Annotated in this window: 58 protein-coding genes; 48 read left to right on the top strand and 10 right to left on the bottom strand. The window is 38.5% G+C overall.

Going from position 1 to position 50939, the window contains the following annotated elements; translation table 11 throughout:
• Positions 1–229 precede the first annotated feature (229 nt).
• From rplS to ciss_RS09530, 18 genes are all read left to right on the top strand, one after another.
• Positions 230–571 (top strand): 50S ribosomal protein L19, encoded by a 342-nt coding sequence (gene rplS, locus ciss_RS09620; protein WP_011344335.1) that lies wholly within the window; start codon positions 230–232, stop codon positions 569–571.
• A gap of 73 nt (positions 572–644) precedes the next feature.
• The gene (gene ylqF / locus ciss_RS09615) at positions 645–1475 is read left to right on the top strand and encodes a ribosome biogenesis GTPase YlqF (RefSeq protein ID WP_075866113.1); all 831 of its coding nucleotides are present in this window, start codon (positions 645–647) and stop codon (positions 1473–1475) included.
• A gap of 76 nt (positions 1476–1551) precedes the next feature.
• Positions 1552–2205 carry a ribonuclease HII gene (rnhB, locus tag ciss_RS09610; protein WP_075866112.1) on the top strand — a complete coding sequence of 218 codons (654 nt, stop codon included), beginning with the start codon at positions 1552–1554 and terminating at the stop codon, positions 2203–2205.
• A gap of 80 nt (positions 2206–2285) precedes the next feature.
• Positions 2286–2642, top strand: a complete 357-nt coding sequence (locus tag ciss_RS09605; RefSeq protein ID WP_075866111.1) for an NADH-quinone oxidoreductase subunit A — start codon at positions 2286–2288, stop codon at positions 2640–2642.
• Positions 2633–3133, top strand: coding sequence for an NADH-quinone oxidoreductase subunit B (locus ciss_RS09600; RefSeq protein ID WP_075866110.1), 501 nt, complete (start codon positions 2633–2635; stop codon positions 3131–3133). The genes ciss_RS09605 and ciss_RS09600 overlap by 10 nt, the downstream gene beginning before the upstream one ends.
• Complete coding sequence (locus tag ciss_RS09595) at positions 3133–3564, top strand: NADH-quinone oxidoreductase subunit C (protein ID WP_075866109.1); 432 nt, start codon at positions 3133–3135, stop codon at positions 3562–3564. Before ciss_RS09600 ends, ciss_RS09595 begins: the two co-directional genes overlap by 1 nt.
• A gap of 12 nt (positions 3565–3576) precedes the next feature.
• Positions 3577–4674: an NADH-quinone oxidoreductase subunit D gene (locus ciss_RS09590; RefSeq protein WP_075866108.1), complete on the top strand. Its 1098-nt coding sequence runs from the start codon at positions 3577–3579 to the stop codon at positions 4672–4674.
• Positions 4675–4697: 23 nt separating this feature from the next.
• A complete protein-coding gene (gene nuoH, locus ciss_RS09585) occupies positions 4698–5750 on the top strand; it encodes an NADH-quinone oxidoreductase subunit NuoH (protein ID WP_075866107.1) in 1053 nt (350 codons plus the stop codon).
• Positions 5751–5755: 5 nt separating this feature from the next.
• Positions 5756–6169: a NuoI/complex I 23 kDa subunit family protein gene (locus tag ciss_RS09580; protein ID WP_075866106.1), complete on the top strand. Its 414-nt coding sequence runs from the start codon at positions 5756–5758 to the stop codon at positions 6167–6169.
• Entirely contained in the window at positions 6162–6671 is a 510-nt protein-coding gene (locus ciss_RS09575) for an NADH-quinone oxidoreductase subunit J family protein (protein WP_075866105.1), read from the top strand. The genes ciss_RS09580 and ciss_RS09575 overlap by 8 nt, the downstream gene beginning before the upstream one ends.
• The gene (gene nuoK, locus ciss_RS09570) at positions 6668–6976 is read left to right on the top strand and encodes an NADH-quinone oxidoreductase subunit NuoK (protein WP_075866104.1); all 309 of its coding nucleotides are present in this window, start codon (positions 6668–6670) and stop codon (positions 6974–6976) included. The genes ciss_RS09575 and nuoK overlap by 4 nt, the downstream gene beginning before the upstream one ends.
• A 22-nt stretch (positions 6977–6998) precedes the next feature.
• Positions 6999–8930 (top strand): NADH-quinone oxidoreductase subunit L, encoded by a 1932-nt coding sequence (gene nuoL / locus ciss_RS09565; protein WP_075866103.1) that lies wholly within the window; start codon positions 6999–7001, stop codon positions 8928–8930.
• Positions 8930–10450 carry a complex I subunit 4 family protein gene (locus ciss_RS09560; RefSeq protein ID WP_075866102.1) on the top strand — a complete coding sequence of 507 codons (1521 nt, stop codon included), beginning with the start codon at positions 8930–8932 and terminating at the stop codon, positions 10448–10450. The genes nuoL and ciss_RS09560 overlap by 1 nt, the downstream gene beginning before the upstream one ends.
• Positions 10451–11881 (top strand): NADH-quinone oxidoreductase subunit N, encoded by a 1431-nt coding sequence (locus ciss_RS09555; RefSeq protein WP_075866101.1) that lies wholly within the window; start codon positions 10451–10453, stop codon positions 11879–11881. It begins immediately after the preceding gene.
• Between the two features lie 44 nt (positions 11882–11925).
• Positions 11926–12282: a YraN family protein gene (locus ciss_RS09550; protein WP_075866100.1), complete on the top strand. Its 357-nt coding sequence runs from the start codon at positions 11926–11928 to the stop codon at positions 12280–12282.
• Positions 12283–12483: 201 nt separating this feature from the next.
• On the top strand, positions 12484–13815 hold the full coding sequence (locus ciss_RS09545; protein WP_501161890.1) for an SSO2105 N-terminal domain-containing protein: 1332 nt from the start codon (positions 12484–12486) through the stop codon (positions 13813–13815).
• Between the two features lie 158 nt (positions 13816–13973).
• Entirely contained in the window at positions 13974–14660 is a 687-nt protein-coding gene (locus ciss_RS09535; protein WP_075866097.1) for a response regulator transcription factor, read from the top strand.
• Complete coding sequence (locus ciss_RS09530; protein ID WP_075866096.1) at positions 14653–16119, top strand: sensor histidine kinase; 1467 nt, start codon at positions 14653–14655, stop codon at positions 16117–16119. Before ciss_RS09535 ends, ciss_RS09530 begins: the two co-directional genes overlap by 8 nt.
• Here ciss_RS09530 and ciss_RS09525 read toward each other — a convergent pair.
• The 3 genes from ciss_RS09525 to ciss_RS09515 are packed head-to-tail and all read right to left on the bottom strand — an operon-like array spanning position 16073 to position 19117.
• The gene (locus ciss_RS09525; RefSeq protein WP_075866095.1) at positions 16073–17023 is read right to left on the bottom strand and encodes an acyl-CoA dehydratase activase; all 951 of its coding nucleotides are present in this window, start codon (positions 17021–17023) and stop codon (positions 16073–16075) included. The genes ciss_RS09530 and ciss_RS09525 overlap by 47 nt on opposite strands.
• Positions 17001–18137, bottom strand: a complete 1137-nt coding sequence (locus ciss_RS09520; protein WP_075866094.1) for an acyl-CoA dehydratase activase-related protein — start codon at positions 18135–18137, stop codon at positions 17001–17003. Before ciss_RS09520 ends, ciss_RS09525 begins: the two co-directional genes overlap by 23 nt.
• An 11-nt stretch (positions 18138–18148) precedes the next feature.
• Positions 18149–19117 carry an acyl-CoA dehydratase activase-related protein gene (locus tag ciss_RS09515; protein ID WP_075866093.1) on the bottom strand — a complete coding sequence of 323 codons (969 nt, stop codon included), beginning with the start codon at positions 19115–19117 and terminating at the stop codon, positions 18149–18151.
• Between the two features lie 214 nt (positions 19118–19331).
• On the opposite strand from ciss_RS09515, the gene ciss_RS09510 reads away from it, so the two are divergent.
• The 3 genes from ciss_RS09510 to ciss_RS09500 all read left to right on the top strand — a co-directional run bounded on the left by ciss_RS09510 (position 19332) and on the right by ciss_RS09500 (position 20699).
• Positions 19332–19517 (top strand): hypothetical protein, encoded by a 186-nt coding sequence (locus ciss_RS09510; protein WP_075866092.1) that lies wholly within the window; start codon positions 19332–19334, stop codon positions 19515–19517.
• Positions 19518–19578: 61 nt separating this feature from the next.
• On the top strand, positions 19579–20163 hold the full coding sequence (locus ciss_RS09505; protein ID WP_075866091.1) for a DUF3786 domain-containing protein: 585 nt from the start codon (positions 19579–19581) through the stop codon (positions 20161–20163).
• An 11-nt stretch (positions 20164–20174) separates the two neighbouring features.
• Positions 20175–20699, top strand: a complete 525-nt coding sequence (locus ciss_RS09500; protein ID WP_075866090.1) for an NUDIX domain-containing protein — start codon at positions 20175–20177, stop codon at positions 20697–20699.
• Here the strand turns inward: ciss_RS09500 and minC are convergent.
• A complete protein-coding gene (gene minC, locus ciss_RS09495; protein WP_075866089.1) occupies positions 20696–21319 on the bottom strand; it encodes a septum site-determining protein MinC in 624 nt (207 codons plus the stop codon). The two genes, ciss_RS09500 and minC, sit on opposite strands and share 4 nt — an antisense overlap.
• An 86-nt stretch (positions 21320–21405) precedes the next feature.
• Between minC and ciss_RS09490 the strand changes: the two genes are divergently transcribed.
• A complete protein-coding gene (locus ciss_RS09490; RefSeq protein ID WP_075866088.1) occupies positions 21406–22485 on the top strand; it encodes a GerAB/ArcD/ProY family transporter in 1080 nt (359 codons plus the stop codon).
• On the opposite strand, the gene ciss_RS09485 is transcribed toward ciss_RS09490, so the two are convergent.
• Complete coding sequence (locus ciss_RS09485) at positions 22468–23247, bottom strand: NAD(P)-binding protein (protein ID WP_075866087.1); 780 nt, start codon at positions 23245–23247, stop codon at positions 22468–22470. The two genes, ciss_RS09490 and ciss_RS09485, sit on opposite strands and share 18 nt — an antisense overlap.
• Complete coding sequence (locus tag ciss_RS09480; protein WP_075866086.1) at positions 23244–24311, bottom strand: NAD(P)/FAD-dependent oxidoreductase; 1068 nt, start codon at positions 24309–24311, stop codon at positions 23244–23246. The genes ciss_RS09485 and ciss_RS09480 overlap by 4 nt, the downstream gene beginning before the upstream one ends.
• 30 nt (positions 24312–24341) lie before the next feature.
• Between ciss_RS09480 and ciss_RS09475 the strand changes: the two genes are divergently transcribed.
• On the top strand, positions 24342–24776 hold the full coding sequence (locus ciss_RS09475) for a hypothetical protein (RefSeq protein ID WP_075866085.1): 435 nt from the start codon (positions 24342–24344) through the stop codon (positions 24774–24776).
• Here the strand turns inward: ciss_RS09475 and ciss_RS09470 are convergent.
• Together ciss_RS09470 and ciss_RS09465 are read right to left on the bottom strand one after the other, a co-directional pair.
• Complete coding sequence (locus ciss_RS09470; RefSeq protein ID WP_075866084.1) at positions 24762–24986, bottom strand: ferritin family protein; 225 nt, start codon at positions 24984–24986, stop codon at positions 24762–24764. The genes ciss_RS09475 and ciss_RS09470 overlap by 15 nt on opposite strands.
• Entirely contained in the window at positions 24977–25204 is a 228-nt protein-coding gene (locus ciss_RS09465) for a hypothetical protein (protein WP_075866083.1), read from the bottom strand. Before ciss_RS09465 ends, ciss_RS09470 begins: the two co-directional genes overlap by 10 nt.
• A gap of 90 nt (positions 25205–25294) precedes the next feature.
• Here ciss_RS09465 and miaB point away from each other — a divergent pair, with 90 nt between their 5' ends.
• From miaB to hfq, 6 genes are read left to right on the top strand one after another with little or no spacing between them, the layout of a single operon-like run.
• A complete protein-coding gene (gene miaB / locus ciss_RS09460; protein ID WP_077177543.1) occupies positions 25295–26617 on the top strand; it encodes a tRNA (N6-isopentenyl adenosine(37)-C2)-methylthiotransferase MiaB in 1323 nt (440 codons plus the stop codon).
• Between the two features lies 1 nt (position 26618).
• A complete protein-coding gene (gene mutS / locus ciss_RS09455) occupies positions 26619–29144 on the top strand; it encodes a DNA mismatch repair protein MutS (protein ID WP_075866081.1) in 2526 nt (841 codons plus the stop codon).
• Between the two features lies 1 nt (position 29145).
• A complete protein-coding gene (gene mutL / locus ciss_RS09450) occupies positions 29146–30867 on the top strand; it encodes a DNA mismatch repair endonuclease MutL (RefSeq protein WP_075866080.1) in 1722 nt (573 codons plus the stop codon).
• Positions 30868–30886: 19 nt separating this feature from the next.
• The gene (locus ciss_RS09445; protein WP_075866079.1) at positions 30887–31660 is read left to right on the top strand and encodes a class I SAM-dependent methyltransferase; all 774 of its coding nucleotides are present in this window, start codon (positions 30887–30889) and stop codon (positions 31658–31660) included.
• On the top strand, positions 31657–32592 hold the full coding sequence (miaA, locus tag ciss_RS09440) for a tRNA (adenosine(37)-N6)-dimethylallyltransferase MiaA (protein WP_075866078.1): 936 nt from the start codon (positions 31657–31659) through the stop codon (positions 32590–32592). The genes ciss_RS09445 and miaA overlap by 4 nt, the downstream gene beginning before the upstream one ends.
• A gap of 38 nt (positions 32593–32630) precedes the next feature.
• Complete coding sequence (gene hfq / locus ciss_RS09435) at positions 32631–32888, top strand: RNA chaperone Hfq (RefSeq protein WP_075866077.1); 258 nt, start codon at positions 32631–32633, stop codon at positions 32886–32888.
• On the opposite strand, the gene ciss_RS09430 is transcribed toward hfq, so the two are convergent.
• Positions 32885–34159 (bottom strand): divergent polysaccharide deacetylase family protein, encoded by a 1275-nt coding sequence (locus tag ciss_RS09430; RefSeq protein ID WP_077177541.1) that lies wholly within the window; start codon positions 34157–34159, stop codon positions 32885–32887. The genes hfq and ciss_RS09430 overlap by 4 nt on opposite strands.
• A gap of 144 nt (positions 34160–34303) precedes the next feature.
• Between ciss_RS09430 and spoVK the strand changes: the two genes are divergently transcribed.
• The 12 genes from spoVK (at position 34304) to ciss_RS09370 (ending at position 43983) form a co-directional block, all read left to right on the top strand.
• A complete protein-coding gene (spoVK, locus tag ciss_RS09425) occupies positions 34304–35194 on the top strand; it encodes a stage V sporulation protein K (RefSeq protein WP_075866076.1) in 891 nt (296 codons plus the stop codon).
• A 19-nt stretch (positions 35195–35213) separates the two neighbouring features.
• Entirely contained in the window at positions 35214–36428 is a 1215-nt protein-coding gene (locus ciss_RS09420) for a methionine gamma-lyase family protein (RefSeq protein WP_075866075.1), read from the top strand.
• A gap of 98 nt (positions 36429–36526) precedes the next feature.
• The gene (locus ciss_RS09415; RefSeq protein ID WP_075866074.1) at positions 36527–37453 is read left to right on the top strand and encodes a hypothetical protein; all 927 of its coding nucleotides are present in this window, start codon (positions 36527–36529) and stop codon (positions 37451–37453) included.
• A 4-nt stretch (positions 37454–37457) separates the two neighbouring features.
• Complete coding sequence (locus ciss_RS09410) at positions 37458–37871, top strand: cytochrome c maturation protein CcmE (RefSeq protein WP_075866073.1); 414 nt, start codon at positions 37458–37460, stop codon at positions 37869–37871.
• 18 nt (positions 37872–37889) lie between these two features.
• A complete protein-coding gene (locus ciss_RS09405) occupies positions 37890–39887 on the top strand; it encodes a heme lyase CcmF/NrfE family subunit (RefSeq protein ID WP_075866072.1) in 1998 nt (665 codons plus the stop codon).
• Positions 39887–40264 (top strand): hypothetical protein, encoded by a 378-nt coding sequence (locus ciss_RS09400; RefSeq protein WP_075866071.1) that lies wholly within the window; start codon positions 39887–39889, stop codon positions 40262–40264. The genes ciss_RS09405 and ciss_RS09400 overlap by 1 nt, the downstream gene beginning before the upstream one ends.
• A complete protein-coding gene (locus ciss_RS09395) occupies positions 40265–41224 on the top strand; it encodes a hypothetical protein (RefSeq protein WP_075866070.1) in 960 nt (319 codons plus the stop codon).
• A 9-nt stretch (positions 41225–41233) separates the two neighbouring features.
• Positions 41234–41935: an ABC transporter ATP-binding protein gene (locus tag ciss_RS09390; RefSeq protein ID WP_075866069.1), complete on the top strand. Its 702-nt coding sequence runs from the start codon at positions 41234–41236 to the stop codon at positions 41933–41935.
• Entirely contained in the window at positions 41932–42609 is a 678-nt protein-coding gene (locus tag ciss_RS09385) for a heme exporter protein CcmB (protein ID WP_075866068.1), read from the top strand. The genes ciss_RS09390 and ciss_RS09385 overlap by 4 nt, the downstream gene beginning before the upstream one ends.
• A 9-nt stretch (positions 42610–42618) precedes the next feature.
• Complete coding sequence (locus tag ciss_RS09380; protein WP_075866116.1) at positions 42619–43314, top strand: cytochrome c biogenesis protein; 696 nt, start codon at positions 42619–42621, stop codon at positions 43312–43314.
• 12 nt (positions 43315–43326) lie between these two features.
• A complete protein-coding gene (locus tag ciss_RS13040) occupies positions 43327–43470 on the top strand; it encodes a CcmD family protein (RefSeq protein WP_077177540.1) in 144 nt (47 codons plus the stop codon).
• A 3-nt stretch (positions 43471–43473) separates the two neighbouring features.
• On the top strand, positions 43474–43983 hold the full coding sequence (locus ciss_RS09370) for a hypothetical protein (RefSeq protein ID WP_075866067.1): 510 nt from the start codon (positions 43474–43476) through the stop codon (positions 43981–43983).
• Between the two features lie 23 nt (positions 43984–44006).
• Here ciss_RS09370 and lexA read toward each other — a convergent pair whose 3' ends face one another.
• Complete coding sequence (lexA, locus tag ciss_RS09365; RefSeq protein WP_075866066.1) at positions 44007–44621, bottom strand: transcriptional repressor LexA; 615 nt, start codon at positions 44619–44621, stop codon at positions 44007–44009.
• 146 nt (positions 44622–44767) lie between these two features.
• Here lexA and ciss_RS09360 point away from each other — a divergent pair, with 146 nt between their 5' ends.
• The 7 genes from ciss_RS09360 to ciss_RS09330 all read left to right on the top strand — a co-directional run.
• The gene (locus ciss_RS09360; RefSeq protein WP_235837285.1) at positions 44768–46282 is read left to right on the top strand and encodes a sigma-54 interaction domain-containing protein; all 1515 of its coding nucleotides are present in this window, start codon (positions 44768–44770) and stop codon (positions 46280–46282) included.
• A 120-nt stretch (positions 46283–46402) separates the two neighbouring features.
• The gene (locus ciss_RS09355) at positions 46403–47245 is read left to right on the top strand and encodes a fumarate hydratase (RefSeq protein ID WP_075866065.1); all 843 of its coding nucleotides are present in this window, start codon (positions 46403–46405) and stop codon (positions 47243–47245) included.
• A gap of 12 nt (positions 47246–47257) precedes the next feature.
• Positions 47258–47806: a Fe-S-containing hydro-lyase gene (locus tag ciss_RS09350; RefSeq protein ID WP_075866064.1), complete on the top strand. Its 549-nt coding sequence runs from the start codon at positions 47258–47260 to the stop codon at positions 47804–47806.
• A 26-nt stretch (positions 47807–47832) separates the two neighbouring features.
• A complete protein-coding gene (locus ciss_RS09345) occupies positions 47833–49551 on the top strand; it encodes a succinate dehydrogenase/fumarate reductase flavoprotein subunit (protein WP_075866063.1) in 1719 nt (572 codons plus the stop codon).
• Between the two features lie 15 nt (positions 49552–49566).
• Entirely contained in the window at positions 49567–49986 is a 420-nt protein-coding gene (gene sdhC, locus ciss_RS09340) for a succinate dehydrogenase, cytochrome b556 subunit (RefSeq protein WP_075866062.1), read from the top strand.
• Positions 49987–50002: 16 nt separating this feature from the next.
• Entirely contained in the window at positions 50003–50347 is a 345-nt protein-coding gene (locus ciss_RS09335; RefSeq protein WP_075866061.1) for a succinate dehydrogenase/fumarate reductase transmembrane subunit, read from the top strand.
• Positions 50348–50353: 6 nt separating this feature from the next.
• The coding region (locus ciss_RS09330; protein WP_235837284.1) for a succinate dehydrogenase iron-sulfur subunit at positions 50354–50939 on the top strand (586 nt) is incomplete at its 3' end.

Below are 50939 nucleotides of genomic sequence, written 5' to 3'. Positions count from 1 at the left end.
TTTAGGGAGAAAATTATACTCATTAAAAGATTATTCAATATAAAACGGTAAAATTACTCTATTGAGAGTGCCTGGTTAATGACTTAAAAGCAAAAAAAGCTTACAAAGCAAAAAGCATTTGTAAATAAGGCTATTGCATGGCCAAGAAATAAATGTTATAATTTTTACGCTTACCAAACGTTCCGCTGGACAGGGGCTCCATGAACGTGCCGGAAGGAGGGAAAGAGTAATGGATTTACTAAAATCTTTGGAAGAAGAACAGTTACGAAAAGACCTTCCCGAGTTTCGTCCCGGTGATACCGTGAAAGTTTACTTTAAAGTTATTGAGGGTAACCGGGAAAGAATTCAGCCCTATGAGGGAGTTGTTATAAGGAAAAGAGGCTCTGGTTTAAGTGCCACTTTCACCGTTCGCCGGGTTTCTTACGGTATTGGCGTAGAGCGGACTTTTCCCTTACACTCCCCGCGAATTGAGAAAATTGAAGTTATCCGTCGTGGTAAGGTAAGAAGAGCAAGACTTTACTACTTAAGAAAACTCACAGGTAAAGCTGCCAGAATTGCTGAGCGGCGATAAAAAGGGACGAGGATTCGTCCCTTTTTTTCATTGTAGGTAAATTTGTAATTTTAAGAAGGGAGAAGCGTTTTAGATGATAAACTGGTATCCTGGTCACATGTTCAAAACCAAAAAAGCCCTGACAGACCAGATAAAACTTGTGGATGTAGTTTTGGAGATTAGAGATGCTCGTATTCCTTTGTCCAGTAAAAATCCCGATATTGAAGAAATCTGCAAAAATAAGCCAAGAATTGTTTTGTTCAATAAAAAAGATTTAGCAGATGTCGAAAAAACCGAAGAAATTTTAAAAAAACTTCCTTGGCCTGAAGGAGTTTATTACTGTTTGGTTGAATCTAAGGCAACAGGTGGTATAAAAGAGGTCTGGAACATTATTGAAAAAGTTTACGGCTATTATAAAGAAAAGTGGTCCGGAAAGGGGCTTCGTCCCAGGCCTTTGAGGGGAATGGTGGTTGGGATTCCCAATGTAGGTAAATCAACCGTTATCAATCGGTTGTTAAAGCGTTCGGTAAAAACCGGTGCCAGGCCTGGAGTGACAAGGGGTGTTCAATGGATAAAACTTTCCGATAAATTGGAATTAATGGATACTCCAGGAGTTTTATGGCCGAAATTGGGGGATATGGAAGTTGGCTTAAAGTTAGGCGCCACTGGTTCCATAAGTGATGAAGTATTACCGGTTATAGAAGTAGCAAATTGGCTTTTAAAAATACTGTACCCTTATCGTAAACCTGAGTTTTTTAATAGATTTAACTTAAACGGTTCGGAAAATCTCAATGAAATTTATGAAAAAATTGGGCGTAGAAGAGGCTTGTTTTTACGGGGAGAGGAAATTGATTACCAGAAAGTAGCCTTGGTAATTTTAAAAGAATTTCGTCAGGGCCTCTTAGGCAGATATACACTGGATTAAATGTGAAAAATATAACTTTAAAATTAATTTAATTTTGCAGGGAAAATTAGATAAAATAGCGAATATTACTTTGGTTATGAAAACATTAGACAATAATTTACCTTTCAATCTGCAAATTGAAAATCAGCTATTTTCATCCGGTTATGAACTGGTAGCCGGGGGCGATGAAGCTGGTCGCGGCCCGATAGCAGGGCCCGTTGTTGCTGCTATTGTGGTAATTAAACCGGGGATATATATCCCTGAAGTTGACGATTCCAAAAAACTTTCGTCGAAAAAACGGGAAAAACTTTTTGAGGAAATCATCACCATGGTAACCGATTGGTCGGTGGCGGTGGTAGGGCCGGACTTAATTGACCGGTTGAATATCTACCGAGCGACAAAATTTGCTTTAAAAGTTGCCCTTAATAGTTTAAGTATCAAACCTGAAGCGCTAATTTTGGATGCCTTGGAGCTCAAGGGATTTTCGGGGAAACAGATATCCCTGGTTAAGGCCGATGAGATTTCCTTTGCCGTTGCCTGTGCGTCGATTTTGGCAAAAGTTATCAGGGATAAAATTATGGAACAGTACGATAAAGATTTTCCCGGTTACGGATTTAAAAAAAATAAAGGGTACTTAACAAGAGAACACCGGGAAGCTTTAGAGCTTTTAGGCCCTTCACCGATTCATCGTAAAAGTTTTGAACCTATAAAAAGTTTTTATGGACAATTAAAGCTTTTTGAAAAGGTATAAGCGATGTTTATGTTGAATATATTTAAATGGGTGTATTATGTATTTTTTATATAAACAATAAAAGGGAAGGAGGGAAAGGGGTGCTAAGCCCAAAAGGTGCTATTTTAATCTTTTTTCTCACGGGTTTTTTGCTATCCATAATTATTTTAGTTTTAAATTACTTACTGTCACCCAAAAGTAAGTCTCTCATAAAGCGGGAGACTTATGAATGCGGGCTGGAAACTATTGGACCGACCTGGGTGCAGTTTAAAGGGAATTATTTTATGTATGCTTTGGTATTCGTTTTGTTTGATGTGGAGACAATATTTCTTTACCCGTGGGCTGTCCGTTTTAATGTTTTAGGCTTGTTTGCCTTTGTTGAAATGGTAATATTTATTGGAATCTTAGTTTTAGGCTTGTGGTATGCCTGGAAGGAAGGGGCGTTAGAATGGAAATAAAAACTATTCAAAGCGAAGAAGAAAAATTAATCGGGAAGAACGTCTTTCTTACTACTTTGGATGCAGTATTTAACTGGGCTCGGGGTAATTCCCTCTGGCCGTTAACCTTTGGTCTTGCCTGCTGTGCTATTGAAGTTATGGCAGCTGGGGGACCAAAGTATGACTTTTCGCGTTTTGGATATGAAGTTTGGCGGCCATCGCCGCGGCATGCGGACTTGATGATTGTTGCAGGTACAATCACCAAAAAGATGCAGCCTCTGGTATTACGGCTGTACGAGCAGATGGCGGAGCCGAAATATGTCATTGCGATGGGAAGCTGTGCCATATCCGGCGGACCGTTTGTTGATTCTTATCATGTTGTCCCCGGGGCAAATACCTTTTTACCGGTGGATGTTTATATACCTGGTTGTCCTCCACGGCCTGAAGCCCTTCTTTATGGCTGGTTAGAACTTAAAAGAAAGATTCAAAATCCCCGGGTGGTGAAAAAATAATGAATATTAATGAGGTTTTTGAACGTTTAGAGGGAAAGTACGATGTGGAATTAAGTAACAATGCTATTATTGTGAAAAACAAGGATGAAATATTAAACGTTTTGCGGGAAATTAAAGATTTAGGTTTTGAACTTTTAACTAATTTAACGGCTGTTGATTATCCGCCGGAAAGATTTGAAATCGTATACCATGTGGAATCTTATTTAAACAACTACGACATTATTACCGTAAAAACAAGCGTTTCCAGAGAAAATCCCCGGATACCTTCTGCTTTTTCCATCTGGCCAGCTGCCGACTGGCAGGAGCGGGAGGTTTATGATTTAATGGGGATTGTCTTTGAAAATCATCCCCATTTAACCCGGGTGTTTTTAGGTGAGGATTTTGAAGGTTTTCCCTTAAGAAAGGATTATAAGGTTCAATCCAACAGGTAGAGGTGGATTTAAATGTTAAAAACCCAGGAAATATCGATAAACGTTGGTCCACAGCACCCAAGTACCCACGGGGTGTTTCGGATTGTCTTAAAGTTAGATGGCGAAACCATAGTTGATGCCGAACCAGTGGTGGGATACTTGCATCGTGGAATTGAAAAATTAGCGGAAGATCGTACTTACACCCAGGTAATTCCTTATACCGATCGTATGGATTACCTTGGAGCGATGTCCTATAATTTAGGGTATGTGCAGGCTATAGAAAAACTTATGGGAATTGAAGTTCCAGAACGAGCTGAATTTATCCGGGTTATTGCTACAGAGCTATCTCGGATTGCCAGCCACCACGTATTTTTAGCCAGTATGTGTCTGGATATGGGGAGTTATACCGGCTGGATGTATCCCTTCAGGGATCGGGAGTTAGTATTAGAACTTTTGGAAATGTTAACTGGCTCCCGTATGACCTTTAGCTTTATGCGGATAGGTGGGGTAGCGGACGATCTTCCCGAAGGTTTTATCGAAAAAACAAAACAATACCTCCCGAAAATTCTGGAAGGAGTTGACGAGGAGGAGGGGCTGATCGCAGGAAACGAAATATTTATAGCCAGAACAAAAGGGCTTGCAACGGTTTCCGTGGAAAAAGCGTTAGCCTGGGGATGGGGTGGTGCAAACTTAAGAGCTTCTGGCTATAAGTTTGATTTAAGAAAAAATCGGCCCTACAGCGTATATGACCGCTTTGAATTTGATATACCTACTGGAGCTAACGGCGACTGCTGGGACCGTTTTTATTTGAGACTGGCGGAAATCAGGCAATCGGTAAAAATAATTGAACAAGCCCTGGAAATGATTCCCGAAGGACCGATTATGGCCAAGGTACCAAAGGTTATAAAACCTCCGGTAGGTGAGGTTTACCACGAAGTAGAAGCCCCCAAAGGGATTCTTGGTTACTATGTGGTGAGTGACGGTTCAACCAAGCCTTACCGGATGCATGTAAGAAGACCTTCATTCATCAATATTGGGATGTTAAAGGAATTATTGATCGGAACTAAATTGGCGGACTTTATCACCATTTTTGCCAGCATTGATGTGGTTTTGGGTGATGTGGACTGTTAATTTAACAGTAGGGGAGAGAGTCTATGGGCGAAAATTTATTTGTAGGAATGGCTAAAGGTTTACGAACTTGGTTGGAAAGTAATCATTTTCTACCGATAGTAACCGATGTTTTTTTAATGTTACTGGCTGTAGTAGGTGTTTTAGGGTTTTTATTTCTAAACGCCTTATTTTTAATTTACTACGACCGAAAGTTTGGTGCCTGGGTACAGGCTCGCCTGGGTCCTAACCGGGTTGGACCCCGGGGTATTTTCCAGACGGTTGCCGATACCTTGAAGTTATTTGCGAAAGAAATCTTTATTCCAAATAATGTTGACCGCTGGCCTTACCTCTTGGCTCCGGTTTTAATATTTACCATTCCCGTTATGCTTTTTTTAGTAATTCCTTTTGGTAAGGGAATGGTACCTTACGACTTAAATCTCGGGGTTTTATATCTTGTGGCGGTTACGTCGGTTGAAACTATTGTTTTGTGGATGGCAGGTTGGTCGTCTAATAATAAGTATTCACTTTTGGGAGCAATGCGTTCGGTTGCCCAGATGTTGAGCTATGAAATGCCCGTAATTTTTGCAATGTTAAGCGTAGTGATGATGGCGGGATCGATGAAGCTTTCCGATATCGTTGCAGCCCAGCAAAAGGTTTGGTTTATCTTTTTGCAACCGGTTGGTTTCTTAATATATTTCATTGCCGTAAATGCGGAATTTAAAAGAACACCCTTTGATTTAGTTGAAGGGGAATCGGAAATTATTTCCGGACCTTATACCGAATACAGCGGTATGAACTTTGCACTTTTCTTCTTAGCTGAGTATACCAATTTCATGATTGGGGCAATAATGGTTACAACCCTGTTCTTAGGCGGCTGGAATGCTCCTTTTGGTTGGACTTTTATACCTTCCTGGCTCTGGTTCATCATCAAAATGTACTTTGTGATTACCCTCTATATGTGGACCCGCTGGACCTTCTTGCGGATCCGGATAGACCAGATGTTAAATTTTGCCTGGAAATTCCTTTTACCGGTCTCGTTAGTCAACATTTTTGTCACGGGCGTTGGATTGTATCTTTACCGGATGATTAGGTGGTGATAAATATGAATGGAATGGGTTTATTAAAAGGTCTGGCAATAACATTTAAAGAGTTATGGAAGAAACCGGTAACTTTAGAGTATCCAGAAAAAAAGGAAAAGTTGCCTCCACGGTTTCATGGCTCCTTTACCCTCTACAGTGAAAAATGTATTGCTTGCGGGTTATGCCAGCAGGCTTGCCCCAATAAAGTAATCAAAGTGGGTAGCATTAAAGATGAAAACAACAAAAGAAAACTTGCTTCCTACGAAATGGAGATGAAGTACTGTCTCTTCTGTGGTCTATGTGTTGAAGCCTGTCCCACTAATGCCCTTGTTTTTAATCAAGAATACGAATTAGCAAAGTACAATGTAGAAGACATAAAGTTAACTCTTTTTAAAAAAGAACAGATAACAACCGGGGAGGGGAGCGAAAATGTTTAATGGAGAGGTTATAGCCTTTGCCATTGTCGCTTTCTTACTTATTTTCTCGGCTTTAGGAGTCGTTTTTATGCGTAACATTGTTCACAGCGTGCTTTTTTTAGCGGCAACCTTTGTCTTGATGGCAGTAACGTACCTGATGTTAGATGCTGGTTTTCTTGCTGGAATACAGTTAGTGGTTTATGCGGGTGCAGTCTCAATAATGGTCGTTTTTGCGGTGATGTTAACCAAAAGAAGCGATTTACATGAAACCAACCTTTTTAACAGCTTAACCATCCCCGGCGCAATTATCAGCTTATTGGTATTTTTAGGGTTATCCTGGGTTGTGGTTAAAACCCCCTGGAACATAGCCGAACGTCCTTTAGTTGATCCGATGGCCATTAATAAAATAGCGGATTTGATGTTTGGAAAGTTTGTAATTCCCTTTGAAGTTGTGGCAGTCTTGCTTTTAGTGGCTCTTATTGGTGCCATTATCCTGGCTCTGGAGGTGAAGCCGCAGAAATGATTACCTTGGCCCATTACATGCTTTTAAGTGCGGTTTTGTTTGCAATAGGCTTATTCGGCGTTCTTTCCAAGAAAAATGCCATTACCGTACTGGTATCAACGGAGATAATGTTAAATGCCGTAAATTTAAATTTAATTGCCATAAACAAATATATTGGAGTTGATGGTTTTTATGGACAACTAATGGCCATTTTTGTAATTGCGGTTGCTGCTGCTGAAGTTGGGGTAGGTCTTGGTATAATAATATCCATGTACAGAAATAAAGAAACGATTTCCCTGGATGAATTTAATTTCTTAAAATGGTAGCAATTGAAGGGTAGGTGAAAAAATGGTAGAGTTTGCAATGCACAATGCGTGGTTGATTCCGCTTCTCCCGGCAATAGCGTTTGCGGCTATAGCACTTTTGCTGTGGCCGTGGCCCAAAGCTAGTTCAACCTTTTCCATTTTAATGATTCTTACCTCCTTTGTTTTAGCTTTAGCGGTAGTATATGGAGTTTATACTCAGCCCGAATTAATCGAGAAATCTATGGTCTATACAACCCGTTGGTTTTCCATGCCGGGGCTGAGGATTGATGTGGGGATTATGCTCGATCCTACCTCGGCTATGATGCTGTGGGTAGTTACCTTAGTTGCATTACTGGTGCAAATTTATTCATTGGGATACATGGAAGGAGATCCGGGATTTTCGAGCTTTTATGCTTATCTTTCGTTGTTTGCGGCATCAATGTTGGGGCTTGTTTTATCAAGTAACTTGCTGCAGATGTTTGTTTTCTGGGAATTGGTAGGTCTTTGTTCCTATCTGCTCATCGGGTTCTGGTTTTACAAAGATTCCGCCCGGGAAGCTGCTAAAAAGGCTTTTATAACCACCCGGGTAGGGGATTTTGGTCTATTGATCGGGTTGTTGTCTCTGCAACTGATTTTTGGAACTTTAAACATTCCTGAACTTGCGGAAAAAGCTGTTAATTTCCAGAATTATGTTTCAGCTGAAACCTTAACCTTAGTATTGGTTGTCTTATTCCTGGGTCCCATTGGTAAATCCGGCCAGTTTCCGCTTCACGTCTGGCTTCCTGATGCTATGGAAGGTCCAACGCCTGTAAGTGCGTTAATTCACGCTGCCACCATGGTGGTGGCTGGTGTTTATCTGGTGGGAAGAATTCTTTTCCTCTTTAAAGAAGTACCAGCCGCTATGCATGTTGTAGCTATAATTGGGGGTTTCACCGCTTTTTTTGCCGCAACCATTGCTTTAACCCAAACGGAAATGAAACGGATTCTTGCTTATTCTACCGTAAGCCAGCTTGGTTACATGATGTTAGCTTTAGGGGCAGCAAGCTTAACCGCTTCCATGTTTCATTTAATGACCCATGCTTACTTTAAAGCCTTAATGTTCCTTGGGGCCGGTTCAGTCCTTCATGCCCTGCACGGAAAGGCCCATATTCACGAAATGGGTGGTTTGTATAAAAAGATGCCCTGGACTACCTGGACCTTTGTCATAGGGGCTTTAGCCATTGCCGGAATACCCCCTCTTGCCGGATTCTGGAGTAAGGATGAAATTTTACTGGTAGTTAAAGAAGCAGCCCATGAAGCTCCGGGAATTTACACACCTTTATTCTGGTTAGCACTAATAACTGCCTTCTTAACGGCCTTTTACATGTTTAGGCAAGTTTTCACTGCCTTTTTTGGACCGGAAAAACCCGAAAATCATCCGCATGAAGCCCCCTGGAATATGCGTTTACCCCTAATAATTTTAGCGTTCTTCTCCATCGTAGGGGGTTGGGTGGGGCTTCCCTGGTTAGAAAAAGGATTTGGCTACTGGGTAAGAATGGGTGAGTTTCACCATGCTGAGCCCGATTATGTTTTAATGGGAGTTTCGGTCTTGTTAGCCTTGGCCGGTATCTACCTTGCCTATTTAATGTATCTGAAAAAAGCTATTGACCCCGATAAAGTTGCTGAAAAATTTGGGGTTCTTTATAAGCTTTCCTACCATAAATATTACATTGATGAAATATACCTCTGGTTTAATCAAATGGTTGTGGACGGGATGGGGAAAATTTTATACTGGGTTGACCTCTATATCGTTGATGGAATTGTTAACGGTATTGGAGCAATTACCCGAGGTTCCGGAGCGGTACTGCGTTATACAACCACCGGTAATCTCCAAACTTATGCTTTAGTAATATTTATGGTAATTGTTATCATCACTTTATACTTTGCTTTCGGTGATGCCTCCTTTGCATCGCTATTCTTAGGAGGTGGGAAATAATGCATTTTCCATTACTGACTGCAACCCTTTTAGCTCCGGTTATTGGTGCATTAGTTATTGCCTTTATTCCCAAAGAAGAACACAAGGCGATTAAATCAGTGGCAGCGTTTGCCATGTTTGTAGCATTGTTTTTATCAGTGTTTGCCTTTTTTAGCTATGATTTAGCCAAGGGAGGCTTTCAGTTTGTCGAAAAGTATAATTGGGTTCCGGATTTAGGGGTTCAATTTTACCTTGGGGTAGATGGCTTGAGTTTACCGATGTTACTGTTAACCAATCTTCTTGGATTTGCAGCTATCTTTGCCTCCTGGAATGTTAATAACCGGCCCAAAGAATTTTTCGTACTATTTTTACTGTTAATTGCCGGGGTTATGGGTACCTTTATAGCTCAGGATTTGTTTATCTTCCTGCTGTTCTACGAAGTTGTAGTTATACCAATTTATATCATGGTAGTGATTTGGGGAAGTTCCAAGCGCGTTACAAAAGAATATGCTGGGATGAAACTTACCATTTATCTTTTAATAGGTAGTGCTTTTCTCCTTTTTGGTTTAATCTCAATTTTTGTAAAGAGCAGTGATTTGCTGGGACATCCAACAATGAACATTGAAGCATTAGGAAAAGTTGCATTTCCCAAAGATTTTCAAATTACAATTTTCCCCTTTTTACTCTTTGGCTTTGGTTCTCTTTTATCTATGTGGCCATTTCACTCCTGGTCGCCCGATGGTTATGCCGGTGCACCAACGGCAGTATCGATGATTCACGCTGGAGTTTTGAAAAAGATAGGTGGGTACGGTTTAATCAGAATTGCTCTTTATTTGCTTCCGGAAGGTGCAAAATACTGGGCGCCGGTTATTGCCATTTTGGCGACGGTTAACGTTGCTTATGCGGCTTTTATTGCCTTAGCTCAAAAGGATTTAAAATACGTTGTCGGTTACTCTTCGGTAAGCCACATGGGATACGTACTTTTGGGAATTGCCTCCTTAAACATCATTGGTATAAACGGGGCGGTTGCCAATATGTTTGCCCATGGTGTGATGGCCGCGCTCTTCTTCTCGATGATCGGTTTTGTTTACGAAAAGACTCATACCCGCTATATACCTGACTTAGGAGGCCTTGCTCATCAAACGCCTAAATTAGCTATAGGTTTAGTTATGGCCGGTATGGCTTCCCTCGGACTTCCGGGCTTAATTAGCTTTGTGCCGGAATTTACGGTGTTTGTAGGAATATGGAAAAACGAAGCGATGATTCCTAAGTTCCTGGCGGTAATTGCAATTGCCGGGGTTATCATAACTGCTCTTTATGTCTTGCGGGCCTTGGCTTATTCCCTCTTTGGTCCTCGTCGGGAAGAGTATGACCACTTAAAAGATATTAAAGGTGCTGAACTTGTCCCTTTGGTGGTTTTGGGTTTTGTCTTAATTGCTGGTGGCGTACTACCGTTTTTAATCATGGATATGGTTAATAGCGGTGTCGCTCCTATCCTGGCCAAGCTTGGTGCAACTACGGCGATAGGGGGGAAGTTTTAGATGAGTGTTAATATCAATTATCTTTTGCTGATTCCGGAGATTTTAGTTTTGTCCCTGGGGATATTACTCTTTGTGTTAGCTTTAATTACCCCCCGTAATCTGCAAAAAGGCATTGGCTATCTTGCTACCCTTGGTTTACTGGGAATCTTTCTTTACATGCCCATTGCCTGGAAGTATACCGGAATGGCTATTGAAGGAATGTATCAGGTTGATAAAGTTGCTATCTTCTTTAAGGCTTTGTCTTTGTTAGCTGGAATTTTTGTTACAGCCATTGCTCCAAAATATATGGAAAAGATCGGTTATTACAGTGAGTTTTTCGTCTTTGCCGTTTTTACTGTCCTGGGGATGATGGTTTTAGTTTCCGCCACGGACTTTCTCACCCTTTACCTGGGTCTGGAGTTAATGACAATTACCTTTATTATTCTTACCGCTTACAAGCGGGAATCGGCAATTGGAGCCGAAGCCGGAATAAAGTATTTAATTTTGGCTGGTGTTTCTTCGGCGATCCTACTGTACGGTTTATCGTTGTTTTACGGACTTACCAGAACGTTAAATATTGTTGATATTGCTGCAGTTGTAAAAAATAATGGAATAACTCCGGCCTTTGTTTTAGCAATGGTTTTTGTTCTTGCAGGTTTTGCCTTTAAAATATCGGCTGTACCCTTTCACATGTGGGCTCCTGATGTCTATCAAGGTGCTCCTACACCGGTTACAGCATTTCTGGCTACCGGTTCCAAAGCTGCATCTTTTGCAATCTTCTTTAGGTTTTTCTACTTGGCATTTCCTGGAATTAAAGAACACTGGGTAGGTTTACTGGCAACGTTGGCAGCGTTAACAATGGTTGTAGGTAACCTGGTAGCTATTCCCCAAACCAATTTAAAGAGAATGTTGGCCTACTCCAGTATTGCTCAGGCAGGGTATATTTTAGTTGGATTTTTGGCAACGGATTTTGCTGGCTTTAAGGCGATTATGTTTTACTTGAGCGTATACCTTATGGCTACCATTGGAGCGTTTGCCGTTGCTACGGTATATGAAAATGTAACCGGCAAAGAAGAGATTCGCGATTTTGCCGGCCTTTCCCAGCGTTCACCGATAATGGCGGCGGTTTTGGTAGTTTCCCTTTTATCTATGGCGGGAATACCTCCACTGGCAGGATTTGCCGGTAAGTTTTACCTGTTCTATCCCATAATTAAAAACTGGGGTTGGCTTGCCTTGTTGGCCTTAATTATGAGCATGGTTTCCGTCTATTATTACTTAAGGGTGGTTTTAGTGGTATACCGGGATGAACCAGAGGACAAGACTCCAATAACTCTTCCCAATTCTATTTACTTTACTCTATTAATAACTATGGCGGTAACAATTGTTTTAGGGGTTTACCCAACTCCGCTGGCTAAAATTGCTCAACAAGCTGCTATGATTTTCATGAAATAACGGAAAGCCTTTTGGCTTTCCGTTTTTTACTGCTGGAGGGGAAAATGAATCGAAGAGAGTTAGGGAAAAAATGGGAAGAGTTGACGGAACAGTATTTAAGAAAAAAGGGATATAAAATTCTTACGCGAAATTATCAAATTCGCGGTGGGGAAATAGATATTGTTGCCCAGGATGGTGAATTTCTGGTTTTTATTGAGGTAAGATTTCGTTCGGATATTTCTTTTGGTACTCCCTCGGAAACGGTAAATAAGAAAAAGAAAGCGGCCTTAAAAAAAGCAATAAAGGTATATATTCATGAAAATTTTCTGTATCATCTGCAACCGCGGGTTGATTTTATTGGTATCGAACAAAAAGACAATCAATTTTTCGTAAACCATTACCAAAATGTCCTGGATTTTTAGGTAAAAGGAAAGTCCCCGCAATTCTGTGAAAGAGGGGACTTGGGTAAAGGACTTCTGGATATGTTATAATGAACGTAAAGGATGCTTACGGGAGGTAGCAATAGTTAAGCCAAACAATGCAGAATAGTGCAATAGTACTTACTCAGCAACAGATGAGGTTAATTTTACAAAATCGTAGGTGTGGTGAAAGACGTGAAGCAAATCATAACAATCCAGGCAAGGTTATACCCAAAGGCGGAGGAAAAAGAGATAGTAGATAACTTAATGCGAAAGTGGAACTCCTGTAAGAGATATGCTTATAACCGCCTACTTGAAGGGAAAACCCGAAAAGAGCTCAAGAAAGAACTGCAAAGCCTATTTGGATTGAATTCCAGATATGCAGACGATGCTATTCTTGAAGCTAAAGAAGTTTTGCAAAGTATCAGAGAACTTGGAGAAAACCCTCGTAAAGTTATCTTTGGCGGGAAAGTATTGTTTTATAGACTAAAAAGCAAACATTTAAGCAGTGAGCAAAGGCAAAAGTACAAAAAAGAGTGGGAAGATAAACGCAAAGGAACTCTTTTCTCCAGAGGGGATAAAACCAAGCAGGGAAACTTAAATTTAAGAGTTATTGAAGAAAATGGCCAATTCTTTTTAAGAGTAAATGCAGGTAATAGAAAATGGCTGTTTATAGAACTTAAAAGTTCTCATAAGAAATGGAGAAAGTTTGCAGAAGCAATGCTAAATTCCTGTCCTTACAGCGTTCGTCTGCAGAGGAAAAACAATAAATACTATGCTTACATTTCTTTTGAAGAAGACCTACCTGGTGCATCGATAGATTTCAGCAATGGAGCTATCGGGATAGACTTAAATGCTTTTCCATCACACATAGCCTGGACTGAAATAAAAAAAGACGGCAATTTAGAAAGCTTTGGAGAAATCCCCACACCACATCTCTGGGACGGGAGAAAAGAAAAAAGAGATTACTTTGCATGGGTATATGCCAACGAAATTGTAAAATTAGCCCTTGAGAAAAACAAAGGCATCGTAATAGAAAAGTTAGCGATAAAAGACAAAGGCTACCGGGGAGACTACAAGGGAAGAAAATCCAGAAGGATAAAGCACGGTTTTAGCTATAGAAAGCTTATTGCCAGAATAAAGACCCTTGCCCAGAGGTACGGCGTAGCTATAAGAGAAGTAAGTCCAGCTTATACAAGCGTGATAGGAATGCTAAAGTACGCACCGCAGTTTAATTTAACTAAAGATACAGCAGCAGCTTATGTGATAGCACGAAAAGGATTGGCTTTAAGGGAGAAAATTCCCTTGAAGTATAGAGAGCTTTTGGAAAGCCTGCAAAGCAAGTCACGGTCGGTATCTTCATTAACCGACGGAAGGAATGAAGGTACTGCGGTAAAGGGGAAAACCTTACCGTACAAACCGTGGCGAGTTTTGCGGGTAGCCCTCCTGACAGGAGTTCTCCTGGACAGGCCATTATATCGTGACCTGTCACCGCTGAAGAGAATGCTCATAAGCGGTATGGGAGATGGTGGCTGAAGGCCACGGTGAGTTCCTGCTTCTTGGGGCAGGGACTATGGCTGTCCCAAATACCGCCAGTTGGGGCTGGGGCAGCTTGAGGGGCGGACAACAAATACCCCAACCTTCTAAACTGATGCAGTTTTGCACAGTTTGGATGACCAGGTTTAGGATGAAAAATGAAAACCATACTTTTAGTAGATGACGAAGAAAAGATCCGGGAAGTATTGCGTCTCTATCTTGAAAAGGAAGGTTTTCAGATTATAGAAGCCCGGGATGGAAAAGAGGCGTTAAAGCGTTTTTCCGAACATAAAATAGATTTAATTATTCTTGATTTGATGCTTCCGGAAATTGATGGGATGGAGATTGCCAAAGAAATCCGTAAAACTTCATTGGTTCCTATAATCATGCTGACCGCGCGGGGAGAAGAGATTGACAAAATTTTAGGGTTAGAAATTGGAGCTGACGATTATGTGGTCAAACCTTTTAGTCCCAGGGAAGTGGTTGCCCGGGTAAAAGCGGTTTTACGGAGGAGTTCTGGTACCCCAGAAAAAGAGACGGGTTCAATTATCAAGCATGGTATTTTAGAAATTCATCCTGAGGCCAGAGAAGTCAAGGTTAATGGAGAAGAAGTACTTTTAACACCTTTAGAGTTTGACCTTCTTTTATATTTGGTAAATAATAGAGGAAAAGCTCTTTCGCGGGAACAGTTGCTTGCCAATGTTTGGGGATATGATTATTTTGGGGAAGCCCGAACGGTTGATACACACGTCACCCGTTTGCGGGAAAAGTTGCAAGAGGCAGCTTCCTATATCAAAACTGTCTGGGGTGTAGGTTACAAGTTTGAGGTGAAAAACGGTGATTAATTCCCTTAAGTTAAAATTTTGGCTTGCTTTGGTATTGCTGGTGGTTGCCGCCACCAGTTCTATTTTATGGACTACTACTATTTATATGGGACAAAAATATTTTTCGCAGCAGCAGGAAAACTTATTTCGGGCGGGGGATAAACTTGCCGAATATGTTCTGGCCGAAAGGGATATAGAAAAAATATTTCACCAAATGGAGATTATGGGAAGTTATTTAAATGCTAATATAACATTGACCGATGCTGCAGGCAGAGTCCTAATTTGTACCGGCCGCGCCGGCTTTCCGCGAAATAGCTGTCAAATGTGGGCTGGCGATATTATACCGCAGGAACTGGTAAAAAATTTACTATCCGGAAAAAAAGTTGCAGTAAGGGTAGAGAGTAAGCTATTAAAACAGGATGTTTTATTTACTGGAGTTCCGGTGGTTTTCCAAAATCAGGTTTTGTTTGCCATTTTACTTCAAGCACCGGTGAAAGAAATTAGCGGTAATTTTTTTGAGTTAATAAAAATCAATATTTTTTCCACAATTGTTGGAATAATTTTTGCAACAATTTTGGCCTTTTGGTTATCGACGTCCATTACAAAGCCGCTGGTGCAAATCAAAACTGCAGCCCAAAAAATTGCCAATAAAGATTTTAGTCACCGGATTTCCTATCAAGGTAAGGATGAGTTGGGGGACATAGTTCAAACGATAAACCAAATGGCTGCTCAGTTAGAAAAATATATAAATGCTTATAATAAGAGAGAACAAAATCGCCGTGAGTTTTTGGCAAATGTTTCCCACGAGTTACGAACTCCTTTAACTATTATTCAGGGCTATACCGAGGCACTTTTAGATGGTATAGTAACCGATGCCAAAATACGTGAAGAGCACTTAAGAAATATTTTAAGGGAAGCAGAAAGACTAAAAGCTATGGCAAATGAGCTTTTGGATTTAGCCAGTATAGAAGAGGGGAGAGAAAAACTAAAATTTGAAAAAATTGATTTAGCTAATTTTGCCCAGGATTGTTTTAATGCATTTAGAACTCAATTTTTCGAAAAAGGAATCGAATTTGAGCTGGATGTAAAAGTTCAAGAGGGAAAGGTTGTGGGCGATAGAAGTAAGCTCGTACGAGTGGTAGAAAATCTCTTGAGTAATGCCTTGAAATTCACTCCTTCAGGAGGTAAGGTGAAGCTTGGAGTTATTGAAAGGGAAAAAGACTACCAAATAATTGTCATGGATTCCGGTTCCGGGATTCCGGAGGAGGATTTGGATAAAATATTCGAAAGGTTTTATAAAGTAGATAAAGCCCGAAGCAGTAAAGGCTTCGGGCTTGGATTGGCCATAACGAAATCAATTGTGGAAGCTCATGGGGGGCAAATCTTTGCCCGGAACAATCCCGAAGGGGGAGCAAAATTTACCGTGGTTTTACCTAAATTACCTCCCAGCGCGGACAGCGTCCTCCCCAACGACCAATAACTTTTCCTTCCTCGGAAATTTCGGCAATTTCGCAATGGTTGGGGCAGTAAGTGCATTCAAAGCTTCGAGTTTCGTAATTATAATCGGCAATAGCAAAACCTTTAAAGTTGGTTTTTTGACCGTTGGTTGCTTCCCGGGCTAAAATGGCAGCTCCTATTGCTCCCATAACATTGTAATATTTTGGTACGATAATGTCCTGTCCTAAAGCCCGGGCAAATGCCTCTCGAATGCCACGGTTGGCGGCAACGCCGCCCTGGAAAACTATAGGAGGCAGGATTTCTTTATTTTTACCCACATTGTTTAAATAGTTTCTTACTAAAGCTTCACATAATCCATTGATGATATCTTCGACTTTATATCCTAACTGCTGTTTATGGATCATATCCGATTCGGCAAATACCGTACAGCGACCGGCGATGCGCACCGGAACGGTAGATTTCAGGGCTAATTCGCCAAACTTTTCAATAGGGATATTTAAACGGGATGCCTGCTGATCTAAGAAAGAACCGGTACCAGCCGCGCAAACGGTATTCATAGCAAAATCAGTTACTACCCCATCCCGGATGATGATAATTTTTGAGTCCTGTCCGCCTATTTCAATAATTGTCTGGACCTCAGGAACAAAAGTAGTGGTAGCTATGGCATGAGCCGTAATTTCATTTTTAACAATATCGGCGCCAACGATAACGCCGGCTAAATAGCGCCCGCTGCCTGTAGTACCAACTCCTTTAATTGAAACTTTATTTTCGTATTTTTCTTTAAGGATTTGCATTCCTTCCTTGATTACGCGGATTGGTTGTCCTCTGGTCCTTAAATATAAGCTTTCATGAACATTATTATCTTCATCAATTAAAACAAGATTTGTACTTACCGAGCCCACATCAATTCCAAGATAAAGCTCCATCTATATTGCCTCCTTTAGCTCTTTCTAGCTTTTGTAGTTTTTTTCGTTTTAAAAGGTCAATAAATGCTTCTAAACGAGTTTCCATGCCGGCTTTGCCCGTTTGCTCGTCCAGGAAAAAGGTTAAAATCGGGAAATTATGTTCTTGACTGATTTTGGTTAAGATAGTTCGGGCCACGATTTCAGGAATGCAGGTGAAAGGAGCAAGTTGAATTAAGCCATCAAAGCCTTGTTTTATATAAAGAATGGCGTTTCCAATCGAATCCTGACCGTGGCCACCGATTAATTCGGGAAGATAAGGTTGTGCAGCGGCTTTAACACTGACTAATTCTTCACTTTTTCCGGGTAAGGTATTATCCCGGGTCCACCCGGTTAAGAACATAGAACGTTTAACTTCCGCCCCTAAGTGGCCGATGGTTTCTTCAATTTCAAAGTTACTGCTTGGCTCAAGCAAAACGTAAATTTCGCCAACCATTCCAACTTTAACCACTAATTTTTCCAGATTCACCGGAATTTTGTCCAACTGTTTTAAAGCTTCTTGTTCCGCTTCAGCTATTTCCTTTTCGGAAAAGGCATTTATGACATACTGCAGGACTTCTTTGTATTTTGCTGAAACACTGCCTTTTGTAAGTTCCCGGGGTCTTAAAAATAAAGCTTTTTGTTCAATGGTATCCAGTGCCTTAATTTTACGCCAATTTCGTTTAATTGCTTTATATATGTACCATAAAGAGTAGTTCTTGTAATTTAACTCCTGAACCGTCTTGTAAAAACCTTTTAAATCTACAAGTGGTGGCTCAAGGACAATAAATTCAACGTTGTAACCCATTTTTTTTAAAATCTTTTCGTGGAGGCTGGCATACAAACCGGCTCGACAGGGCCCAACACCACCGCTGGTAACAATGCGGTCAACGCCTTTTGGTAGTGTTTCCAAGTAAGTGCCAAGGACAATTTTGTAAGGTAGGCAGGAAAATTCCGGTGCGTATTTAACTCCTAAATCCAAGGTTCGCTTGGATGGTTTTACTGGCATCACTACTTCATAACCCAAATCTTCTAACAACCCGCGAAAAGCGTGGACGTAGTTTCCCATGTAAGGAAAAGTAATTCTTAGAGTTTTCATTCCATCACCTCTTACCGGGATTTACGCTTTATCATGTCCAAGAAAGCTTCCACTCGGGTTACGAGTCCTGCTTCTCCAGTATGCTCATCTATGGTTAAAGTTAAATAGGGAATTTGCTGCTCTCCAGCGTCTATTTCCATAATACGGTCGACGATAAAATCGGGACCGCAACCGAAGGCTGTTAAATGAATAATTCCTTTTAAATCGGGAACGTTTTTTAAAAAATACTGGAAGCTACTTAATACTCTATCGCTAAAAGTCCAGAAAAGGCGCTTTTTATTGGTAAAAGGAGCATATTTATTTCTAATCGGCCAGGGTACCTGTTCGGCAGTCAAAACCTGAACGTTGTTTTTGTTTAGAAACTCTAAAATTTTAAGATTTACATAATTGTCGTAGACGAGATAGGGGTATCCCAGTAAAGCGATTTTAAACGATGATTTTACCGAAAATAATTTTGGTGAATTAACATTAACTTCATTTACTGGAAGATAGCCTTTTTGCAGTAAATTTTCGTAAAAATTTTGCTGTCTGATTCCTTCCCGATACGCTTTAAAACCCCGTAACTTTGAAAATCCAAAAAATGAAGCCAATTTTAAGGATGCGATTAGTAAACTATCTTTTAAACTACGGTTATCCACCCGGAGATCAATAACTGGAGGAAGATTCTCATAAGAATATTTAATCATATCCGGAAGTCCAAGAAATTTTGGACAGTAAACAGTTTTCCTGTTTAAATTAACTATTCTCGGAATAAAGAGATAATCCACTTTTGATTTTAAAGTTGCTATATGTCCAAAAAAAAGCTTAATTGGCAGGCAAGCCTCGGCCAGGGCGTCTTTAACTCCTTGGTCTAAAATTTCTTTTGTAGTCGGTGAGGAAACAATGGTTTTTAAATTTAAGCTATCAAAAAAACCCTGCCAAAAAGGATAGTAAGCATAATAGTTTAAGGTTCGCGCAATTCCAATAACTGGTACAGTCATAAAACCATTCCTTCCTGCAGTTGTATTTTAGAGAATACCCCATAAATTACATATATACGGCGTATTAAGACAAAATCCTTCTTAAAAAATTTTAATATAAAATAATAAAATTTTTAAAAAAATTTAACCATTCCGGCAGGAATTTTAACTAAAATGTTTAATATAGAAAAGTAAATGTGAGAACTTTCACACTTTCATAGGAGGGAAGAAAAATATGCGCAAAATCGATAAATTGAGAAGTTTAAGAACTCGTCTTTTGGATCGGTGGGCTGTTGCTGAAAAGGAAGAAAGATTAAATTTACTTGTGAGAATAATGGATATTGAAGAAGAAATGGGATTGAGTTATATTTCACAAAAACGAAAAAAACCAGGAATGCCCAAAAAAGCAAAAGCTATTTAACCACCAAAAGGTGGTTATTTTTTTTATGTTATAATATAAGAAAAAACGGGAGTGGGTAAAAATGGGAGTACCTTATCGCCTGGATCTTACTTTTGAAATTGCAAGGGAAAAATTTGCTGCAAGCAATCCGGAACTTCTTGTGAAAAATGCCGGAGCTGAATTACAAGATAAAAAAATTTTTTTGCCGTATTTTAATGAAAAGGTTACTATTACTTGGCCTGAAGCTGAATTTATTCCGGAAATTTCAATTCAAGAAAAAATTTTAGTGCTCCATTATTTAACCAAATCCATAGACCTACCACCTTTAGGTACCTGGGTTGGATTTGCAGAATTAAAAGATGGTTTATTGTATTTAGAGCCCTTTCGGAAAAGGACTGTAAATTTGCTTGTAAGGACCTTTGGCAGAGCGCCAAATCTATTAGCGGAAAAGGCTAAAAAGCTTGGGGCAAAGTTTTATCACAAAGGGGATATTTCCTTTCAATTAAAAATCTTTCCCAAGATTGATTTATTTTTTGTTTTTTGGTCGGAAGATGAAGAATTTCCGGCCAATGCTAACATTTTATTTGACGCTCGGGCTCGTCTTTACCTGGAAATAGAGGATTTAGTGCAGTTAGCTTCCCTTGCGGTTCTTAAATTAATAAAATGAGGTGGTAAATTATGGAAAAAACTTTAAAATCCGACTGTCTTTTTCAAGGTAACATTTTAACCTTGGTTAAAGATGAAGTTCTTTTGGAAAATGGAAAAATATCAACCCGGGAAGTTGTATTGCATCCGGGTGCTGTAACAATTATACCTATTTTTGAAAACAAAATAGTTTTTGTGGAACAGTATCGCTATCCGGTTAAAGAACGGCTTTTAGAACTTCCGGCCGGAAAATTAAATAAAAATGAAGCTCCAGAAGTAACGGCCTATCGAGAATTAATTGAGGAAACGGGATTTATAGCAAAAAAACTGCAGCACTTAACCACCTTTTATACTACACCGGGATTTTCTAACGAGGTAATGTATCTTTATTTGGCTGAAGAATTACAAAAAACAAATCCTCGTCCGGACGAGGATGAAATAGTTAAAACTATTTTTATAGAAGTTGATAAAATAAAGGAGCTTTTATACAGTAACCAAATAAAAGATGCTAAAACCTTAATTGGGCTTTTTTGGTTTTTAAATTTCCATGATTCTTAGTATTTTTCAATAATTACCTGGCCATCCTCAACTTTGGCTTTTTCGGGATAGGGCCGATTACCGGGCTTTTCTTGAGCTCGGGTAACAAATTTTCCTATGCGGATTTGTGCTGGTACCAGGTTTATTGCGATAACCTGGGCTTTTTCATTATTGGGATAACCGGCATGGGCAATTCCCCGAAGGCTTCCCCAGACAATGATATTGCCTTGCGAAATAATCTCGGCACCTGGATTAACGTCGCCAAAAATTAGAAGAGACTTATTACTAAAATAAGTTTGGCCGCTACGAAAATTTTTAAGTACGATTTCACATTCTTCTCCTTCTACTGTTTCTAAAGTAGCTGCGATATTTTTTAGAAGTTCACCGGTTTTAGACATAGGTAGGGAAAAAGATTCGGCGATTAAACCATAACGGCTGCAGATGGCTTCTAATTCTTCTTTTTCGGCATTGGTTAAACTAATATCGTCACTGTACATAATTGTATATTTTGCACCTTTAAAAAAACCTTTGGCTTTTTCCATTTTTTCTATTAATGATGCCTTTAGAAGAGCAAAATCCTGGCTGTTTAACATTACTAATAAACCTTTGGGAGTTCCTTTAATTTGGACCGGTTCGGGCATTTAAATCACCTCGAATTCCAAATTTCGACACCTGTATGCAAAAATCCTCCTGGATTTGGTTAAAATATGCCAGGAGGGAAGAGAAAATGAAAATTACCGGAATCCAGTTACTTTTTATCCAGTTTATCTTGATATTATCAGCAATTGATATTTTTCTTCCAAGCGTAATTGCCAAAGAAGTTGGTCACGATGCTTGGCTATCTATAATTTTAGCTTTTATTTTTAGTGTTTTGATGGCATGGATTTATGCTTATATCGGATGTAAAATTTACCCTGATAATTTAACAAGTTACTTAAAAAAAAGAGGAACTCCTGGTAAAGCAATCCTTTTTGCTTATTTTTATCTTTATTTTATTTTAATTATTACCGTTTATAGAGAATTTTTGGAATTAGTTAAGGTATTTTTACCCGAGACCCCACTTATAGTAACTGGAATTTTAATGCAACTGGTTGTTTTCTACGGCGTCGTATCTGGTACCGAAACAATGGCCAGGACCACTGAAATTTTAACCCCTGTTGGGATATTTGCCCTAATTCTTGTTGCGGGTTATGCTTTAACAAAAGCGGATTTTGGAAATTTTAAACCGCTTTTACATAAGGGAATATTTCCCGTTATTAAAGGTAGTATTGAAATAATTAATTTTTTTGGTGATACGCTATTATTGTGGTTTTTTGCAATAAATTTTTATAATAAGCCGGAAAAATTGTTTCGTTTGCTGGTGTTGGGTTATTTTTTAATTTGTATTGCCCTTTTTGGAGGAGTATTGGGGATAGCGGTGTTTGGAGCTAAAAGTGCGGCTAAAATGGAACTGGTAGCTTTAGAAATGGTTAGGATAGTCAATATAGCTGATTTTTTGAAGCATTTGGATAGCGTCATGTTAGGGGTGTGGTCAATTGGTGGGGTTTTAAAGCTAACCTTTTTATATCTGGGATTAACCGAACTGTTTAAAGCCGTAATTAATGTTAAAAAAGTAAAACTTCATATTATTCCTTTAAGCGCTTTGTCCTTAATTTCTGCGATTTACGGTTTTGAGAATATGGGACAATATTTTAGCTACTTGGGAGAATTAACGTATTTTACTTTAATTTTTTCTGTAATAATTCCGCTTCTTTTTGTTTTCTATTTGTTTCTAACAAAAAGTAAAAAACTACAACAAAAAATCTAATGCTTTTAAAACCGATAGTATTGCCAAATAATCGTTACGATACCACTGAGAGGATGATATTCCCGATAAGCCTACAAAAAAAATATTTTGGAAGTTAAAAGGCTTTGCCAAGCCAAAATTCTGCATCCAATCATTAATTTCCACAAAGTGTACGTTAAAACTATCTTTGACAAGTACAAAATCCCAGTAAAAAGGCAGGGTGCGGAATGTTATACCTTGAATTCCCATCATTAAAACGCCACTTTGCCGATCTATCGGCATATTTAAGACAAATCCTGGATGGTTTCCGGGAATTTTTTTAAAGAATTTTTCTGGGGGATTCATTAATGTGGTGTAATAACCGGCTCGAAAATGCATAGTTCCCCAATCCTGCCAAAGACCTACTTTGCGGGTGTTTAACGGATTTCCGGTGGCGTTAATTATAAAATCAAATTTATTTTTTAAAGAATAAATATCGACGGAAGAAAAAAGCTTTACTTTTTTCCCGGGAAGATAAGAAATAAGCTTATTTTCAAGCCCTTGTCCGATATTTCCGTGCCAGAAGACCTGGGCGTTAGAAGCAAAACTACTTGGTTTTGGTAAAAGTTTTTTTATGTGTTTGGGTAATTTTTGATAATCCCTTTTTAAAATAAGGGCGGGATAGGAAAAGCTTTTTCCCCAAATGCGCTTTTCTTCAAAAAGAAGATAATCTATTTTCTTTTTTTCCAATAGGCAGGCTGTTAAAAGTCCCGCAAATCCTCCACCAACGATAGCTACCTTCAACGTTTTAAACCTCCTTTAGCTAAAAGATAACTTAGCAATTTTACGGAATCAAAGGGCAGGTGATAAAGAAAAAAATTTAAAGGTCCAAAAGAAAGTAATCCTGTTAAAAAGTCAAAGGAATTGTTGTTTAATTTATTTAGACCAATGCGAAGAATATCGAACTGCCGAACCGCTTGCTTTATGGGATTTAATAATGTATCATAGGATAAATTTTCTTTGATGGCTTTTGCAGCTAAAATACCCGAAATAATTGAATAAAAGATACCAAAACCCAAGAAAGGTTCGATTAGTCCTCCAGCCCCTCCGGTAAAATAAATATTATTAAGCTGATTTGTCGTAAGATAACCCACGATGTGGTTTACCGTAAAAGTTTCGAGAATTTTATATGGTAAATTTTCTTTTTGCCAAAAAACCTGCCAGTAATGGCTGAGCTGATTTTCCGTTATGTCGTTTATGGCGAGGCATAAAGAAGCATTTTTTGTATCAAAGGGGGTCAAATAAGCATAGCCGTTTTTGGCGTAGTCGGTATCAAGCCACATTACCAATTCTTCGGGATCAAAATTTCCGGAAATATTCGAGCCTATGACCCATCCGTCAAACAATTTATGAAATATACCATAGGAATTAGCAATAATCGGAGTACCGGTAGCAACGATTACGTGAGAAAAAACATGTTTTAAGTCTTCGGGATTTTGTGGTGATTTAAATTTTACTTCTCCCTTAATTAAACTCAATAACTGGTTTTCTAAAGAGTTATGTAAATGGCCTCTCAGCCAAAAATAACCAAGATTACTGCCGCGAACCGTTGCAAAGTTTCCTGGAGAATTCATCAATATTTTTGTAATTTTTCGATGAGGAACAAGGGGTAAATCATATTTTTTGAAAAAATAGCTTACAATATCTTTAACAGGGCGGTTTATAACTTTTAAGCTAACCGCAACGTGGGGGGTAGGATCCCCCGGCTGATAGCGACGGTCAAAAACTGTGTAGGGTATTTTATACTTGTCTAATTGAAAAGCCGTTGCAAGTCCGGCTAAACCGGCACCAATTATCGCAACTTTCATAAATAATCCCTCGCTTACCGGGAGGTAAGGATGTTCTGGTACTGGTACTTTTTATTTAATTTATTGATTATTGTCGTATTTTTAAGGCCAAGGAAAAAAATTTCTTATTTAACGGGGCTTATTGCCCTTTTGCTGATGTTTATTGTGGACTACGCAGCGGTTAAGTTAAAATTGTATGTTTTTTACGGTAGGCCCAGTTTTTATAATTTACCTTTATTTTATTTACTTAACGGTTTTTTACTTGGCATTATCTTTTGGGGTTTTAAACCAAGGGAACGTTGGCTTTGGCTATATATTCCGTTAATTTCCCTGCTTTTTACCGGAGTGGAATGGTTAGCAGAAATGTTTGGTGCTTACCGACATTTAAGATGGAGCTACGGGTATAGTTTTGTTTTAAATAATTTTGCTTTAATTGTCGTAACTGCCATAAAGCATTATTTTGACGATATATTATTTTCTAAATAAAGAAATTAGTTTTTTAACTACCGGGGGTGAACTTAGTTTTTCTTCGACCAGTATTTCTAAAAGAAATATCTGCCTTAAAGTTTCCGCTTGAAGTTCGGAAAATAAACTTCTTAATTCTGGGTGTTTAACTTTAACGGTCATTTCGGCCAGGAAAAGATAATTTTGCCTTTCAGCATTTAAAGCCATAAGCAAAAGATCTTTTAGTTCCATTCAATCCCCCGCTTTACTTTAAAGTTATAGGCATTGGCAATTTCTAAAAGATTTTTTATTTGTTTTTGTTTTCCTTCTAAACCTTTAAGAGCGGCATCCCGAATTACTTTATCGGAATGCTTTGCAATTATGGTTTGATAAATTCGACAGGTTTGTTCTAAATTTTGAATCCCTTCGCTCAAGGCTAAGGTGATATATTCTTCCTGCAGGTCGCCCACCTTCATCCTCCTTTCTGTTAGATTACCTTTATTTTAGGATTTTCCTTTGCTATACTTTTTATGAGAAAAAGAAGATTGGAGGCAATAAAAATGGCAGAGAAAAGCTACTATATTATAACCCATGGTTGCCAGATGAATGTTCATGATTCGGAAACAATTGCCGGGATTTTGGAAAGTATGGGATTTGTGCCGAGTCCTGAGGAAAGAACTGCCGATTTAATAATCATAAATACCTGCAGTGTTCGGGAAACTGCGGAAAATAAAGTTTTTACTAAAATCGGAGAACTGAAAAAATTAAAAAGGGAAAATCCTGATTTGATTATCGGGGTTGGAGGGTGTATTCCTCAGCAGGAAAAAGTTGCCAAACGTTTATTAGAAAGATTTCCCCACTTAGATTTTATCTTTGGAACCCATAATCTTCCGGAACTACCAAAAATTTTGGAAAGGGTTTTTGAAAAGCACGAGCGGGTTTTAGAGGTGTGGCAGTCGGAAGGGCAAATTGTAGAAGGTATTCCGGTAAAAAGAGAGCCGGGCGTGCGGGCCTGGGTAACGATTATGTATGGCTGTAACAATTTTTGTACCTACTGTATTGTTCCCTACGTGCGCGGTCGGGAAAGAAGCCGTAAAAAGGAAGATATATTACAGGAAATACGGCAATTAGTGGCGGAAGGCTACAGGGAGGTGACGCTCCTTGGCCAGAACGTTAACTCTTACGGGAAAGATTTAAAGGGGAAGCCTATGTTTGCCGAACTATTAGCGGATATTGATAAGATAGATGGACTTTGGCGGGTGCGGTTTACCACTTCCCATCCTCGCGACTTAACTGACGATGTTATTGAGGTAATGGCCTCTTCCCGGAAGATTTGTGAACACCTTCATCTTCCGGTACAGGCCGGTTCCAATAAAATTTTAAAAGCAATGCATCGCGGTTATACGCGGGAATATTATTTAAACTTAGTGGAAAAGATCCGGGCCAAGATTCCCGGGGTGAGTTTTACTACTGATATAATTGTGGGCTTTCCTGGAGAAACTGAAGAAGATTTTGAACAAACTTTAGATTTAGTGAGAAAGGTCAGGTATGATAGTGCTTTTACCTTTGTGTATAATAAGCGGACGGGAACACCTGCTGCGGAAATGATAGACCAGGTGCCCGAGGAGGTAAAAAGTAGAAGGATTCAAGAGCTAATTGAATTACAAAATGGGATTAGTTTAGAATTAAACAAAAATGAGGAAGGTAACATTCACGAAATATTAGTGGAAGGAAAAAGCAAGACCGATGAAACAAAATTAGCTGGCCGTACCAGAACCAATAAGCTGGTAGTATTTAAGGGAAGTGAAGATTTAGCTGGAAAGTTAGTAAAGGTAAAAATTACCGAAGGTAAATTATTCCACCTGGAAGGGGTTTTAGTTTAACATGAGCTTTACACCAATGATGAAGCAATATCTTGATATTAAAAAGCAATACAGCGACTGTCTTTTATTTTTTCGTTTGGGCGACTTCTACGAACTTTTTTTTGAAGATGCGGTAATTGCTTCCCGGGAACTTGAAATTGTTTTAACCGGCCGGGATGCTGGACAGGAAGAAAGGGTACCCATGTGTGGGGTTCCCTATCATTCGGCTCAGGGCTATATTGCCAAACTTTTATCCCGGGGATATAAAGTAGCAATTTGTGAACAGGTGGAAGATCCGAAAAAGGCCAAGGGACTGGTGAAGCGGGAAGTTACCAAAATATATACTCCCGGAACGGTTACCGAAGAGTTTTTTTTGCAAGAGAAGACAAATAATTATATCATTGCCCTGGCCGAAAAAGATGGGTTAATTGCCCTGGCGGTTGCGGAAGTTTCTACAGGATATTTGGGAATAACGTCTGTTGAGGAAAGTAAAACAGAAGTCTTGGCAAGCGAAATTCGCCGGTTGGCTCCCACTGAAGCGGTGGTATTAAAAAATTTTAAAAATAATTTTCTGTTAAAAGATATTACCGGTATTGTTAACTACTTAGAAACATTGCCGGCGGAAGAAATTGAAATTGCGTTTAAAGGTCCTGAAGCGTCAAAAGAAGCTTATAAAATTTTAATTAGTTATTTAAAAAGAATTGAACCGGCGGTTTTAAGTATCTTTGGGCAACCGGAGTTTTATCAAATTGATAGTTATTTATATTTTGATGAAAGTACTCGCAAAAATTTAGAAATTTTACGAAACCGTGAAGACAATTCTTCTTCTTTATTAGGAATTATTGATTTTACCCAGACCGCTATGGGCGCTCGAAAATTAAAGGAAGAGCTCACAAAACCGTTGTTAAACTTAAAAGCAATTACTGACCGCCTGGATGCTGTAGAAATTTTAGTAAAGGATTATGAATTGAGAGAAAAATTACGGGAAAACCTGAAGAATTTATATGACCTGGAAAGACTTTCCATTAAGTTAGTTTGCGGAACGATAAATCCTAAAGATTTAATTAAAATCAAACAATCTCTCCCCCAAATATGGCATATTAAAAACAGCATTAATCATATAAAAAATAAATCAGTTTTATTTGCTGAAATTTATGATAATCTTCCGGAAATGCTTGAAGTTTATAATTTAATTGAAAAAAGTATAGTCGATGACCCTCCAGTATCACCTAAAGATGGCGGTATTATAAAAAACGGATATAATTCCACCGTTGACGAGTACCGGAAAGCCCGGGAGGAAGGGCAGGATTGGATAATTAATTACGAAAAGAAAGAAAGGGAAAGAACGGGAATAAAATCATTGAAAGTTAATTACAATAAAGTTTTTGGCTATTTTATTGAAGTAACGAAAGCTAATTTGCACTTAGTACCAGCTGATTATCAAAGAAAGCAAACGATGGTTAATGCTGAAAGGTTTATTACTGAAGAATTGAAACATTATGAAAACCTTATTTTAGGTGCAAGTGAAAAGCTTGCTAATTTGGAATATGAACTTTTTTGTGAAATCCGCTCGGAAATTTTAAAATATCAGGAGGATTTAAAAAGAGCTGCAAGTGCTGTTGCGCTTTTGGATTTTTTAATTTCCCTGGCGGTGGCTGCAATTGAGTATGACTTTACGCGACCGGTCATTGCCGCTGAACCGGTTTTGGAAATAAAAAATGGCCGACATCCGGTGGTGGAAAAGAGTGTTGGCCGGGCCAATTTTGTTCCCAATGATTTATACCTTGACACCAAGGAAAATTCGCTTCTTTTAATTACGGGCCCCAATATGGCCGGTAAAAGTACTTACATGCGTCAGGCTGCTTTAATTGTAATTTTAGCACAGATTGGTAGCTTCGTTCCTGCGGAATATGCCAGGGTTGGATTGGTGGATAAAATCCTAACCCGTATTGGTGCCACCGATGATCTGGCCAGAGGACAAAGTACGTTTATGGTAGAAATGATTGAATGTAATAATATTTTAAGAAATGCAACATCCCGGAGTTTAATTTTGTTAGATGAAGTGGGTAGAGGAACATCAACCTATGACGGTATAAGTATTGCGGAAGCAATTATTGAATATATTCAAAAAAAAATCAAGGCAAGGACGCTTTTTTCAACCCATTACCACGAATTAACGGGCTTAGAAGGGGAAATTCCTGGGGTCAAAAATTTTACGGTCTTAGTTCAGGAAAAAGGAGAAGAAGTTAAGTTTCTCCATAAAGTTGTGCCCGGCAAAACCGATAAAAGTTACGGGATTTATGTAGCAAAGCTTGCTGGCTTACCGCGAGAAGTAGTGGAAAGGGCTTATGAAATATTAGCAAGGTTCGAAGATAAAGGGCTAAAAGTTAAAGATACAGTCCCGGTACAGTTAGCGCTTTTTGAAGAAAAGCCGGAGCCTTCTGATATAATAAAAGAATTAATTGAAATAGACCTGATTCGTATGACACCGTTAGATGCTTTAAATAAATTATATGAATTACGGCAAAAAGCTTTGGGGGAAAAATAAAATGCCAAAGATTAAGCGTTTACCTGATGAAGTAATAAAAAAAATTGCCGCAGGCGAAGTAGTTGAACGCCCTTATTCGGTGGTAAAAGAGCTGGTAGAAAATAGTCTTGATGCCAAAGCCCAAAATATAAATGTTTATATTGAAGAAGGTGGATTAGGGAAAATTGTAGTGGAAGATGATGGGATTGGGATTTCGCATGAGGAATTACCAGATGCTCTTTTACGTCATACTACCAGTAAAATTGCAAGTTTTGATGATCTTTATTATTTAGAGAGCTTTGGTTTTCGGGGAGAGGCTTTATACAGTATTGCGGCGGTAAGTAAAATATCAATCAAAAGTAGAGTTCGAGGAGAAAATAATGGCTATGAATTAATTGCCCATGCCGGGGAAGTAATAAATTTAACCGAAGTCGGTATGGCTTACGGTACCGTTGTTACTGTTTCCGACCTTTTTTTTAATACTCCTGCCCGCAAAAAATTTTTAAAGTCCGGACAAACGGAAGCGGGACTTATTAGGCAATTTATAGAAAAAATAGCAATTCTGTATCCCGGGGTTAAATTTACCCTTTTTATTGATGGAAAAAAGATTTACAGTTCGGCGGGAATTCAGGAGCAATTGGGGTTGCTGACCCGATTTTGGGGCTTAGAAAAGGGGAATTTGCTTACGTTAGAGGAAAAACTGGGTGAAGGTTTTTTTATAAAAGGTGGAATTGCCTTGCCACCTGCAGGGAAACCCCACCGTAAATTACAGGTGTTTGCTGTAAACAAACGTTTAGTGAGAAGCGGAATCCTAACTAAAGCTATCGACGATGCTTATGAAAGTTTACTTCCCAATGGTTTAAAGCCTCTTGTTTTTTTAGAAGTGGTTGTTCCTGGTACCTGGGTGGATGTAAATGTACATCCCCAGAAGTTGGAAGTTAAGTTTATGGATGAACAAAAAATCTATTTGGATGTTCGGACGATAATCAGAAATAAGTTGGTAAATGCTAAAAATTCTTCCCTGAAATCTTTTTCTCCTGCAAGAGAAACAAATACCAAAAGTGAAGAAAATGATTATTGGCAGGTTACTTATTTTGCTGAAGATGACAAATTATTGGAAAAAGAAGATATTTTTTCCCCGAATGACAATCTGTCTTTTTCACTAAATAAAGACTTTGCGAATGAATTAAACTTTCAGGTTATAGGACAGTTTTCTTTAAAGTATATTATTGTGGAAAAAAATGATACACTGCTTATAATTGATCAACATGCAGCTCACGAGCGAATTTTATACGAAAAATACCAAACTAAATTAAATCCCTTTTACAGTCAGGTGCTTACTTTTCCCGTCAGGATAAAAGCTTCTCCCGAATTGGAAGCTTTTCTTCAGGAAAATTACCAAAACTTCCTGGAAATTGGCTTACATATTGAACCTTTTGGTCCGGGCGAATATCTTGTTCGGGAAATTCCGGAGGATTTACCTCAAAATAATATCGCCAATGTTTTGGAAGAATATTTACACGAAATGATGGAGCAAAAAGAGCAGGTTAGTTTTCGGGAAAAAGCCCTAAAAATTTTTGCCTGCAAAAATGCTGTTAAATTTGGTGAAAAATTAACGTACAGCGAAATGACTAATCTGGTAAAGGAACTCTTTAAAACCAATTATCCTTTGAGCTGTCCTCACGGGAGACCAACAATTTATGAATTATCTTTAACTGAAATAAATAAAAAGTTTTTTAGGTAAAGAGGAGATAATTTAATTTATGGAGAGGGCAATAATTACCACAAGTCTAAATCCGACTGAGGAACAAATAAAAAAAGCGCTAAATTTGGCAGTCGATGCTGGTTTTCCCTATATTGACAGAAATAATAAGAGTCTTACAGAAATTGCCCGAGAAATGCCGGTTTTAGTGGTAACTAAAAAAAACTTAGAAATAGTTTTTCCGGATATGACAAAGTTATATTTTCATCCCGGAATGGCAAAAATTAGAATTAAGGGGATGAAAAAAGGGCAAGAAGATGTTATGATAAAAGCAATGGGATTAATGCCTGGAATGTCGGTTTTGGATTGTACCTTGGGACTTGCTCAGGATAGCATAGTTGCTCAATATGCAGTAAAAGATGGGTTAGTGGTAGGTATAGAAAAAAGTAAAATAATTTACCTGTTAACCTCTAATGGGCTCAAAACCTATGATGAAGACCCTGATTTAATAAATCCAATGCGAAAAATTAAAGTAAAATATGGTGATTTCACCGATTTTTTAGTAAAACTACCGTCGAAAAGTTTTGATGTTGTTTATTTTGATCCAATGTTTAAAAAAACAACCGGGAAATCTGCCCATATTTTAAGGTTAAGAAATGTTGCTGCTAAAGACTATATAAATGAAGAAGTGTTAAGTAATGCTTGCAGTGTTGCCCGAAAGCGGGTTGTGGTTAAAGGAAGAAAGGCGGAAATAAAGTTATTGCCGTTTTTTGATAAGATAATTGCGGGAAAAGACAGTGAAATTGCTTTTGGGGTAATTGAGGTACAGGTATGAGCGAAAAACTAATTATAATTGTTGGGCCTACTGCCGTAGGGAAATCAGCTTTAGGGATAAAAGTTGCTAAAAAAATTAACGGTGAAATTATTTCTGGAGATTCAATGCAGGTATACAAATACATGGACATCGGAACGGCAAAAGTTTTGCCGGAAGAAAGGGAGGGGGTACCCCATCACTTAATTGATATTTTAGAACCTTTTCAAAAATACAGTGTGGCTTTGTTTCAAAAAGAGGCCAGGAGATTAATTAAAGAAATAAATGAACGGGGAAAGATTCCAATTATTGTGGGTGGTACGGGATTATACATTCGCTCGGTTATTGATCCCTATGACTTCGCCGACTTTTCCTTTGATCCTGTTTTCAGGGAAAAACTGGAACAGGCAGCAAAAGAAAAAGGAAGTTCATACCTTCACCAGATGTTGGAAAAAATTGATCCGGTAGCCGCACAAAAAATTCATTCCAACGATTTAAGGCGAATTATTAGGGCATTAGAAGTGTATGAACATACTGGTAAACCGATAAGTTACTATTGGGAGAGAGGAAAACAATCCAAACCGCAGTACCGCTTGCTTTACTACGGTTTGACAATGGATAGAGCCCTTCTGTACCAGCGAATAAATGAACGCGTGGATAAAATGATTGAAAAAGGGCTGATTGCTGAAGTAGAGAGACTTTTGCAAATGGGATTTAAAGATAGTACTGCGATGCAAGCTCTTGGCTATAAAGAAATTGTTCAGTACTTGGAAGGAAAAATAACCCTGGATGAAGCAATTTACCTCATTAAGAGGGATACCCGCAGATTTGCCAAAAGGCAGCTTACCTGGTTTCGGCGGGATCCCCGGATAAAATGGTTTGATTCGGGTAAAGAAAGCTTAGAAAAAATTACTGAAAAAATAATTACCGAGGCAGGAGTAAACAATTTTTTGTAGAATCTTTAATTTAAATAAAGAGAGATGGAGGGAAACCAATGTCCAAAAATCAATTAAATCTGCAGGATGCTTTTTTAAATCAGGTGCGTAAGGAAAATGTGGGGGTTACAATCTTTTTAATTAACGGTTTTCAGCTTAAAGGTTTTGTAAAAGGGTTTGACAATTTTACTGTAATTTTGGAAAGTGAAGGAAAGCAGCATATGATTTATAAGCATGCAATTTCTACCATAATTCCCCAAAGGCCCGTAAGTACTTACATGGCAAAAGGTGGTAATGAGGAAAACACCCCTTCTTAGGGGTGTTTTTTAATGAGGTCGCTTAAGGTACATATTTTAAACCCTTGTCCTGGTAGTTTCGGCAGTACTTTTTTAAGGGCGGTGGCGGTTGGTTTTCCACCTTCATAACCAACGTGACCAATGGCGATACCCAGGTTCTTTTTTTGCGCGATGCTTTGTAGTTTTTGAAGTTGTTCAATGATGTTTTTTTCCTTTCTACCGTTAACTTCCAAGAAAATATCTCGCTTTAACACCACAACCCCAAATTCACTTCCCAAGAGGGGAAAAAGAGAATTGGGGGTTGTTTGACTGTCAATAAAAACTAAATTGTTTTTTTGACAAAAACTAAGGACAGTTTTTACTATTTTTTCATCTTCGCAGGCTTTGGAACCGGTATGATTGTTTATTCCAATTGCCCAAGGATTTTCTTTTAATGCTGCAGCCAATAGCGATGTTATTTCTTCTGGGGTTAGATTAACCCTAATTGGTTTTGGTCCAAGCCAGGAACGCTTATAGCTTTTGGGTTCCATCGGCATGTGGATAATAATATCGTTTCCACTCTGGTAAAGGGCTTTGGCTTCTTGGTGTGTATTGTTTAAAAAGGGCATTACCGCAGCAGTAAAGGGCTGTTTAAGTTTTAAAAAATCTACCAGACTATCGCTGTTATTTCCAAAGTCATCAATAACAATTAACAATCTGGATTCGCCTTTTATTTGAGAGATTTGCTTTTTTTTGTTTAAGCATTTTATAATTGAACTGGCAATTTCTTGACAAAGCTTTTTTAAAAAATCGCTATTTTGTAATCGTTTATCATCAATAAAACCTATTTCAATTAGTACTCCGGGGGTACCGGTAGAGAGAATTAAGAAATCGGCGATTTGGGGTGATTTTGCAACATTGTAAATTTTATTAAGAGAAGCCTGGATAATATTGGCAGCTTCGGCGTTTATGAGGTTTCTTCCGTAAAAAACTTGACCAAAATAATTTTTAAGAAAGTTCCCGGAATTAACGTGAATTGAGATAAAAAAGTCTGGGTTTAGGTTTTCGATGTATTTTTTCCGGTTTTCAATGTCCTTAAATTGGCGGGAACCAGGTCCCGGGTAGAGGTCTTTTAAATCGTAGTCACCGTTTCGAGTTAAGGTTACAATAGTGCCGGCTTTTTCTAAAGATTGTTTTAAATATAAAGAGGCAGTTAAGTTAAGATCTTTTTCTTTAACCCAGCTGTTAACTGCTCCCGGATCAATTCCACCGTGTCCGGGATCGATAACAATTAATTGAGGTTTAGAGTTCAAATTAGCATAAACGGGAAAATTTACACTCCAAAAAACGAGGAAAAAAAAAGGGAAAAGAAAAGTTTTTTCATATTAATAACCTCCTCTTTAATAATTTTTTAGCAAAAAGGGAGTTTTATTCCCTATTAAAGAGGAGGGGCGGTTATGAAAGTAACATTAATAAATTCTGTCAATACTGTTACTCCTTCAAAGGCCGAAATTGAAAAATTTGACCAGGCGTCTTCTTTGCTAAAAGAGCTTAATCGGATGGTTGGTTTGATTGAAGTTAAAGAGATGGTTTTTGAAATATATGCGTTAGCTCAGATTCACAAAAGAAGAGTTCAGGAAAAGCTTAAAACAAATAACTTTAGCTGGCATATGGTGTTTAAAGGAAATCCTGGTACTGGAAAAACAACGGTGGCCAGGATTATAGGTAAGCTTTTTAAAGAAATTGGTATTCTAACAAAAGGGCATTTAATAGAAGTTGAAAGGGCTGATTTAGTCGGGGAGTATATTGGCCATACTGCTTTAAAAACCCGGGAACAGTTAAAAAAAGCACTGGGAGGGGTCTTATTTATTGATGAAGCCTATTCATTAGCTCGGGGCGGCGACAAAGATTTTGGCCGGGAGGCAATAGATGTTGTGGTTAAGGGGGCAGAGGATTATCGGGACAATCTCGTTATTATTTTAGCCGGGTATTATGATGAGATGAATTATCTTTTGGAGCAAAATCCGGGGCTTAAATCCCGCTTTCCCATTGAGATAACCTTTCCCGACTATACCGATGAGGAGCTTTTTTTTATTGCTGAAAAGTTCTTGGAAGATTGGGAATACCGTTTTTCTTCCGAGGCCGCTTTTTATTTAAAATATAAATTAAAGCACCTTGACCAAAGTAAAAAAAGTAGTGGAAATGCTCGTTTAATTAGAAATATTATTGAAAAGGCAATAAGGCGACAGGCCGTAAGGCTTTTAGGTAAAAGTAAGGTAACTAAAGAAGATCTTTTAGTTTTGGAAAAAGAAGATTTGGAAAAAGCAATTTTGGCCCTTAATCTTTAGCAAAGGAGTAGAAAAGGCGATGCTGAAAATTCCTCAGGACGTTAAAACGCAGTTTGAATTTATAGATACGGTAGTTTACCAAAATGCTCATAAGGTGCAAAAAGCTTTTAGGGAGGCGCAAATTAGCTATTCCGATTTTGTATTCACTACCGGATACGGTTACGGCGATACGGCACGGGATAAGATGGAAACGGTTTTTGCCTCCTATTTTGGAGCCGAAGATGCCTTGGTAAGACCTCAGATTGTTTCAGGTACCCATGCGATTACCCTGGGGCTTTTTGCCGTCTTAAGACCCGGGGATGAGCTTTTAGTCTTTGGCAATCCTTATAAAACCTTTGAAGAAGTTATAGGTAAACGGGGTAAAAATCAAGGCTCATTACAGGAATGGGGTATAAACTATAAAATTTTACCTTTTACTACGAATCCCGAGGAATTAGAAGTAATTTTTCAAAACAACATTCAGGAAAATACTAAAATGCTTTTCATCCAGAAATCCCGAGGCTATGATCTTAGGCCAACTCTTTTAAATGAGGAAATAAAATTGATAATTCAAATTGCCAAAAAGTATAGTTCTAAACTTGTGGTTTTTGTTGATAATTGCTATGGCGAGATGGTAGAACCAAGTGAGCCCATTGAAATGGGGGCAGATTTAATAGCTGGTTCACTAATAAAAAATCTTGGGGCCGGCATTGCTCCAACCGGGGGTTATTTGGTTGGAAAAAAAGAGCTTATTGAACAGGCGGCATATCGATTGACGGCACCAGGTTTGGGTAAAGAAGTTGGACCTTCCTTGGGATTTGCCCGGGATATTTTACAGGGGGTTTATTTTGCGCCCAAAGTAGTTGGGGAAGCTCTTAAAATTGCCGTACTTTTGGCGTATTTTTTGGAGAAAACCGGAGTTGAGGTTTTGCCGGATGCTTATTCCAAAAGAGGCGATATTGTCCAAACTTTAATTTTCAGGGATAGGGAAAAAATGCTGAAATTTGTCCAAACGGTTCAAGAGTATTCTCCGATTGATAATTTTGTAACGATTGAGCCGGCATTGTTACCGGGTTATGATTCTCCGGTGGTTATGGCTTCGGGAAGCTTTGTTGCCGGATCATCAATTGACTTGTCAGCGGATGGGCCTTTTGTTCCTCCCTATGTTGTTTATTTTCAGGGGGGTATAGCTTTAGAGTATGGGATGCTCTTAATCGAGAGCTTTTACAGGAAATTTTCTTCAAATTATTTTTAAAAGTAAAAAAGGGATTTCCGGTTCATTGTCGAAATTATCATATCATAAAGAAATTCTATAATGCTTAAAATCATGAATATCGTTTGGGGAGTGGTTAAATGTCAAAGCTACGTTTTTGGTTAGCTATTTTTCTTGTAGTTGGGTTTGTGATTTTTTTTATAAGCCCGGTTTACTCGCAGGAAACGGTTATCTCGAAGCGTTTTGAGGTGAACCTTTTTCCTGAATACGATGAAACGGGTAATATTTTAGCTACCTTTTCCGGTATTATTTTTAATGAAGGTAATACAGAAATTAAAGAATTAAGTTTTCTTCTTCCGGCGGACACCAGCGTTGACAAAGTTGCTTTTGTCAGGGAAACCGGTGAACTTACTTATTTACCTTTTAATTTAGAAAATAAAGATAAAAAACAGCTGTCTTTAAAAATAATGTTAAATCCTGCTTTAAAGCCACAGGAAAAAATGAATCTTTTTATCCAGTTTCATTTTGGGAAACTTTCAGCGGCGGAAAAGAAAGTCGAAACAAATATTAAATTTCCGTTTTCCGTTAATGAGTTAAACGTAAAGATTTTAGAACCTCCCGGAGCTGTGTTTTTTAAAACGTCTCTTAAAAATGATCTGATCACCCAAACCCACGAGGGCTTAAAGCTTCATAATTTTACTTTAAACAATCAAAATGGTCTATCTTTCACTTTTTCTTACGTACGCAATGATACCACTCCGGTAGTGCCCAAGGAAGATTATCAGACTGCCTTAAACCGTTTACAGGAACAGGCAAAAGCTCAGCAAAATTCGAATCAAAAAAACAGTAATTCTTCAACTAATTCCAGCCTTATTGTGGGGACTATAATTATTTTAATGATCTTAATAATTGGTGCAGTTATCGCTTTTTACCTTGTAAATTCCAAAACTAAAAATAGCAGTGAAGTTATGAATAAAAAAGTATTAAAAAAGATGTTTATTGAAGGGAAAATAACTGAAGAAGAGTACCGAAAGCTTTTAAAAAAGGCGTTAGAACAGGAGGGTTAACATAATGAATCAAAGGACCAAAATTTTGATGGGAAGCGGTATCATTGTTTTTGCCATAGCGTTTCTTTTTATTTCGGCTTTCACTTCGTCCGGTACCAGCTATTCTCTGCAAGTTGATGAAGCGGTTTACAAGATTGTTTATGAAAACGCTGTTGACAAAAAAATGCGGATTGAAGGGCGGGTGTTGCCCGGATCTATATCCTGGAATGCGAAAGCTTTAGAATTAAAATTTATTATGATACCAATTAAAGGTTCGGAACAAACACAGTTACCGGTTGTATATAATGAAGTTAAACCTGATAATTTTGAACATCCGGAAGCGCAAATTGTGGTGGAAGGAAAATTTGATGGAAAGGTATTTAAAGCAGATACTCTTTTAGTTAAATGCCCATCAAAATACGAAAAAAAACAACAATAAATGCAGGAGGCAGGCGAGATGGATAACTTATTTTTGGCAAATGTTGGAAGCTTTGCTCTGGTTTTAGGATTTTTAATCAGTGCTTATGCAGTGGTAGCGGGGATAATTGCTATCCGCTCCAATAATCCTGCTTTGTCGGAGAGCGTAAAAGGTGCTTCAATTGCGATTGCCCTTACCACGACGATTGCTATTGTTATCATGGAAGTGTTTCTTTTAAGCGGTCAATTTGCCATTCAATATGTTGCTCATTATACCAGTTCGGACTTGCCCCTATTCTATCGTTTTTCCGCATTATGGGCGGGAAATGAAGGTTCCCTTTTATTATGGGCTTGGATATTGAGTATCTACAGTTTGGCCATTTCTTTAAATAATATAGTACCACGAATAAAACCAATTGCCTTGACAATTCTTAATATTAATAACTTATTTTTCTTATTTTTGTTATCTTTTATTTCCAAACCTTTTGTAATTTTGAATCCTCCTCCGGTGGAGGGAAACGGCCTTAATCCCTTGTTGCAAAATCCGGGTATGGTAATTCACCCCATAACGGTTTATTTGGGCTATGTGGGGTTTGCTGTGCCGTTCGCCTTTGCCATGGCGGCGGTAATCGCCAAGTACCCCGGGGATGAATGGATTAAAGTTACCCGGCGCTGGACGGTTTTGGCCTGGTTATTTTTAAGTTTGGGCAATTTGACCGGTATGGAATGGGCTTATGTGGAACTTGGCTGGGGAGGATACTGGGCCTGGGACCCTGTAGAAAACGCTTCTTTTATGCCATGGCTTACGGGAAGCGCTTTTCTTCATTCAGTAATGGTCCAAGAACGAAAAGATATGCTAAAAGTTTGGAATATTTTTCTTATCAGCATAACTTATGTTTTGACTCTATTCGGTACGTTCTTAACCAGAAGTGGAATATTATCTTCCGTTCATGCCTTTGCCGACCAGAGTTTGGGCCGTTATTTTTTGGTATTTACGGTGCTGGCTTTATTTGGCTCTTTATACCTTTTAATTGATCGTCTTAATTTTTTGCGGGAAGGAAAAGAATTTGAATCGGTTTTTTCCAAAGAAAGTAGCTTTTTATTAAATAATTTACTATTAGTAGGAGCAGCTTTTGCTACTTTTTGGGGGACAACCTTTCCGCTTTTTTCTGAACTGGTAACGGGAGAAAAGGTTACAGTAGGTGCTCCTTTTTTCAACACAGTGAATGTTCCGATATTCCTGGCTTTTATCTTGCTAATGGGAATTTGTCCGTTAATTGCCTGGCGGAAAGCTTCAGTTTCGCATATCCTTCGTAATTTTACCGTTCCCTTGTTTTTAGCATTGGCGGTTATCATTTACTTACTTGTCATAGGAATTAGAAAACCATGGGCGGTTGCATCCTATTTTATTAATTTCTTTGTACTTTTTGCTACATTATATGAGATTTTTAAAGGGGTTAAGACAAGGGTTAAACTTACCGGTGAAAATTTTGTAAAGGCTTTAATAAACCTTTTTGTAAAGAACCGGAGAAGATACGGCGGTTACATCATTCATATTGGTTTAGTCTTGATTGCCATTGGTATTACCGGCTCATCCCTGTATGATATTGAAAAAAATGTAACTTTAACTACCAATGAAAAAATTACAATTAAAAATTACACTATTGAATTTAAAGGGTTAAGAGAGGTTCGAATGAACAATGTTGATGCGGTAGTTGCCGATATTGATGTCTATCAGGATGGGAAGTACCTTACCCGTCTAAATCCTTCCAAAAACTTTTATCCTAATGAACCAAACCCCACCAGTGAGGTAGCAATAAAAGGTTCGTTAAAGGAAGACCTGTATGTGGTTTTAGCTGGCTGGGAAAACCAGGATACGGCAATTTTTAAAATTAAGGTCAATCCATTAATTGCCTGGATTTGGATTGGCGGTTATTTCCTCATTTTTGGTACTGTTTTTGCCCTCTGGCCGGGTAAAGGGGCGGAGATGGGGCCCAGAGTTATAAGTGGACTAAGTTTAGCTAAGGAGGCAGAATAATGGCCATTGTAATTGATATTTTACTCTTGGCATTATGTGGCTTTTTGGTAATTTATCCCTTTTTTATAAAATCCACCGATGAAACAAAGAGAACCGCATCTTTAAAAGAAAAGCTCCTAAGGGATAAAGAAGCGATTTTTAAAACTCTAAGCGAGATCGAGTTTGACTATCACATGGGGAAAATTGCCAGAGAAGATTATGAAGAGTTAAAAAGCCGTTATGTAAAAGAAGCAAGTTTGGTTATAAAAGCATACAATGAGCTTTTAAAAGATAAAAAACAGTCCAATTTGGAAGATAAAACACAGGTGGAGCGGGATATTGAAAAAGAGATCGAAGAAGAACTAAAAAGACTTCGCAACAAAAAACGGAGGGGTTAGATGAAATATAAAGGAGTTGTCACTCTTAAAATTTTTCTAATTTTAGCCCTTTTATTAAATGTTTTTGCCCCATCGGCTTTGGCCGAGGAAAAACCTGTAATTAAGTTAAATCACCTGTTTATTAACAAAAACGGTGGAAAGCTTAATATTCAGCAAATTATGCAGATAGATATCCCCAAAGGTTATCAGGAAGAGCATAACGGAAAAATTGTTCGGGTTTTTATACCCTTGCCCGATGGTTTTGGTGATTTACAGGTTAGCGGTTTCAACAACGAGCAATATTTAAAGTTTGATAATGGTTTGGGAATAGTTTCTGTTGGCGAAGAATCAGTAAAACTTAGTTTAAACTACTCGTTGCCCTTTACCGATAAACAGAATATAGTTCTAATTTTTCCCTACACCTGTGATATATTTGCGGTTTTAACAACTCCCGGGGAACTGGTGGTAAACAGTGGGGATTTAACCCCACAGGGGGTTCTGGAGATTAATGGTAAGTCGTTTGATGTTTACGCAACGGGAAATTTAAAAGAAGATGCCAGGATTAGCTTAAGCCTTACGGCGGGTCAGGGCAATTTGCAAAAAGCACCGCCGGTGTACAATGAAGGAACTACCAATTTGAAGTTTCACAGTCCGGAGCACATTCAGCGCTGGAAAAGCTCCCCCCTGGGCAATACGGACCCCCATCTCTGGTTGGTTTTCTTGCTTTTTGTGGTCGGAGGTATAGTGGTAGCTTTAGTAATGCTTTACCGAAGTAAACACGATTCTGTAGATGATGAGGAATTTTTGAAAAAAGTAAAACAATTAAAAGCCAAGGAACAGGAAATTCTGGCTAAAGTAGAGCTTTTGGAAGAAAAGTATGGTAAGGATGAGGTGACTGAAGAGGAATATCAGGAACTTTTAAGTAATTATAAAGAACAGTTAAAAAAGATTAAAATAGAGCTTAAAAAACTTTCCGAATAGGTGTAGGCCATGATTGAAGTACAAAATGTAACGAAAAAGATAGGGGATAAGGTAATTTTAAAAAATATAAGCTTTAACGTTGAAGAGGGCCAGTTTATAACGGTTCTTGGACCCAATGGTGCGGGCAAAAGTACGTTATTTAAAATTCTTTCGCTTTTAATGAAGCCAACTTCTGGTGTAATAAAAATTAATGGCATTGCCGTAAATGAGGGTGGTATTGCATTAAGGCAAAAGCTTGGAGTAATTTCCCATAATTCCTTTCTGTACGATTCTCTGACGGCCCGGGATAATTTGCTCTTTTACGGAAAAATGTACGGGGTAAAAAAACTTGAAGAGAGGGTAAGGGAAGTTATTCAACAGGTAGGATTGGAACTTAGCTTTTACCAGCAGGTAAAAACTTTTTCCCGGGGTATGCTCCAGCGCTTAGCTATTGCCCGCTGTTTGCTAAACGATCCGGAAATAGTCCTTTTTGATGAGCCTTATACCGGGTTAGACCAGCAAGCTATTGATATTTTAAACAATGTTTTAAAAACATTAAAACAAAGAAAACGAACCATTTTAATGATTACCCACAACTTCGAAGAAGGGGTCGAACTTAGCGATCGGATTTTAATTTTAAATCGCGGAGAACTGGTTTTCGATGAAGCTAATCTATATGATTTAAAGAGCTTAAAAGAAATATACCGAAAAAAGGTTGGGATTTCTGCATGACCTTTTTTAGAAAAGCATTAGCTATTGTGGAAAAAGACATAAAAGCTGAATTTCATTCCAAAGAGATGTTAAGTGTTATGTTAGTTTTTGCCTTAATAATGCTGGTAATTTTTAACTTTGCCTTTGATGTCAAAAAGCAGATTGTAAACGATATTTTTCCCGGAATAATTTGGATAACCTTTTTCTTTTCGGGTCTTTTAGGTTTAAACCGTTCCTTTTTTATAGAAAAAAATCAGGATTGTTTATTAGGATTAATGTTAGCTCCGGTGGATCGCAGTGTCATTTTTTTGGGGAAAATGTTAAGTAATTTTGTTTTTTTGCTGATTATTGAAATTTTAACTTTACCCTTATTTTTTATCTTTTTAAACATTCCTGTTCCCCAAAAATTTGGCTTTTTTTTGATTATCTTATTTTTTGGAAGTTTGGGATTTGTAGCCATAGGAACTTTTTTGGCTGCTTTGGCTGCCAACACCCGGGCAAGCGATATACTGCTACCTGTACTACTCTTTCCGGTGTTAATTCCGGTTATTTTAGGAAGTGTGGCGGCGACTAAAGGTGTTTTTTTCAATCTTCCCTTTAGCGAATGGAGTATTTGGCTTAAAATTTTAGGGGTTTACGACTTACTGTTTATTGTGGTACCTTTAATGCTTTTTGAAATCTTACTGGAGGTGTAATTGGTTAAGATGGAGAGGGGTAGAGTTTGGGATTATTTTTTGGGACCATTAGCCTACGTGGTTCTTTCGGTTGCTATTTACATGGTTTTTGTGGTTGCCCCCGAGGAGAAAATGATGGGGGTCGTGCAAAAAATTTTTTATTTTCATGTCTCGGCTGCCTGGGTTGCGTTTTTAGCCTTTTTTGTGGTCTTTGTCGGGAGTATTATGTTTTTAATTAAGAGGGATTATTTCTGGGATGGAATAAGCTTGGCTTCGGCAGAGATAGGAGTTGTGTTTACTACCATTGTTATTACCACCGGACCTATTTGGGCGAAAACGGTATGGAATGCCTGGTGGACCTGGGATCCTAAATTAACTACCGCAATTATTATGTGGTTTATCTATTTAGCCTACGTAGTATTAAGGCTTGCAGCGGGGGAGGAAGAAAAAACGGCTCGGTTTGCTGCGATTTTTGGCATAATTGGCTTCTTAGATGTTCCCCTGGTTTTTGCTGCCGGTCGCTGGTGGCAAAAGACTTTTCATCCCATTGTTTTTAATAACCCTTCGGGCGGATTGGACCCTGCAATGAAACCAGCTTTTTTTATAAGCCTGTTTGCCTTTACAATTTTATATATTTATTTGTTAGTAAAAAGCACAAGAATTAATTTAATGCAGCGGGAATTAAATCGTTTAAAGGATATGGTTAAGGAAAAAATTTACGGTTAGGGGGGCAAGAAGATGAGTAAATTAACTGCTTTAGCCTTAGCGTATTTTATTATTTGGACGTTAATATTTCTCTATACTGTGGTCTTGGGACAAAGGCAAAAGCAAATTAAACGGGAATTGGAGTTAATAAAAGAGGCTTTAAATAAAAGGAGTTAAGCCATGAAAAGGGCAATACTGGTGTTGGGAATTTTCTGGGGGATAATTCTGGGTGCCTTTTTTGGGGTTAATTATTTTGAAAAAAAAGAGGTGGAGCTTAATTTAGCACCGGAAACTTTTGCCGAAATGTATCGGGTAGAAGATATCAAGGGAAATGCAGCAATTGCCGCTGTTAATGATTTACATGGAAAGCTGATTGATATCAAAGCAGCTGAAGTTATTACCTATAAAAACTATCAACAGGAAGCCAGAATATGGATTTCAGAGGCCAATTCCGTGCAGGAGGCAGCTTACTTGTGTGAGCTTATGGACCGGAAAATAAAAGCGGCCATAGGTAAAAGTCCTTTTAGTTATCCAGAAACATTGGAAATTGGAGGATTAACAATTTATAAAACTTATGGCATGGGTAGAGTGCATTACTACTACCAAAGTAAGGATAAAGTATTTTGGCTGGAACTACCTGCAGAATTGCACCAGGATCTGTTAAAGGAAGCTTTAAAAATATGGAAATAAGCCAGCATAAAATGCTGGCTTATTTAATATCGTCTTAAAAGGCCTATAACTTTACCCAAAATTTTCGTTTCCCGGTTTATGATAATCGGTTCGTATTTTGAATTTGCAGGGATTAATTTAATTACTCCGTACACACTATCTTTCCAGAATTTCTTTACCGTAACTTCTCCTTCCAGGTAGGCGACAACGATGTCACCGTTTTCGGCTACTTCTTGCTTTTTTACAATTATCACATCGCCTGGCAGTATTCCTTCCTCAATCATACTGTCTCCCTTAATGCGCAAAGCAAATAACTCTTTTTCCGGAAATAGGGACTTGGGTATTTGCATTTCTTCTTCGGCATTTTCGATGGCTAAAGTTGGATAGCCGGCAGCAACATTACCCAATAAGGGAATGGATAAAAGCTCATCCGGTGTTTTTTCGGCCACAAGTTCTAAGGCTCGTGGTTTGGTTGGATTTCGTTGCAAATAGCCTTTGCTTTCCAAGTTTTTTAGGTGATGATGTACAGTGGAGGGAGAGCTTAATCCAACTCCCTGACAAATCTCCCGAATAGTGGGGGGATATCCATTATCATTTAGGTATTGCTTTATAAATGTGATTATTTTTTTTTCCTGGTGTGAAAGAACGGAGTTTTTCACGCAAAAATCACCTCATTTTTGTAGCTTTTAAGTTTATTATAATAATGTTTTGGGTTTTTGAAAACATAAGTTCGAAATTATTTTGCAGGAAAAGTTTATAATTTATAGAATAAAAATTTATAAAAATTAAAATGGAGGAATTAACAATGACGATTTATTATTTAGGAGAATTAGAGCCCGAGTTTTTAAAGGGTAAGGAAATAGTCAAAATTCAGGATGTGGAACAAGCGGTAATGGCGAATCCTGACTTTTTTATTGCCGATAATAAAGGGTTCAGTCAGATTACCCATTTAGTGCTTGCCAAGAAAATGCGGGAAGAACTTCTGAAAATTTTAGATTCTCTCCAGGAGGGTATTGAAATTGCCGACGAAAAAGGCGAAATTAAATACATTAATCAAGCGTTTACGCGCATAACTGGTATCGAAAAGGATGAAAGAATTGGCAAAAATATTTTTGAAGTTTCCCCCAATGGTGCCTTAGCTCAGGCTATTAAGTTAAAGAAGCCAGTAATTGGGCACCGAACTTTAGTGGGGGGAAGTAAAGCAGAAGTGGTATCAAATGCTGTGCCGATATTTATCGATGGAAAATTAAGCGGTGGAGCTGTAGTATTTCAAACGGTTACCGATATTTTAAAAATAAGCGAACAACTCAGTAAAACTCAGGAAATGCTTGAAAACTTTAGTCAAAAGCTTTCGGAGATTTCCGGTTGTCGTTACACTTTTAACGATATTATTGGAAGGGATGAAAAACTTTTAGAGGCCAAAAAAATAGCGAAAAAGGCAGCAAAAAGTGATGCCACGGTTCTTCTGTTAGGTGAAAGTGGAACCGGTAAGGAAATGTTTGCCCAGGCAATCCATATGGAAAGTAGTCGTTCTTCAAAACCTTTTGTTAAAATTAACTGTGCTGCTATACCTGAAAATTTATTGGAAAGCGAACTGTTTGGTTATGAAAAAGGGGCTTTTACTGGAGCAACCAAAACCAAGATGGGAAAGTTTGAATTAGCTCATCTGGGAACGATTTTTTTAGATGAAATTGGCGATTTAAATTTATTTTTACAGGCCAAGCTTTTGCGAGTTTTAGAAGATAAGCAATTTGAAAGGGTTGGAGGTATTGAAACTATTACTACCGATGTACGGGTAATTGCTGCTACCAATCGTGATTTGAAAAAGATGGTAGAGGAAGGAAAGTTTAGGGAAGATTTATATTTTCGTTTAAAAGTTATTGATATAGAACTACCACCGTTAAGAAAGAGAAATAAAGAAGATATTTTGCTGATAACAGAAAATATTATCGGTAAATTAAATCGGCGCTTTGGCAAAAAGGTAAAAGGATTAACGCCAAAGGCACAGGAGCTATTTCAAAATTATCCATGGCCCGGAAATATACGTGAGTTGGAAAATCTTTTAGAGCGAACAATAATCCTGGTGGATGATGAATATTTAGACGAGCATCATTTCTATGGCTATTTTTCAAAAGCTAATGAACCTCCGGTTTTGGAAAAAAGTTTCCCAATTAAAAAATTGACGGACATAGAAAAAGAGGTTATAAGTATGGCATTGGAGAAATATGGAAGGTCATTATCAGCAAAAAAAATGATTGCCGAAAAACTGGGAATTTCTCTTGCAAGCCTTTACAATAAAATAAAGCGATACAATTTGTAATTCTAAAATTTAAAATAAAAGTTATAATTTTTAAAAAATAGAAGTATGCTTCTTTTTTTTATGCCTGAAAATCGCTGGCATCATAATTGCTTGAAAGTACCAATAGGGAGGGATGGATAGATGCGTAATTTAGATGTAAATGAAATTAAAAATGCCATAAAAACATTAGTAGTTAAGGCGAATCAAGAACTAAGTACCGATATTTTGAATGCTTTAAAGGTAGCAGCGAACTATGAGAAAAGTGAAGTTGGTAAAAAAATATTACAGAGAGTTATTGAAAATGCTCAAATAGCCAAAGATGAAGAATTACCAATTTGTCAGGATACCGGTACAGCAGTAATATTTTTAGAAATTGGCCAGGATGTACACTTGGTAGGGGGAAATTTGCACGAAGCCATAAATCAAGGGGTTAGGGAAGGTTATACTGAAGGATATTTAAGAAAATCAATTGTAAAGGACCCTTTAAACCGGATAAATACCGGTGACAATACTCCAGCAGTGGTGCATATTGATATTGTTCCAGGAGACAGGGTAAAAATTACGGTAGCACCGAAAGGCGGTGGAAGTGAAAATATGAGCCAGCTAAAAATGTTAAAGCCTGCTGATGGAGTTGAAGGAGTAAAGCAATTTGTTATTGATACAGTTCGCCAAGCAGGTTCTAATCCTTGTCCGCCAATAATTGTAGGTGTGGGAATTGGAGGTACTTTTGAAAAAGCTGCCTTATTAGCAAAGAAAGCATTGTTACGGGAAGTTGGTTCTCAAAATCCCGATCCCTTTTACAACTCCCTGGAAAAGGAACTATTAGAGAAAATCAACAATTTAGGAATTGGCCCACAGGGATTGGGAGGCAGGGTTACTGCTTTAGCAGTTCACATTGAAACTTACCCAACCCATATAGCAAGCTTGCCGGTGGCAGTTAACTTAAATTGTCACGTTGCTCGCCATGAAACTGTTATTTTATAGAGGTGAGAGAGCATGATTAAGATTACTACACCTTTGAGCGAAGAGGTTATTGAGAAATTACAAATTGGTGATGAAGTTTTAATTAACGGTGTAATTTTTACTGCCCGTGATGCTGCTCACAAAAGGTTGTATGAACTTTTAGAAAAGGGGGAAGAATTACCTGTTAATTTAAAGGGGCAAATAATTTATTACGTAGGTCCTACACCGGCAAAACCGGACAGGGTTATTGGTTCCGCTGGACCAACCACCAGCGGGAGGATGGATAAGTATACCCCGCGCCTTTTGGATTATGGCTTAAAAGGAATGATAGGTAAAGGACTCCGAAGTAAAGAGGTGCAAGAGGCGATTGTGCGCAACAAAGCAATATATTTTGCGGCAATTGGAGGAGCCGGAGCTTTACTTTCAAAAACAATAGTTAAAAGTGAAGTGGTGGCCTATCCTGATCTAGGTCCAGAAGCAATTTACCGCTTGGAAGTGGTTGATTTTCCTGCAATAGTGGTTATTGATGCCCGGGGACAAAATTTATACGAGGTAGGTCCAAAACAATTCTTGAAAGAATAATTTTAGGCGATTTAAAAAAGAGGGGGATGGATGTGAATATTCTGAAACATGATTTGATAATTATTGGTTCTGGGCTTGCAGGACTTAGGGCGGCATTGGAAGCTGCGTTTTTATCGAAGGGCGAGTTGGATATTGCCCTTGTTAGTAAAACCCAGCTATTAAGACCTCATTCGGTTTGTGCTGAAGGCGGAACCGGTGCAGCTCTCCGGATTGACGAAGGGGATAGTCCGGAATTGCATGCCTGGGATACGGTTAAAGGAAGTGACTTTTTAGCAGATCAGGATGCGGTTTGGCGTTTTGTCGAATTAATTCCTCAAGAAATTTTGAAATTAGACCACTGGGGTATACCCTGGGCCCGCCGGGAAAACGGCAAAATTGACCAAAGACCATTTGGCGGTCACTCTTTTCCGCGAGCGGTTTTTGCGGCGGATAAAACGGGTTTTTTTGAAGTTCACACAATGTATGATAATCTTCAGCGCTTTTCCAACGTTCACCGTTATGATGAAGTGATGGTTACATCTCTGTTGATTGAAGATGGGGAATATAAGGGATTTACTGCCATTGATTTAACCAGAGGAGAATTTTTAGTTTTTCAATCCAAAGCTTTAATTATTGCTACCGGAGGGGCCTGCCGGATCTACGGTTTCACCACTTATTCATATACGGTTACCGGAGATGGAATGGCTATAGCTTATCGGGCAGGGTTACCGTTAAAAGACATGGAATTTGTGCAATTTCATCCGACCGGTCTTGTTCCCTCGGGAATTTTAATTACTGAAGCTGCGCGAGGTGAAGGAGGGTATTTAATTAATAACTTAGGGGAGCGTTTTATGGGGAAATATGCGGAAAAAATGATGGAATTAGCTCCCAGAGATATTGTTTCCCGTTCAGAAATGCAGGAAATTGAAGCTGGAAGAGGATTTACCCGGGAAGATGGTTTGTATTATGTTTTACTGGATTTAACCCACCTGGGCAGGGAAAAAATTAATGAACGACTGCCGCTAATCCGGGAAGTGGCCATAAAATTTGCGGGAATTGATCCGATTGAAAAACCTCTACCGGTTCGCCCGGTAGCCCATTACTCAATGGGAGGCATACATGTGGATATTGATGGGCAAACTCCGGTACCGGGGGTATATGCTGCCGGTGAAGTTGCCTGTGTTTCTATTCATGGAGCAAACCGGTTAGGTACCAATTCAACTGCAGAGTGCCTGGTATGGGGTGGTATCACTGGCGGCAAAGCTTATGAGTACGTAAAGAAACAAAAAGCATTTCCGCAATTACCGAAAGAAATGGTCCAACGAGAAGAAGCCAGAATCAAGGAAATATTTAATAAACCAAACAAAGAAAGCTTATATACAATAAGAAAAGAATTAAGGGAAATCATGGATAAAAATGTTGGAGTATATCGGGATGAAAAGGGACTATCTGCAGCCCTCAACAAGGTAAGGGAACTAATTCAGCGGTTTAAGGATTGCGGACTGGAAGATAAAAGTAAATATTATAATACCGATTTAGTTTCATACCTGGAAATGGAAAATATGTTGACCTTGGCAGAAATAATTGTTTTGGGAGCTTTGGAAAGAAAAGAATCCCGCGGAGGTCATGCCCGTAGAGATTATCCCAGCAGGGATGATGAAAACTGGTTAAAACACACATTGGCTTATTATACTCCTCAGGGGCCACGGCTGGAATACCTGCCGGTAAAGATTACCACCTGGAAGCCAGTGGAAAGAAAATACTAAGAGGAGGGGTTTTAGATGTATGACAATCGCCTGGGTATCAAGGGCAACTTTTATGCCGGAAAATTCGGAATTGAAAGATATTTATACAGTTTACACCGGATTTCCGGGCTTGGACTAATTATCTATCTTTTGCTGCATATTGTGGTAACTTCATTTCGGCTCGGGGGTTTTGATGCGTGGACAAGGGTTATGGGAACCGTTGATAATCCAATATTTAAATTCGGAGAATTCCTGGTGGTAGTGGCCGGAGTTTTTCACGGCTTAAACGGTTTACGACTTATACTTACCGAATTTGGTTACTTTATCGGCAAACCTGAACGGCAGGAGTATCCCTATAAATATTCAACTTTAAAACAACGGCCTTTAATGTATTTCCTGATGATTTTAGCGTTAGTAGGAATTGTTATAAGTGTTTACGATATATATTTGGCCTAAAAAGGAGGGGGCTTTGGTGAGTGAATCAAAATTATGGTTTTTATTCATTGTAGCTGCTTTAATCTTGCTGGTGTTTCTTGGAATACATCTGGGATATATGCATCTTGTTAATATTTTAGGTATTAGCGACCCTTTAGATTACCATAACGTAAAAGCTCGGGGACAGGATACCTTTTGGCTGGTAAGTTATCTTATCCTTTTAATAGCTGCTTTGTATCATGGAATGTATGGTTTAAGAACGATTCTTTTGGAATACTTTCCGCAAAACCTTAGAGTTATTAATGGCTTAATTGGGATAATTGGCTTTTTAGCTTTAATTTTAGGTAGTTACGTTGTAATCTATTCTTACATTGGGGGGTAGGGGAAATTGAAGGTAACCTTTAAAATTTGGCGATATGATCCTGCAAAAGATGTAAAACCGTATTTTCAAGATTATACTTTCGATGTAAAGGAAGGCATGACAGTTTTAGACTGCCTTTACTATATTAAAGAAAATATTGATGCCACGTTGGCTTTTAGAGCATCGTGCCGGATGGGCATCTGTGGTTCCTGCGCAATGTATATTAATAAAAAGCCGCGACTTGCTTGCGAAACTCAAGCTTTATCCCTCGGTACTGATGTAATAGAAATTGCTCCACTGCCAAATTATAAAAATATAAAAGATTTAGTTCCGGATTTAACTCCGCTTTTTGAGAAACATAAAAATGTCAAGCCATATATCATACCTGAAAACGAGCAAGAATTTTTAAATCCTACCGGAGAATATTCCCAGACACCGGTAGAACTTGAAGAATACCTGCAATTTGCCTATTGTATAAAATGCGGTGCTTGCCTTGCTGCTTGCCCTACGGTAGGTACTACACCTGATTTTCCCGGACCGCAAGCTCTGGCCCAGGCATATAGATATAATGCTGATAATCGTGATTTTGGGGAAAAGGAAAGAAAAATTCAGG

This window comes from Carboxydothermus islandicus, from assembly GCF_001950325.1.
GTDB lineage: Bacteria > Bacillota > Z-2901 > Carboxydothermales > Carboxydothermaceae > Carboxydothermus > Carboxydothermus islandicus.
Note: the sequence above shows the minus strand (reverse complement) of the source record. Positions and strands in the feature narration are given on the sequence as shown.

What these genes read in the sequence shown, in the direction of transcription:
- rplS (WP_011344335.1), top strand. Translation starts at nt 230, where the DNA reads ATGGATTTACTAAAATCTTTGGAAGAAGAACAGTTACGAAAAGACCTT.
- ylqF (WP_075866113.1), top strand. Translation starts at nt 645, where the DNA reads ATGATAAACTGGTATCCTGGTCACATGTTCAAAACCAAAAAAGCCCTG.
- rnhB (WP_075866112.1), top strand. Translation starts at nt 1,552, where the DNA reads ATGAAAACATTAGACAATAATTTACCTTTCAATCTGCAAATTGAAAAT.
- ciss_RS09600 (WP_075866110.1), top strand. Translation starts at nt 2,633, where the DNA reads ATGGAAATAAAAACTATTCAAAGCGAAGAAGAAAAATTAATCGGGAAG.
- ciss_RS09595 (WP_075866109.1), top strand. Translation starts at nt 3,133, where the DNA reads ATGAATATTAATGAGGTTTTTGAACGTTTAGAGGGAAAGTACGATGTG.
- ciss_RS09590 (WP_075866108.1), top strand. Translation starts at nt 3,577, where the DNA reads ATGTTAAAAACCCAGGAAATATCGATAAACGTTGGTCCACAGCACCCA.
- nuoH (WP_075866107.1), top strand. Translation starts at nt 4,698, where the DNA reads ATGGGCGAAAATTTATTTGTAGGAATGGCTAAAGGTTTACGAACTTGG.
- ciss_RS09580 (WP_075866106.1), top strand. Translation starts at nt 5,756, where the DNA reads ATGAATGGAATGGGTTTATTAAAAGGTCTGGCAATAACATTTAAAGAG.
- ciss_RS09575 (WP_075866105.1), top strand. Translation starts at nt 6,162, where the DNA reads ATGTTTAATGGAGAGGTTATAGCCTTTGCCATTGTCGCTTTCTTACTT.
- nuoK (WP_075866104.1), top strand. Translation starts at nt 6,668, where the DNA reads ATGATTACCTTGGCCCATTACATGCTTTTAAGTGCGGTTTTGTTTGCA.
- nuoL (WP_075866103.1), top strand. Translation starts at nt 6,999, where the DNA reads ATGGTAGAGTTTGCAATGCACAATGCGTGGTTGATTCCGCTTCTCCCG.
- ciss_RS09560 (WP_075866102.1), top strand. Translation starts at nt 8,930, where the DNA reads ATGCATTTTCCATTACTGACTGCAACCCTTTTAGCTCCGGTTATTGGT.
- ciss_RS09555 (WP_075866101.1), top strand. Translation starts at nt 10,451, where the DNA reads ATGAGTGTTAATATCAATTATCTTTTGCTGATTCCGGAGATTTTAGTT.
- ciss_RS09550 (WP_075866100.1), top strand. Translation starts at nt 11,926, where the DNA reads ATGAATCGAAGAGAGTTAGGGAAAAAATGGGAAGAGTTGACGGAACAG.
- ciss_RS09535 (WP_075866097.1), top strand. Translation starts at nt 13,974, where the DNA reads ATGAAAACCATACTTTTAGTAGATGACGAAGAAAAGATCCGGGAAGTA.
- ciss_RS09525 (WP_075866095.1), bottom strand. Translation starts at nt 17,023, where the DNA reads ATGGAGCTTTATCTTGGAATTGATGTGGGCTCGGTAAGTACAAATCTT.
- ciss_RS09520 (WP_075866094.1), bottom strand. Translation starts at nt 18,137, where the DNA reads ATGAAAACTCTAAGAATTACTTTTCCTTACATGGGAAACTACGTCCAC.
- ciss_RS09515 (WP_075866093.1), bottom strand. Translation starts at nt 19,117, where the DNA reads ATGACTGTACCAGTTATTGGAATTGCGCGAACCTTAAACTATTATGCT.
- ciss_RS09510 (WP_075866092.1), top strand. Translation starts at nt 19,332, where the DNA reads ATGCGCAAAATCGATAAATTGAGAAGTTTAAGAACTCGTCTTTTGGAT.
- ciss_RS09505 (WP_075866091.1), top strand. Translation starts at nt 19,579, where the DNA reads ATGGGAGTACCTTATCGCCTGGATCTTACTTTTGAAATTGCAAGGGAA.
- ciss_RS09500 (WP_075866090.1), top strand. Translation starts at nt 20,175, where the DNA reads ATGGAAAAAACTTTAAAATCCGACTGTCTTTTTCAAGGTAACATTTTA.
- minC (WP_075866089.1), bottom strand. Translation starts at nt 21,319, where the DNA reads ATGCCCGAACCGGTCCAAATTAAAGGAACTCCCAAAGGTTTATTAGTA.
- ciss_RS09490 (WP_075866088.1), top strand. Translation starts at nt 21,406, where the DNA reads ATGAAAATTACCGGAATCCAGTTACTTTTTATCCAGTTTATCTTGATA.
- ciss_RS09480 (WP_075866086.1), bottom strand. Translation starts at nt 24,311, where the DNA reads ATGAAAGTTGCGATAATTGGTGCCGGTTTAGCCGGACTTGCAACGGCT.
- ciss_RS09475 (WP_075866085.1), top strand. Translation starts at nt 24,342, where the DNA reads ATGTTCTGGTACTGGTACTTTTTATTTAATTTATTGATTATTGTCGTA.
- ciss_RS09470 (WP_075866084.1), bottom strand. Translation starts at nt 24,986, where the DNA reads ATGGAACTAAAAGATCTTTTGCTTATGGCTTTAAATGCTGAAAGGCAA.
- miaB (WP_077177543.1), top strand. Translation starts at nt 25,295, where the DNA reads ATGGCAGAGAAAAGCTACTATATTATAACCCATGGTTGCCAGATGAAT.
- mutS (WP_075866081.1), top strand. Translation starts at nt 26,619, where the DNA reads ATGAGCTTTACACCAATGATGAAGCAATATCTTGATATTAAAAAGCAA.
- mutL (WP_075866080.1), top strand. Translation starts at nt 29,146, where the DNA reads ATGCCAAAGATTAAGCGTTTACCTGATGAAGTAATAAAAAAAATTGCC.
- ciss_RS09445 (WP_075866079.1), top strand. Translation starts at nt 30,887, where the DNA reads ATGGAGAGGGCAATAATTACCACAAGTCTAAATCCGACTGAGGAACAA.
- miaA (WP_075866078.1), top strand. Translation starts at nt 31,657, where the DNA reads ATGAGCGAAAAACTAATTATAATTGTTGGGCCTACTGCCGTAGGGAAA.
- hfq (WP_075866077.1), top strand. Translation starts at nt 32,631, where the DNA reads ATGTCCAAAAATCAATTAAATCTGCAGGATGCTTTTTTAAATCAGGTG.
- spoVK (WP_075866076.1), top strand. Translation starts at nt 34,304, where the DNA reads ATGAAAGTAACATTAATAAATTCTGTCAATACTGTTACTCCTTCAAAG.
- ciss_RS09420 (WP_075866075.1), top strand. Translation starts at nt 35,214, where the DNA reads ATGCTGAAAATTCCTCAGGACGTTAAAACGCAGTTTGAATTTATAGAT.
- ciss_RS09415 (WP_075866074.1), top strand. Translation starts at nt 36,527, where the DNA reads ATGTCAAAGCTACGTTTTTGGTTAGCTATTTTTCTTGTAGTTGGGTTT.
- ciss_RS09410 (WP_075866073.1), top strand. Translation starts at nt 37,458, where the DNA reads ATGAATCAAAGGACCAAAATTTTGATGGGAAGCGGTATCATTGTTTTT.
- ciss_RS09405 (WP_075866072.1), top strand. Translation starts at nt 37,890, where the DNA reads ATGGATAACTTATTTTTGGCAAATGTTGGAAGCTTTGCTCTGGTTTTA.
- ciss_RS09400 (WP_075866071.1), top strand. Translation starts at nt 39,887, where the DNA reads ATGGCCATTGTAATTGATATTTTACTCTTGGCATTATGTGGCTTTTTG.
- ciss_RS09395 (WP_075866070.1), top strand. Translation starts at nt 40,265, where the DNA reads ATGAAATATAAAGGAGTTGTCACTCTTAAAATTTTTCTAATTTTAGCC.
- ciss_RS09390 (WP_075866069.1), top strand. Translation starts at nt 41,234, where the DNA reads ATGATTGAAGTACAAAATGTAACGAAAAAGATAGGGGATAAGGTAATT.
- ciss_RS09385 (WP_075866068.1), top strand. Translation starts at nt 41,932, where the DNA reads ATGACCTTTTTTAGAAAAGCATTAGCTATTGTGGAAAAAGACATAAAA.
- ciss_RS09380 (WP_075866116.1), top strand. Translation starts at nt 42,619, where the DNA reads ATGGAGAGGGGTAGAGTTTGGGATTATTTTTTGGGACCATTAGCCTAC.
- ciss_RS13040 (WP_077177540.1), top strand. Translation starts at nt 43,327, where the DNA reads ATGAGTAAATTAACTGCTTTAGCCTTAGCGTATTTTATTATTTGGACG.
- ciss_RS09370 (WP_075866067.1), top strand. Translation starts at nt 43,474, where the DNA reads ATGAAAAGGGCAATACTGGTGTTGGGAATTTTCTGGGGGATAATTCTG.
- ciss_RS09360 (WP_235837285.1), top strand. Translation starts at nt 44,768, where the DNA reads ATGACGATTTATTATTTAGGAGAATTAGAGCCCGAGTTTTTAAAGGGT.
- ciss_RS09355 (WP_075866065.1), top strand. Translation starts at nt 46,403, where the DNA reads ATGCGTAATTTAGATGTAAATGAAATTAAAAATGCCATAAAAACATTA.
- ciss_RS09350 (WP_075866064.1), top strand. Translation starts at nt 47,258, where the DNA reads ATGATTAAGATTACTACACCTTTGAGCGAAGAGGTTATTGAGAAATTA.
- ciss_RS09345 (WP_075866063.1), top strand. Translation starts at nt 47,833, where the DNA reads ATGGATGTGAATATTCTGAAACATGATTTGATAATTATTGGTTCTGGG.
- sdhC (WP_075866062.1), top strand. Translation starts at nt 49,567, where the DNA reads ATGTATGACAATCGCCTGGGTATCAAGGGCAACTTTTATGCCGGAAAA.